Genomic DNA, 56,933 nt, shown 5'->3' on the forward strand with positions numbered 1-56,933 from the left:
GGCCAAGCGTAGCGCCATACTGCAAAGGTCGATTTCCAGAATTTCTTGCCTGTCACGCCAAAATAGCGGCACCGTCGCTCTTGCGAAGCGTTGATCAACCGTATCTCATCAGATTTCCCGTTAAGGACAAAGGCACTCATGGTCGATCAATCCCGCCTTTCGGACATTTCACTCTGGCTTTCGCAGCAGGGATACGAAGGGGTGGCGGAAGAAGCGCTGCTTTCCGGCTTTTGCGAGCGATGCAACGCCGCCGGCATCAGCATTTCCTCGGCGCTTATCCTGATGGATACGCTGCATCCCGATTTCGAAGGGCACGCTTTCCGCTGGGACAGCCACGATGTTTTCGACCCATCGACCGTCTATGACTTTACCGATGATGGAAAGGCGCGCGAGGACTGGGAAAGTTCCGTGTTTTTCCATCTCATCAAGGAAAATGCCCATGAGGCCAGACACCGGTTTCATCTGGATGACGAACTCAAGTTTCCGAAGCTTTCCGAGCTGAAAAGCGCGGGACACACCGATTATCTGGCGGCGATCCACCGCTTTACGGATCGCGGCAGCATCGGCGAAATGAATGCGTTCTATTCGCAGTGGCTGACGCGGCATCCGGAAGGCTTTCATGATGATGAGCTGGCAGCACTGCGTATATTGCTGCCGACACTCGCGCTGGCCTTCAAGGCGGCCTGCTGCATGAGGATCATAGAAACCATCAGCGATGTCTATCTGGGCCGTGACGCTGGCCGAAAGGTCATGAGCGGCACGATCACCAGAGGCGAGGTGGAAAAGATAGAGGCCGTTCTCTGGTTTTCGGATCTGCGGGATTTTACCGGCATTTCCGACAGGGCGGAGCCTGACCAGATCATCCCCTTCCTCAACGACTACGCCGGTCTGGTCATCGATGCCATTCACGCCCATGGCGGCAGTGTCTTGAAACTGATCGGCGATGGCGTTCTGGCGATCTTTCGTGACGGTGACCAGCAATCCGACTGTGCATCGGCTCTGGCGGCCGAGATCACCATGCGAACCAACCTGACCGTGCTCAACCATCGCCGCAAAATGGAAGGTCTGCCGACGACGGATGTTTATCTCGGCCTGCATGTGGGGGAGGTTTTCTACGGCAATATCGGCAGCCGAAATCGCCTCGATTTCACGGTCGTGGGACCGGCGGTCAACATGGTCAGCCGCATCAGCAGCCTGTGCAGCTCGGTCGACCGGGATACCGTGATGTCGCGCGAATTTACCGCCTCCTGTCCCGAAGAGATGCGGGGCCTCATGGTTTCAATCGGGCGCTATGCCTTGCGCGGTTTTGCCCGGGCGCACGAGCTTTTCACCATCGATCCTGAAATTTCCTGACGCAACGACTGGCTTGGGACTCGAGGGAACGATTTTTCCGCTTTCATGCCTTGTGAATCAACGATGTCAGGCGTAGCGAGGTGAGGGGGCTATCGTCACATCACCGTCAACTTGGCATCGTTTCGCTGTCGGGCGGTTACCTTTTCTCCGGTCGGGATCGGTCGCCATGCAAAGAGGTTTTCTACTGGGATTGCTTGCCTATGCCAGCTTTTCCTGGGGAGATGCCACCATCAAGTCGCTCGGCTCTCAGGTCAGCGTCTTCGAAATCGGCTTTTTCAGTATCCTGTCTTCAGCATCGCTGATCTTCTTCCTAAAACCGAAAGAGGAAAGATGGCGCCATTTCTGGCGCATGAGCCGACCCTTTGCGGTGCACGGGCGGGCAATATCGGGCCTTTTTGCAGGTATTCTCGGTATTTACGCCTTCACGAGCGTGCCGCTGGCGGAAGCCTATGCGCTTATCTTTCTCTCGCCGCTCTTCGTTACCATTCTCTCGGCGCTGGTGCTGAAGGAGGATATCGGCCTTTGGCGCTGGTCTGCCGTCATGGCGGGAATTGTCGGTGTGCTCCTGGTGGTGCGCCCCGGCTTCAAGACGCTGGAGCTTGGCCATATCGCAGCTCTGTGCGTGGCCTTTCTGGCCGGGCTTACCATCGTCCTGTTGCGCTCGCTTGCAGGGCGGGAAAAACGCACGTCGATCATGGGCGTGCTGATCATCTACGGCCTGACATTCAACGGTGTCTTGATGATACCGGAGTTTCAGATGCCGACACTTCACCAGATCGCCGCCTTCATCATCATCGGCCTGTGCACCGCGGTTGGCCAGATGACCTTGCTGACGGCAACGAAGATTGCACCCGCAAGCCAGATTGCGCCATCGCATTATTCCCAGATCCTGTGGGCGGTGGCGATTGGTGCGTTCTTCTTTGGCGAGTACCCGGATACGCTGGCGATCTGCGGACTTGTGGTCATCGCCTCGGCGGGCCTGTTGACGATGATGCGCGAGAGAATTCGCCTTGGGGTCGTCCGCTGGAACCCGTTTTTCCGCAACCGCCTGTAAAAGCTCGCCTCAGCCCGCCTGAACGGGCCTGCCGACCTCTTCCAGCAGCCAGTTCTGGAAAGCGCGCGCCAGAACATTGTCCTGTCGGCCTTCGGGCAGGGCGATGTAGTAGCTGTTTTCCGTCTGCAGCGGCACATCAAAAACCACCTGCAGGAGACCGGATTTCAGCTCGGCTTCGATGAGGTACTTCGGAAGCAGCGCAAATCCAAGGCTGCTGACGGCAGCTTCGATGAGCATTGAAAACTGGTCGAAACGGCTGCCGCGATAAGCCTGATCCGACGCAATGCCGTTCATTTCGAACCACTCCGTCCACAGCTTCGGGCGTGTTGTCACGTGCAGCAACGGACCTTCGATCAGCTTTTCATGATTTTCGACAGGGCGCGATGCCAAGAGCGCTGGGCTCGCAACCGGCACAATCACCTCATCACAGAGGAAAGTGCAGGTCCCATGCGCCCAGACAGGCTGACCATAGTGAATGGCGATGTCGAAGCCTTCCTCGTCGAAATCGAAGGGCTGGGACCGCGATCCCACGGTCAGCACCGTTTCCGGCTGCGCGGCGAGGAACTTGTGCAAGCGCGGCGTAAGCCAGCGGCTGCCGAAGGTTGGCAGTGTCGCTATTGTCAGCGACGCGCTTGACGCGCCTGACGTTACCGCGCGCACCATCAACTGTTCCGATTGCTGCAGCAGCTTCTGAACGCCGGGCAGGAATTTGCGTCCTGCATCGGAGAGAACCACGCGGCGGCGAATGCGCTCGAACAGCAGCATCCCCGTCTGGGCCTCGAGATCGCTGATCTGGCGGCTGACGGCGCTCTGCGTCAGGTTCAGTTCTTCCGCAGCACGCGTAAAGTTGCCGTGCCTTGCGGCACACTCAAATGCCTGCAGGGTGACAATGTCGGGAACCAGCCGTCTGCGTGTGTCCATTCCAGTCTCGCATCAACCCAACCGCTTTACTCATTTGAAAACGGCGCTTGAAGCCGTATATCATCAGGAAAGAGAATGAAACGGGTATTGCGTCGCGTCAATGTCCTGTCAGCGCAACCAAGGAGCCATTGTCATGAGCCAATCAGCAACGAAGGTCGATGTCGTCAAGGAAGCCGCAGCGCTTCTGGCAAAGATGGGTGTTTCCCCTGAACTCTATCAGGGTGGCGACATGGCGTCTTTCAGCCCTGTCAGCGGCGAAGAGATCGCACGGCTGAAGACGGTATCGGCTGGCGATGTCGCTGCCATCATCGAAAAGGCCGACGCTGCTTTCAAGACATGGCGTCTGGTGCCAGCGCCAAAGCGCGGCGAGCTGGTGCGCCTTCTGGGTGAAGAACTGCGTGCCGCCAAGGATGACCTTGGTCGTCTCGTCTCGCTTGAAGCGGGCAAGATCCCGTCCGAAGGTCTGGGTGAAGTCCAGGAAATGATCGACATCTGCGATTTCGCGGTCGGCCTGTCCCGCCAGCTTTATGGTCTCACCATCGCCACCGAACGCCCCGGCCACCGCATGATGGAAACCTGGCATCCCCTGGGTGTCGTCGGCGTCATCTCCGCCTTCAACTTCCCCGTCGCCGTCTGGTCGTGGAATGCAGCACTCGCGCTGGTCTGCGGCAACTCCGTCGTCTGGAAGCCATCGGAAAAGACACCGCTGACGGCGCTGGCCGTTCAGGGCATTTTCGAGCGTGCCGTCGCCCGCTTCGGTGATGCGCCTGATGGTTTGAGCCAGCTTATCATCGGTGATCGCACTGTTGGCGAAGCGCTCGTCGATCATCCCAAGGTGCCGCTGGTTTCGGCCACCGGTTCCACCCGCATGGGCCGTGATGTGGGTCCGCGCCTTGCCAAGCGTTTCGCCCGCGCCATTCTGGAACTTGGCGGCAACAATGCCGGTATCGTCTGCCCTTCCGCCGATCTCGACATGGCGTTGCGCGCCATCGCCTTCGGCGCGATGGGCACCGCCGGTCAGCGCTGCACGACGCTTCGCCGTCTTTTCGTGCATGACAGCGTCTATGACCAGCTCGTTCCGCGCCTGAAGAAGGCCTATGCATCTGTCTCCGTTGGCAACCCGCTGGAAACCTCCGCACTTGTTGGCCCGCTGATCGACAAGGCTGCTTTTGATGGAATGCAGAAGGCGCTAAACGAGGCCAAGGCGCATGGAGGTGTCATCGCTGGTGGCGAACGTGTTGCCGACGCGGGCAAGGACACGGCCTATTACGTCAAGCCAGCATTGGTCGAAATGCCAAAGCAGGTCGGACCTGTGCTGGAAGAAACCTTCGCGCCCATTCTCTATGTGATGAAATACAACGATTTCGACCAGGCCGTCGCCGATCACAACGCCGTTGCCGCTGGCCTGTCCTCCTCCATTTTCACCCGCGATCTGCAGGAAGCCGAGCGTTTCCTGGCGGCTGACGGTTCCGATTGCGGTATCGCCAATGTCAATATCGGTACATCGGGTGCGGAAATCGGCGGGGCCTTTGGCGGTGAGAAGGAAACGGGTGGCGGTCGCGAATCCGGGTCTGACTCGTGGAAGGCCTATATGCGCCGCGCCACCAACACCGTGAACTATTCCAAGGCGCTGCCGCTGGCGCAGGGCGTGACATTCGATATCGAGTAATCTGGCTTCGTCGAATAAGCTTCAAAACAACCGCTGGCGAGATTGGGTTCTCGCCAGCGATTTTTTTTAGCCTATCGACATCAGGCTGGCATTGCCGCCCGCTGCCGTCGTGTTGACGCTGACGGAGACTTCCTCAAGCAACCAGTTGAGATTGTAGGGCTGCTGGCCCGTCTCCAGCATCGCAGTCGTTGCGGCCTGAACGAGAACCAGAGGGCCTGGCAACTCGGCAATGCGGGCATTGACCTGCCGCACCCGGTCGGCATCGCCCTCAACCAAGGCACCGGCGAATGGGCCGGAGCCCGCCCAGTCATCCGACCACGTAACAAGCGTCGCCACATTGGCTGGCAGACCTTTCAGCTCCGCCTCCAGACCGGATGCCCTGTCGATTGTGACCCTGTTGCCTGTCGCAAGTGCCGCCGCCAGCTGGCAAAAGAGCCCGTTTGCCGTCAGCGGGGCCAGAAGAACATGGCCACGCGGATGCAGGGCATAGAGATTGCGTTCGCCCACTGGTCCGGCAAGCTCGGTTTCGAAGCCAAGCCCGGAAATCTGTCCCTGATGGCGGGCAGCCTGCGCGGCTTGTGTCTTACCCTTCTCCTCAAGCCAGCGGATCAGTTCCGCAAGAGCGGCATTATCCTGCGCGCCGACGAAGCCGGTGAGGGGCTGTGTATCCGTCAACCGTCCGAGATAGAGCGGTCCACCGGCTTTCGGCCCGGTGCCGGAAAGTCCACGCCCGCCGAAAGGCTGCACACCCACGACCGCACCGATGATGTTGCGATTGACATAGAGATTGCCAGCCTTCACTCGCGACAGCACATGCGCGATCGTGGTGTCGAGGCGGGTGTGCAGGCCGAAGGTCAGGCCATAGCCCGTTGCGTTGATATCGTCGATGAGGCGGTCGAGCTTCTCGCGCTTGAAGCGGATGACATGCAGCACCGGCCCGAAGACTTCGCGCTTGAGGTCGGAGAGCGCCCGCAATTCGATGATGGTGGGGGGAACGAATGTGCCCTTGTCGGTCTCACCGGCAAGCGTGATCTGCTCGATTGAATTGCCAAGCGCGCGCATCGCCTCGATGTGCTTTTCGATATTGTCCTTGGCTTCCTGCGTGATCACAGGCCCGACATCGACAGAAAGCCGGTCCGTCCTGCCGATGCGCAATTCGTGTAGCGCGCCTTTCAGCATCGTCAGCGTTCTATCGGCCACATCGTCCTGAAGGCAGAGCACGCGCAGCGCCGAGCATCGCTGCCCTGCGCTGTCGAAGGCCGACGCGATCACGTCTGCCACCACCTGTTCGGCCAGAGCAGAGGAATCGACGATCATGGCGTTCTGTCCACCCGTTTCCGCGATCAATGGAATGGGCTGTCCGTTTCGTGAAACGCGCGCGGCCAACTGCTTCTGGATCAACCGGGCAACCTCGGTGGAGCCGGTAAACATGACGCCTGCCGTTTGCGAAGCGCCGACAAGCTGCGCACCCGTCTTGCCATCACCCGGCAGCAGTTGCACCGCATCTGTGGGAATGCCTGCGGCGTGCAGCAGGCGAATGCCCTCTGCAGCAATCAGCGGTGTTTCCTCGGCAGGCTTTGCCAGAACCGGATTTCCGGCCACCAGTGCTGCCGCCACCTGTCCGATGAAGATGGCGAGCGGGAAATTCCATGGGCTGATGCAGACCACCGGCCCAAGGGCTTGTTGCTCCGCGCTGAACGTCCTGCGCGCCTGGGCGGCGTAGTAGCGCAGGAAGTCGATGGCCTCGCGGACCTCTGCAATGGCGTTGGGGGCGGATTTTCCCGCTTCGCGCATGATCAGGCCAAGCAGGACGGGAAGCTTTGCCTGCATCATGTCGGCTGCCTTTTCGAGGCAGGCTGCGCGCTCTTCGGCACTGGTGTGCTGCCATGTGGAAGCAGCGGCGGCTTCAAGTGCCGCATCAACATCGCTGGGCGTGGGTTCGGTCACATTACCCACGACATCGTTGAGGTCGCCGGGGTTCAATACGGGCCTCGTTGTGCCGGAAGCGTTTCGCGATGCAGCCTTCCACTCCATCTGTGCACTGGTACGGAGCGCATCGCCCAGCAAAGCGAGTGTCTCTTCGTTGGAAAGATCGAGCCCGGATGAATTCTCTCGAGTGCCATAGAGACGGGCGGGTTTGACGATCTTGTCATGCTGCGCACCCGGAGCCGACATGGATCTGACAACTGCGACAGGGTCTTCCAGCAAGGAATCGACTGCCACGTTCGGGTCGGCTATGCGGTTGACGAAGGAAGAGTTGGCACCGTTCTCCAGCAGGCGACGGACCAGATAGGCAAGCAGCGTTTCGTGGGTTCCAACCGGCGCGTAGAAGCGGCACGGCCGGTCGAGGTTCTGCTTGCCGACGACCTCGCTATAGAGCGGCTCTCCCATGCCATGCAGGCACTGGAATTCGTAGTCGCCGATTTTGAAGTCTGGACCGGCAAGGTGGTAGATCGTTGCCAGAGACTGCGCATTGTGGGTGGCGAATTGCGGGAAGATCACATCGCGGGCGGCCAGCAGTTTGCGCGCACAGGCAATATAGGACACATCCGTGTGGACCTTGCGTGTGAAAACGGGGAAGTCTTCGAGACCATCCAGCTGCGCGCGCTTGATCTCCGCGTCCCAATAGGCACCCTTGACCAGCCGCACCATGATGCGACGGTTGGAGCGTCTGGCCAGATCAATGATGTAGTCCAGCACGAAGGGGCAGCGGCGGCTATAGGCCTGGACCACAAAGCCAAGGCCGTGCCAGTTGTCCAGCTCCGGGTCCAGCGAAAGCGTTTCCAGAAGGTCGAGCGACAGTTCCAGCCGGTCTGCCTCTTCGGCGTCGATGTTTAGGCCGATGTCGTAGCGTTTTGCAAGCAACATCAGCGATTTGACCTTGGGCAAAAGCTCGGCCATGACGCGTTCGACCTGCGAACGGCTATAACGCGGATGAAGGGCGGACAGCTTGATGGAAATGCCCGGGCCGCCATAGACGCCACGACCGGCCGAAGCCTTCCCGATGGCGTGGATGGCGTTCTCGTAATCGCGGTAGTAGCGCTGCGCATCCTTTGCCGTGGTCGCGGCCTCGCCCAGCATGTCATAGGAATACTGGAAGCCCTGCGCCTCCAGCGGCTTGGAGCGGTTGATGGCTTCGCCAATCGTCTGTCCGGTCACGAACTGCTCGCCCATCATCCGCATCGCCATATCGACGCCGCGGCGGATGACCGGCTCTCCGGCCCGCGAGATGAGCTTGGTCAGAGCCGCGGATAGCCCCTTGTCATTGACCGTCGATGTCAGCTTGCCGGAAATCACCAGCCCCCAGGTAGCGGCGTTGACGAAGAGCGACCTGCCACCACCCAGATGCGAGCGCCAGTCTCCGGTGGCGATCTTGTCGCGGATCAGCGCATCGCGGGTAGCGGCATCGGGAATACGCAGCAGCGCTTCGGCAAGGCACATCAGCGCCACGCCCTCCTGGCTGGACAGCGAATATTCCTGCACCAGCCCTTCGACGCCGGTGCCCTTTGCCTTGGAGCGAAGGGCCTGCACCAGCTTGCGTGCCGTCGTGCGGATGGTGGCGGCCTGCTCCGGCGAGACGTCTGCGGCTTGAAGCAGCGGCACCATGCATTCTGGCTCGGGCCGGCGATAGGCCGCGGTTATGGCTTGACGGAGCGCGCTTTGCGGTTGCGCTGGTGGTGCGAAATGCTCGAAGAGCCCGCCGGTGTCATTTGTCTCATGTGTCGTGATGGTCGTTGCGTTTTCCGACATGGCCCGGTCCCTGAAGTTCTGCCGCGAGCGCACATTTCCGTCGCTCCGTTTCAGCACCCAGAATATCATTGCTGCAAAAATTGCTATGGTCCTATTTTAGCGATATATCAGGACGAAATGACTTATAATTAGCAGTAGAAAAGGCAATATGGATGCCAAAAACGCCAGAAGCAGGCAATCTCGATCACTTCGATATGAAGATATTGGAAGCGATGAGCGATGATGGCCGCATGTCCATTCTCGAGCTTTCCAGGCGTGTCGGCCTTTCCAAGACGCCCTGCCAGACACGGCTGAAGCGGCTGGTCGATGAAGGTTACATCCTTGGCTTTCGTGCCATGCTCAACCCGGCAAAGCTCGGTCTGGAGCACATTGCCTTTACCGAAGTGAAACTATCGGACACGCGGGAAAAGGCGCTGGAGGATTTCAACGCGGCGGTTCGCAAGATCAAGGAAGTGGAGGAGTGCCACATGATCGCAGGCGCGTTCGATTATCTTTTGAAGGTGCGCACGACCGATATACGCAAATACCGTCGCGTTCTGGGAGAGAAAATTTCCAGCCTGCCAAGCGTGGCCAACACGTCGACCTTTGTCGTCATGCAGTCGGTCAAGGATGTCGGAATGTGAAAAAAACGGCGCAGCCTTGGGCTACGCCGTTTCATATTCTGATTGCCGAAGGTTAGCGAACGGCAGCGGCAGCGGTGACTGCAGTCATCTGTGCGTCCGGGCCAAACTCGTTCTCGTCCTCGATGCCAAGCAGTTCCTGAAGGCGAAGGCGGGCACGGCTGACACGGCTCTTGATGGTGCCAACAGGGCAGCCGCAAATTTCCGCAGCTTCCTCATAGGCAAAGCCGGATGCACCGATCAGCAAAATAGCTTCGCGCTGGTCTTCAGGAAGCTTGGCAAGCGCCGTCTTGAAGTCTGCAAGATCGACAGAGCCATGCTGTTCCGGAGGCACGGACAGGCGCGATGTGTATGCGCCGTCGGTATCCTGAACTTCGCGGCCGGATTTTCTGATCTGGCTGTAAAACTCGTTGCGCAGGATTGTCACAAGCCACGCACGCATATTGGTGCCAGGCTGATAGCTTTCCTGTTTTGCCCACGCCTTCATGATCGTATCTTGTACAAGGTCGTCAGCACGGTCGCGGGATCTGATGAGAGAGATGGCAAATGCGCGGAGGTTTGGCAGAGCGGCCAGCATTTCGCGCTTGAAATTGTATTCGTTCTTGCTCGGATCTGTGGCCATCATCCCCTCGAAGCTTTTGCGTTGTTTTCAGCTTCGTCGAGCTTTTCGAGAAGATCGAGAAATTTGTCCGGAATGCCTTCATCCTGCACTGCGTCATATAATTCACGTAATTTTCGCGAGATAACAGCGCGACCCGAATCGGGGACGGTCGGCGACGTTCCCTTGTCAGATGGATCCTGGTCCGATTGAAACATGCTCATGATTTCCGGTATTCCTCTGGTGACGTCGTCTATAATGCATGGCAATAAAAATAGTTCCAGGAAAAGGGAACTATTTTCGCAACGCCGCGTTTTTTCGTTCAGGTTTGCGCTGCAAACCGCATGAACAGGGGAGAATTCCATGTCAGTTTCTACACGCATCGCACCGCATCTGCCCTACCTCCGCAGGTTTGCCCGTGCTGTTTGCGGTTCTCAGTCCACCGGCGACGCATATGTGGCTGCCAGCCTTGAAGCATTGATTGCCGATGTCAGCATTTTTCCGCAGACAAGCAGCGATCGTGTTTCGCTTTACCAATTGTTTGTCTCCATCTTTAGTTCCGTCACCATCAACATTAAGAATGACGAGAACCTTACAGGCTGGGAAAAGCGCGCTTCCGCGAACCTTTCCGCCGTGCCCGCCGTCCCGCGCCAGGCGTTCCTGCTGACGACGGTCGAGGAATTTTCTCTTGCGGAAGTGGCCGAAGTGCTGCGCGTGCCGGAAAGCGAAGTCAGCCAGCTGATCGATGAAGCCGCGTCCGAAATTGCACGTCAGGTTGCCACCGATATCATGATCATCGAGGACGAGCCTCTGATCGCCATGGATATCGAGCAGATGGTCACCGACCTCGGCCACAACGTGACCGGCATTGCGCGCACCCATAAGGAAGCGCTCGAACTCTTCCATCGCACACAGCCAAAGATGATCCTTGCCGATATCCAGCTTGCCGATGGTAGCTCGGGTCTCGAAGCAATGAAGGAAATCCTGCAGATGACGACGCTGCCGGTCATCTTCATCACGGCCTTCCCAGAACGCCTTCTGACGGGCGAGCGCCCTGAGCCGACCTTCCTTGTTACCAAGCCGTTCAACCCGGATATGGTCAAGGCACTCATCAGCCAGGCTCTTTTCTTCAATGAAAGTTCACGTGTCGCCGCTTAAACTTCACTGATTCGGAAAAGATTTGGAACTCGGGTTCAGGCCCGGCGTTGACGTCGGAATGTTTCACAGGCATCGCGACACTCTTCGCCGCTTCCCCGTTAGGAGACCATATTGCATCGGCTGGCGTGGCATAATGCGGAGCGGGACGAGGGTGATCTGCACGATTCTCTCGTGCTTGCCCTGCTGGACTCTGATGAGACGGTCATGCTTCAGGACCGCGATAGAGAGTATATCTTTATCGCCAACCTTCCCGACGTGTGGAGCCTGCCGACTGAGACCGGCGAAGACCCTACCGATCTGACGATGTTCGGTAAGGACCTTGCCGTCCGCCTGGCAGAGTTGAAGAAGGACCTGACATCGGCGGGCAGCCGTGGAATGCTGGAGGTCAGCGCCGGCAAGGATCGCGTGTTCCAGTTCCATGTCTACTCGACGGTCAATATGTCGGGACAGCGTGTTCTCAAGACGACGATCCGTGAAATAACGGTTGAGCGACGGCGCGAGCAATTGCTTCGCTCGCTTCTGCGGGAAGTCAGTCACCGCTCCAAGAACCTGCTCGCCATCATCCAAAGCCTTTCCGCCCAGACAGCCCGTTTCAGCTTCACGAAGGAAGATTTCCTGCGGAAGTTCCGCGGCAGGCTTCATGCCTTGGCGCAGTCGCAGGACCTGATCACGGATTCCGACTGGCGTGGTGCTGAGATATTCGACCTGCTTCGCCAGCAGTCCGATCTGTACCTGCCGGAATATCCCAACCTGATCAAAATGGTGGGGGAAAACCTGCTGCTCAACCCCAATGGCGCTCTCTATGTGGGGCTGGCGTTCCACGAGCTCGTGGTCAACACCGTCAGCCACGGTGGCAACCTCTCACGCCACCTTCCCATCACGCTCGATTGTCGCAAGGATGTCGATTTCTTCGAAGTGCGTTGGACAGAGCCGCTTGCCATAGACGTTTCGCAACCGGTTTCCGCTGATGGAGACAAGCGCAGCCACTTTGGCAGCGTGGTGCTTGAAAAGGTCGTTCCAGCAGCCCTAGGGGGTGAGGCGACCTATTCCGTGAGCGGCGATAACATCGATTATTTCCTGAGATTTCCAGCGCCTCTACCGACCTGATCTTCGACATGCACCGAAACTCTGCCCGAGGTTTGGTGCATGTGAGGAGCTCACATGGCGGGAGCGTCCATCTTTTTTTGAAAAACCAGTCCCAGAAAAGCAAAAGCACGGCTCCGTAGAGCCGTGCTATCTGTGGCAGGTTTTCAGGGGCAAAACCTGCATCGCCAAGCCTCAGGCGGGGACGGGGAGTGGCTTGGCTTGCAGGAATAACGCGAAACCTCTTTTTCTGTTCCCGCGATGATTAAATTTTTTCGACGGTCGCAGAATTTTTCCGGGTGGTGAAATGGCGCAGTGGAGCCGTTAGCGTCCATCTGAAGCCGTCCTCGGCGTAATCCATTGTAATATTTGCGGAAAATGAGCTTTCGGCGTGACGTTTGATAATGGTTGACCCAAAGCCGCTCCGGGTCGGGGCCACGGCTGCGGGGCCGCCAACCTCGTTCCAGTCGACCGTCAGCATGTCATGTGCGCCGTCCTGATGCCGCGTCCAGCTAAGCTCTACATGTGCGGTTTTCCGGGAAAGGGCGCCGTATTTGATGGAATTCGTCGTCAGCTCATGCAGCACCAGTCCCAGGTTCTGCGCTGCCTCGGGCGAGAGCATGAAGTCTTCGCCGCTTAACCGCACCTGATCTGCGGCGGGACCAAACACATTGATATGGGTTTCGATCAAGCGACGCATGGGCAGGCCCTGCCACTGAACCTCGGAAAGCGCGGTGATCGACATTCCAAGGCCGCGAAGACGATGATCGACGGCTTTCTGAAATTCCGGGATAGTGGTGTTTTCCCGCGCGAGCTGACGCATCATGGCCTGCACAAGGGTCAGCATGTTTTTCGAGCGATGGACAAGCTCGTGCAAAATGAGATGCGTGTGGTCCTCCGCCTGACTGCGGTCGAAGGAGGCATTGGAAAGCGCGACGGCAACCTGATTGGCCTCCTTGATCTTAGTATCGACCGGCGCAACGATCTCGCCTTCGCCGATCCGTTGGGCCATCGCCACCAGCGCTCTGATTGAGCCGCGCATCTGCCGTCCGACAAGATAGGCACCGGCGATGGCAATCATGATGAGGAGGAAACTGCCGATCATCATCTTTCGCCAGGTGCTCATCAGGGCAGACTGGCTGTTGTCCGCCGGCCCCCAGATCACCGCCTTCCATGACCAGCCCGGAAGCTGGGAGTGGGCGTAGATGATGCCATTGTCATCTTCGAAGCTGCCGCTGAAAGATGTCATCCGGCTGGTGGCATCGCTGTTGGCAAAGGGCGCTCCGGCAGCATTGGCCTCCTGCGCACTGGAGGCGACGATATGATTGCCTCCATCGAGGATCGCCACGGACCATCCCGGCGGCAGACCGTCTGTCGATGTCAGCCCCATCAGGTCTTCGGCATTCTGAGTCATGATAAAGGCGTCGCCTGCCGCCGAGAGCGCCTTGGGCAGCGGCCGCATGACGTTGAATACCCATTGCTTGCTGGTATTCCCGAAGAAGATGTTGGAGACAGCGGTTCTTCCACCCGCAATCACTTCCGCAAGCTTAAGGTGTGGCGGCACTGGACCCAGGGGTTGATCGAAGGCAACGCGGCTGTTCAGGCGCTGCTTCCCATCGAGATTTGCGATGATGACATAGAGACCCTGTTTTTCGAGGCTCTCGCTCACTCGCTTGTGAAAAGCCGAGAGGTCGCCGTTTTCCAGCTCTGGAAACTGCGAGAGCAGATTGAGGGAGGTCGACATTTCCTGCAGCCGCCGCTCGACATTCCGGCTGATTGCTCTGGCGTCCTCAACGGCCTCGCGCTGGAGGTCGTCGCGTTCATTGGCTTCCAGCCTCAGCATCAGATAACCAACGAAGATGACCAGAGGCAGGGTAATTACCGTTGTCATTACAACGAGATAAACGCTTATGGGCGCGGTCGGGAAGAATCCAGCAAGCCGTTGTCTCAGTCTTGAAATGATTCGGTTCTGCATGTTTTCGCTGGAATTCACCGGGTGCGCAAATCGTGTCTGGCATATGCAGAATGGCTTAAGCGTGGCGACTGCGCAATGCAATTCATTGCCTTAAGAAGCATCATTTCTTGTCGTTGATTTCGTCCTGATTGCCTAAAAAGGTGGCGGAACCATTTTTGACCTGTCGTCGTTTGCAAACCAACAGGCTCACACAGAAACGGAAAAACCGTCACGAGCAGGTTTTCGAAAAGATACAATAGGAAGGCACGAAATGAAAAAGACACTCACCACGATCGTTACCGCCGCTCTCTTGGGTTCCACGACATTCGCACCCCTTGCTATGGCCCAGACGTCCACCCAGCCAGCGCCAAGCACGACTGCACCAGCAACGACAGCTGAGCCTGCAGCGCCAGCCATGACCGGCACAACATCCGCGGCCTCTGGCAGCTACCTCACCGAGCAGGCTGCAAACCAGATCAGCGCGAATGACTATATCGGCAATGCCGTTTACACCTCGGCTGACGAAAGCATCGGCAGCGTCACCAACCTGATCATGGAAGAAAACGGCGGCATCGTCGCAGCCGTGGTCGGCGTCGGTGGTTTCCTGGGCCTCGGTGCCAAGGATGTGGCAGTACCGATGGACAAGATTACGGTCACCCGTGACACGGAGAACGGCACGATCCGTCTGACGACAACGGAAACAGCCGAAACCCTCAAGGCCGCGCCGGAATTCGTCACGATGAAGGAAAAGAGCGCTGGCGAAGGTGCTGCTGCTCCTGCGGCCCCGGCAACGAACGGCGCAGCGACCACTGCGCCCAAGAACTAACCTTTCCTGGGAGAGAGGAGCTACGACATATCGTAGCGGAACACCGGTCCATCGGGGCCGGTGTTTTCTTTTGCGGGAACTTTAGTTGTCGCAGCCTAAAACTGCGCTGGTCCCGGTCACATTGTTTCGTTGCGGGAAGAATGCCAGCGCCATGCCGAACGAATGATGTCGGTCAGCGTATATTGTGGCTCCCAGCCCAACACCTCACGCGCCTTGTCGTTATTGGCAACCAGCGTGGTGGAATCGCCCTCGCGGCGTTCCGTATATTCGACAGGGAACGGTCTGCCGGAAACCTCTGATATCGTGTCCAGCAATTCCTTTACGGTCGTTCCGGTCCCGGTGCCAAGATTAAGCTCAACCGTCTCGCCTCCAGCCAGGAGATAGTCGACAGCGCGAACATGCGCGTCGGCGAGATCAAGGATGTGAATATAGTCACGCACGCATGTTCCGTCGCGCGTATCATAGTCCGTGCCGAAAACCTTGAAGCCTTGGCGACGGTCGAGCGCCGCCTCGATGGCGAGCGGGATGGCATGGGTTTCAGGCTTGTGCCACTCGCCGATACGGCCTTCAAAATCCGCACCCGCCGCGTTGAAATAGCGCAACATCACGGATTTCAGACCCTTGTAGGTGCTGAAATCCTTGAGCGCCTGCTCCACAACCCACTTTGTGCGACCATAGGGATTGATGGGCGCCTGGGGATGGGTTTCGTCGAGTGGAACGCGCTCTGGCAAGCCATAGGTGGCGCAAGTCGACGAAAAGACGAAAGCCTTGATGCCCGCATCCATCGTTGCAGACAGAAGGGTCAGGGCACCGAGGACGTTGTTGTCGTAAAACGCCACCGGGTTCTTTACCGACTCGCCCACTTCGATCAGCGCAGCGAAATGCAGAACGGCTTCCGGCTGGTGTTTGGAAAAGACCTCATCAAGCCGGGCGCGATCGCGAATATCTCCGTGCTCGAACGGCCCCCAGCGGACGAATTCCTCGTGGCCGTTGGACAGGTTGTCGAAGACGACAGGTTCATAGCCCCGTTCGGCAAGCAGCAGGCATGTATGTGAACCGATGTAACCGGCTCCGCCGACAACAAGAACTTTCTTCCGCATCCAGCATTTTCTCCGTTGAACAGACGTCTGGAAAACTGCCTATCATTTTGTCGGCAGAAGGGCAGCGGAAATTTATCGCACACAACGCACAAAGGCCGCCCTGCGAAGGGCGGCCTTTGTAATCGTCGGCATGTACCGATTATTTTTTCTTCAGTACGGTGGTGCGAGAAGCGATGTAGCCCAGCGCGAGCGCCGTCAGCAAGGTCACATAGGGACGGTTTCTGAGGGCACCCGCCGCAACGGCCTGCACCGCAAGAGGTGCGGCCGCAAGCGGTGCAAAGGGGCTAACGACAGGTCGCGTCGCATAGACCCTTGGTCTGCGCATGATCGCCAGACTGACGAGCATGACGACCCCAAGGAAAAAGGCGACGCCGCCAATGACGAAGGCCGCTGGCCCCGCACCCAGTTCCTTGGCCAGATAAATGGCGCCGCCGACGCAGAGCGCGATGAAAGCGATTGCGAAAAACACCCCGGCCAGCGTCCACAGCATCAGCTTGGTCTTGATGCGTCTGGTAACGAGTTGGCCTTCTCGCTGGGTATCGCCAAGATAGAGCAGCAGCGCTTCAATCATGGTGAAGCCTTAACGCCGTGTGACGAGGGCGATAAGGAAACCTGCGGCAACCGCAATACCAAGAGATTGAAGAGGGTTTTTCTGCACCTGATAGACCAGATTGTCGTTGATCGACTGAATTTCGTGGCGAACATTGTCAACGGTCTCTTCGCCCGCAGCCATCGCATCATCTGCAACGCGCGATGCACGCGCCTTGACCTCGGAGGAAACGCCGACGCCCAGAGCTTTTACGCTGCCAGCGAGGTTTGCAAGGTCTTCACGCAGTTGCGAAAGCTGTGCGGAAACATCAGCTACATCGCCACCTTCGAGGGTTTCACGTACTTTATCGTCCACGTTGCGAACCGTCGCCATGATATTTCCTTTTCTGAAGTGATGACACAAAACGCCGTGTAAACGGCCCACGCGTAGTTTCACAACGTGCCGGGCAAGGTTTGGTTCCCCAGCTTCCCTCTGCAGACAGAAAAAAGAACGGTCGCACAGAATCTTCTCTGCGGGTTTGTTTTCCTGTCACAAGCATCATATAAGGCCGGTCATTCAGAACCGTCTTTGACTTCCATCAACATGTGATCCGCCAATGCTTCAGACACCGTATTATCTCATCGACAAGACCAGGCTTCTCCGCAACATGGAGAAGATTGCCTATGTGCGCGAAAAATCCGGTGCCAAGGCCCTGCTGGCGCTGAAGTGCTTTGCAACGTGGTCCGTGTTCGATTTCATGTCGCAATATATGGATGGCACAACCTCATCTTCGCTTTACGAAGTTCGATTGGGTCGCGAGAAATTCGGCGGCGAGACTCATGCCTATAGCGTTGCCTATGCCGATTACGAGATCGATGAGGTCATCTCCAACGCCGACAAGATCATCTTCAATTCCATCAGCCAGCTGGAGCGTTTTGCCGACAAGGCATCAGGGATCACGCGCGGTCTGCGGCTCAACCCGCAGGTCAGCTCCTCCACCTTCGATCTGGCCGATCCGGCCCGTCCCTTCAGCCGTCTGGGCGAATGGGATGTGGCGAAGGTCGAAAAGGTCATGGACCGCATTTCCGGCTTCATGATCCACAACAATTGCGAAAACGGTGATTTCGAACTGTTCGACCGCATGTTGTCGCAGATCGAGGAAAAATTCGGCACGCTTCTGTCGCGGGCGGAATGGGTCAGCCTTGGTGGTGGCATTCACTTCACCGGCGACAATTATCCGATCGACCGTTTCTGCGATCGCCTCAAGGCGTTTTCGGAAAAATATGGCGTACAGGTCTATCTTGAGCCCGGCGAAGCCTCGATCACCAAGAGCACGACGCTTGAGGTAACGGTGCTCGATACGCTGTTTAACGGCAAGAACCTTGCCATCGTCGACAGTTCCATCGAAGCGCACATGCTTGATCTCTTGATCTACCGCGAAAGCGCCAAGGTTTCGCCTGATGAAGGCGACCATGCCTATATGGTATGTGGCAAGTCCTGCCTTGCGGGCGATGTGTTCGGCGAATTCCGTTTTGACCATGAACTGAAGGTTGGTGACCGCGTGTCCTTCCAGGATGCGGCCGGTTACACCATGGTCAAGAAGAACTGGTTCAATGGCGTCAAAATGCCGACAATCGCCATCAAGGAACTCGATGGCACGGTTCGTGCAGTCCGTGAATTCGACTTTGCCGATTTCCAGCAAAGTCTGTCTTGATCTATCCACAAACTCACCCCTGCGGGGAAAAGGAGGCATCACCTGAAATGAAGAAGAACGTTCTCATCATCGGCGCCGGTGGCGTAGCACAGGTCGTGGCGCATAAGTGCGCCCAGAACAGCGATGTATTGGGAGACATTCATATTGCGTCACGCACGCTTGAAAAGTGCCGCAAGATTGTCGAATCCGTACGCGAAAAGAAGAGCCTCAAGACAGACGTAAAGCTTGAGGCCCATGCGCTTGACGCGATGGATATCGAGGCGACGAAAGCCTTGATTGCTAAGACCGGCGTTCAGATCGTCATCAATGTCGGCTCGGCCTTCGTCAACATGTCCGTTCTTCGTGCCTGCATGGACACAGGTGTTGCCTATATGGATACGGCGATCCACGAGGATCCGACCAAGATCTGCGAAAATCCGCCATGGTATGGCAATTACGAATGGCAGCGTGCTGCCGAATGCAAGGAAAAGGGCGTCACCGCCATTCTGGGCGTCGGCTTCGATCCCGGCGTCGTCAACGCCTATGCGCGTCTTGCCAAGGATGAGTATTTCGACAAGGTCACCTCGGTCGATATCGTCGATATCAACGCCGGCAGCCATGGTCGCTGGTTCTCAACCAACTTCGATCCGGAAATCAATTTCCGTGAATTTACCGGCGTCGTCTATTCCTGGCAGAACAACCAGTGGCAGACGAACCAGATGTTCGAAGTCGGTCAGGAATTCGATCTGCCCGTCGTCGGCAAGCAGAAGGCCTATATGACGGGCCATGACGAAGTGCATTCGCTGTCCAAGAACATGGATGGCGCAGACGTGCGGTTCTGGATGGGCTTCGGCGACCATTACATCAACGTCTTCACGGTGCTGAAGAACCTCGGCCTACTCTCGGAAAAGCCGGTCAAGACGGCGGAAGGTCTGGAAGTCGTGCCGCTCAAGGTCGTAAAGGCCGTGCTGCCCGATCCGTCCTCGCTTGCGCCTGATTATGTCGGCAAGACCTGCATTGGCGATATCGTCAAGGGCACCAAGGATGGCAAGGAGCGGGAAGTCTTCATCTACAACGTGGCTGACCACAAGGAAGCCTATGAAGAGGTGGGCAGCCAGGGCATTTCCTACACGGCCGGCGTGCCACCGGTTGCTGCAGCCATGCTGATCGCGACGGGCGAGTGGGATGTCAAGCAGATGGCGAATGTGGAAGAGCTTCCACCACAGCCATTCCTCAACATTCTCAACCGGATCGGCCTGCCGAGCCGCATCAAGGATGAGAACGGCGATCGCGCCCTGTCATTCTGATCCAATGAGCACAAAAAAGCCCCGGTCAGTTCATCTGCCGGGGCTTTTTGTATCATCGGGCCCGTAAGCTGCTTGGGAGGAACTTACTTAGCGGAAGCGCGTCGCGCCTTCGTTTTTGGCTTTGCCGCTTCTGCCGCCAGAGCCAGATCAACATCTGCCTTCTTGCGGTGTGCGGGCTTGGTGGCCTTGGAATTTTGCAGCAGTGAATATTCCTGCTTTGCCTGCGCCCAATGGTCGGAGTCGCGTCCATGCGGACGTCCCTCATTCTCCCACAGGGTGTAAGCGCGTTTACTGATCCAATCATTTTCTGAAACCGGCATATCTATCTCCCATTAGAACCATCAGCCAGGGGATGGCTGTCTGTATGCAGCCGGCTGCAACGCTTGACTAAGATAGCGCGCCGGTATTTCACCAACTCATTACATGCCATGCCAGGCAGGGACGTCAAGTGAAATTGCTGCACTGCGACAACCTGGCAAAGTTGTTTTTCTGAATGTTTTCAACCGTGTTTGCGCCGAGACTGTCGACAACAAAACAATAAATGTTGCGTGAAGTTCCCGCGAGCTTCAAACTGATGCCGCAGCGCATTGTTTTTGAGGAGGAGCATGATGCAGCAGAGCTCGGATCAGGGCGAAATCATCATCGAAAGCCTCGGCAGTGCCGGGGTGATTCGTCTCAATCGGGCAAAGGCCATCAACAGTCTCAATGAAGCGATGGTCCGTGACATCAAGGCAGGCCTTGGCGCATTTGCTCAAAACCCTGAGATAACCAGCGTCATCCTGTGCGGGGAGGGTGAGCGCGGGCTTTGCGCAGGAGGCGATGTCCGCCAGATCTACGCGGCGAGGACAGCAAGCGAAGCGGACCGCACACGCTTCTGGCGTGAGGAATTTCCGCTCAACTATGCCATCGCGCATTATCCCAAACCCTTCATTGCCTTCATGGACGGTATCGTGATGGGCGGTGGCGTCGGGGTTTCCGCACATGGCCGGTATCGCATCGTGACCGAGCGGACCCGGCTTGCCATGCCCGAAACGGCCATCGGCTATTTTCCCGATGTCGGGGCGACATGGCTTTTGCCCAAGGCGCCGGGAGAGGCGGGCACCTGGCTTGGCCTGACGGGCCGCGAAGTTGGTGCGGCCGATGCCATCTATCTCGGTCTTGGCGACTACCACATCCCCTCTGCCCGTCTTTTGGAACTGATGGACGCGCTTGGCCGAGTGTCTTTCTCGGCAGACATCGGTGCCGTCATAGAGAGCTTCGCAACCCCGGCCGAAGGGACAGGCCAGCTTGCTGGGAACCGCGACCTGATCGATGCTGCCTTTGCTGGCGAGAGCGTCGAGGCGATCATTGCGGCGCTGTCGGCCCTGGACAATGATTTCGCGCGCGAGACGGTGGCCACGCTTCAATCCCGGTCTCCGACGAGTCTGAAGCTGACACTTCGCCTGTTGCGCATGGGAGGACAAAGCTCCGGCCTGGTGGAGTGCCTCGAGCGTGAATTTGTGGCTGGCTGCGAGGTTCTTCGCAACCATGATTTCTACGAGGGTGTGCGTGCCGCGTTGATCGACAAGGACCGTGACCCAAAATGGCGTCCCGACACTCTGCAGGCGGTAAGCAGTGAGGCGCTGGACCGGTACTTTGTTTCCTCGCTCACGCCACTTTTTCCGGATCACCGGCTTTGATGCCGCAAGCCGCGCAACTTCCGTTTCACAGCGCGCAGCAACGGGGTAAAAAAATCTAACTTCGCGACGGCTCGCGGAGCAGGATTCCTCGCTGCCAAGAGACCAGTTGCCTATTGTGTGCCCCATATCTGGTGCTTTGGGGTTTTTCATGAAACGGATCATGCTAGTCGGTGCCGCCTTGGCGGCGCTTCTGTCCACGTCTGCATTTGCGCAGGAGCCGAAGACGCTTCTCAATGCCTCCTATGACGTTGCGCGCGAAGTCTTTGCTGCGGAGAACGAAGCCTTCGTCAAGACGCATCCCGGCGTAACCATCGACCAGTCACATGCCGGTACCTCCAAGCAGGCCCGCGCCATTGTGGAAGGTCTTGAGGCCGATGTCGTCACCTTCAATCAGGTCACCGACATCGATTTCCTCGTCAAGCAGGGTTTCGTGTCGGCAGACTGGCAGAAGGGCTTTGCCAACAACGCTTCGCCTTTCTATTCCTTCCCGTCCTTTCTGGTGCGCGCAGGCAATCCCAAGAACATCAAGGACTGGGACGATCTGGTGCGTGACGACGTAAAGATCGTTTTCCCGAATCCCAAGACATCCGGCAACGCCCGCTACACCTATCTGGCGGCAACCGCTTTCGCGAAAGAGAAGTTTGGCGGCGATGACGCCAAGGTGCAGGACTTCATCAAGAAGGTCTTCGCAAACACGCCGGTTTTTGATACCGGGGGACGCGCTGCGACAACGACCTTCGTGGAGCGTGAAGTCGGCGACGTGCTGATTACGTTCGAGGCCGAAACGCGCGGTATTGCCAAGCAATATGGCACGGACAAATTCGAAAGCGTTGTGCCCTCGGTCAGCCTTCTGGCGGAATTTCCGGTTGCGATCGTAGACAAGGTCGTCGACAAGCGCGGTTCGCGCGCGCTGGCAAAGACCTACCTCGATTTCCTTTACACGGAAGAGGGGCAGCGCGTTGCTGCGCAGTTCGGCCACCGCGTCCATGACCCGAAGGTGGCCGCCGAATTCAAGGACCAGTTCCCTGAAATTCGTCTGGTCAATGTCGACGATGTCTTCGGCGGCTGGGACAAGATCCAGAAAGATCATTTCGCGTCGGGTGCGGTGCTTGATACGCTTTACGGCAGCCGCTAATCGCTGAATGGCTGATTTTGATATCGATCCGGTGGCTTGTCCGCCGGATCGATTTTTCCGTGATGGGGGATGGGTTTGAAACGCAATGTTCTGCCGGGGCTTCGGTTATCCCTTGGCGTTACCCTGCTTTATGTGGGCATCATCGTCGTTCTTCCGCTGGCGGCGCTGGTCTTCAAGGCAGCAAGTCTGGGCCCGGCTGAGTACTGGGCAATCGTATCGTCTCCCCGTGCCGTCGCAAGCTACCGGGTTACCGTGCTGTGCGCGCTTGCGGCAACGTTGTTCAATGTCGTGTTCGGCCTTGCGCTGGCATGGGTGCTGACGCGCTATCGCTTCCCCGGCTGGCGCATTGTCGATGCGATCGTTGATCTTCCCTTTGCCTTGCCCACCGCGGTTGCAGGCATTGCGCTGACCGCCCTGTTTGCCGGTAATGGCTGGTTCGGCTCTGTCCTTGCCCATGCCGGTATCAAGGTTGCCTATACGCCGCTTGGCATCATCATCGCCATGGCCTTTACCAGCCTTCCCTTTATCGTGCGCACGGTTCAGCCGGTGCTGGAAGATATGGATCCCGCCCTTGAGGAAGCCGCGCAATCGCTTGGCGGATCGGATCTGCAGATCTTCCGGAAGGTCATGCTGCCTTTGCTGACACCCGCCATTCTCGCGGGCCTGTCGCTCTCCTTTGCCAGAAGTCTCGGCGAGTTCGGGGCGATCATCTTCATCGCCGGTAATCAACCATTCTCGACGGAAATCACCTCGCTTCTCGTCTTCATCCGGCTGGAAGAATATGACTATCAGGCCGCCGCCGCGATTGCCTCCGTGCTTCTGATTACGGCATTCATCATGCTGGCTGTCACCAACTACCTTCAATCCCGCGCATTGCGCTATACGGTAAGGAGCTGAGCGGATGGACGTTCATTCATCCCGTCGCAAGCCACCGCGCGTGGGGGACGCAGCATGGGTGCGGCGTTCGCTCATCGCCTTCGTGCTTGTGGTTGGCGCATTGCTCATCGTGGCGCCACTTGTGGTCATTGGCGTGGAAGCCTTTTCGCAAGGCTGGAAAACCTACTCGGCGACCATCGGCCACCCGGATACGCGTCACGCCATCATGCTGACGGTCGTCACCGCGCTGATTGCCGTTCCCGTCAACACGGCCTTTGGCATTGCCGCCGCTTGGGCCATCACCAAATTCGATTTTCGGGGTAGGCGCTTCCTGCTGGTGCTCATCGAAATCCCGTTTTCCATCTCGCCCATCGTCGCGGGTGTGGCCTATCTCTTCGTCTATGGCCTGCAGGGGCTGCTCGGACCCTTCTTTGCCGCTTATGACATCAAGGTGCTGTTTGCCCTGCCGGGCATCGTCATCGCATCCATGTTCGTCACCGCGCCATTTGTCGCCCGTGAACTGATACCGCTGATGCAGGCGCAGGGGCGCGATCTGGAAGAAGCGGCCACATCGCTCGGTGCATCCGGCTGGAGAACCTTCATGTCGGTGACGCTGCCCAATATCAAATGGGCGCTGCTTTACGGCGTTGTGCTGTGCAACGCCCGTGTGATGGGGGAATTCGGCGCGGTATCGGTCGTCTCGGGCAATATTCGCGGCCAGACCAACACGCTGCCGCTGCATATCGAACTTCTTTATCATGATTATCAGGCCGCTGGCGCTTTCGCCTCGGCGTCCATACTCGCGGCTCTCGCCGTCGTCACGATCATCGCCAAGGTGGCGCTCGAAAAGCGCGGTGCGGGCCGTGGCGCCAGACGCGCGGCCGACAAGACCGACACCGTTACGGAGATACATGCATGAAAATCCGCCTCGAAAACGTGGTGAAAACCTTCGACACGTTCCGCGCGGTGCGCGATGTGTCGCTCGATATCGAAAGCGGCGAATTGCTGGCCCTGCTTGGTCCTTCCGGCTCCGGCAAGACGACGATCCTGCGCATGGTGGCGGGGCTGGAATATGCCGATGGCGGCCAGATCTATTTCGGTGATGAAGACGCCACCAACATCCCGGTGCGTGATCGCGGTGTGGGCTTCGTCTTCCAGCATTACGCGCTTTTCCCGCATATGACGCTGCATGAGAATATCGCCTTCGGCATGAAGGTCTCCAAGGTCAAGCGCGACAAGGCCGCCATCGATGCGCGGGTGGATGAATTGCTGCGGCTGGTCAAGCTGGACGGCTTGGGAGATCGGTTCCCGGCGCAGATTTCCGGCGGCCAGCGCCAGCGCGTGGCTTTGGCCCGTGCGCTTTCGGTCGATCCCAAGGTCCTTTTGCTGGACGAGCCCTTCGGCGCGCTCGACGCCAATGTGCGCCGCGACCTGCGCCGCTGGCTTCGCGAAATCCACAACGAGCTTGGCATTACCACCATCTTCGTGACGCATGACCAGGAAGAGGCACTCGATCTCGCCGACCGCGTCGTCATCCTCAATCAGGGTGAAATCGTGCAGCAGGGTACGCCGAAGGAGGTCTGCCGCCAGCCAAATTCATCCTTCGTCATGCGCTTCCTGGGAGATGCCAATCGAATTTCAGGTATCGCGCGTGGGGGCAAGGTCTTCGTCGGCAAGGCCGAAGTGCCGTTTGCCTATAGCCGTGACGATGGCCCCGTCGATATCTATGCCCGCCCCAACGATCTGGAATGGGAAGATTTGCATGATGGTATCCCGGCGCAGGTCACCCGGGTGCTGGACCGCGCAGGCGACCGCCGCGTGATTGCGTCCACGATGGAAGGCGACCAGCTGGAATTCGACGTTCCCCCGGAAACCGCCGTCGAGGCGGGCGACCACGGCCATATCGTCATCCGAAGGGCAAAGATTTTTCCGGCGGGTTAAAAGTTTAAGTATAGCGATCTTGCCTGACCGTAACGATTTTACTTAACGTGTTGTTGGAATCTAAAGTATCTCGTCATCTTCGTAAACTAAATCAAAGCTGTTTTCGAGAATTTGCAGCCAAAGTTTACGTTTTGACTTAGACCAATTAGCCCCAGATGCCGGTAATCGACTGATTAGCCCTCGGATAATAGGATCAATATCATCTTGCTGTGATATAGGTCCGACTGATTGAACCCGATCAACTTCAGACGTTGTAGTTTGTGTATGGCTTGTCGGCTTTTCAGGAGGTGAGCTCTGAAGGCCTTCTATCCTGGGTTTGACCAATCGATCCTTACCGCTGTCAGAGAAACCAGCGTAAGAAGAAGAGCGCTCGAAAGCTTGTCGCGCCCTATCTGTCTGCTTATGAGGAACACCCAAAGCCTCCATTTCGCGTTCTAGGGCCTTCGTTGGCGGCAAGTTGTGACCGCGAAACTTGTCATAAAGTTGCTGATACAGAGGTACACTTAAAAAGGCATCGACTTTGGCCGCTTGTTCAAATTCGCTTGATACAATTCGCTTTCCGATTTCACTAAGCTTGAAAGCGCTTCTGCCGTCTTTTTCAACGAGACCAAAAATCTTCGCGCCTCCGGTCTTCATGCGAAATGCACCACTGAGGGTTTGTCCCATCTGCGCCGCTAGTTCATCTTGATCACACGAACCAAATCCGCAACGAGCGTAGATAGCTCTTGCTACCTCCGTTGCGGCTTCCAAAGGAACGTATGGAAACTCTATTGAAGAGCGTTCACGCTTAGATTTGTCTTCTGGCACAGTTTCCTGTGTAGCGTCTGTAGCTTGAAATTCGGTTTTTTCGTCTGCCACGGGTGCACCTCACGCCTCTTAACTTGTAAAAACCGTACACAAACTTGGTGTTTAACGCAAGGTGTTCGTATAACGAGTGCGTAAATCGAAAGGCAGATATTGCTAGAAATTGATTCTTTCGTTATACGTGAATTGCGAGGTCGATTCTCGCCAACAAAACGGATTTGGTGTGATGGAAGTAATGGTATAGCCCCTCACGTTCTGGCCATCGGCGTCTGAGGGGAGACTAACGAAAAAGCCACTCAACCTGGTGGAACAGGAAGAGCGGCTTTAGATGACCAAGCAATCGAAAAAGAGCCAAGGGCCCCGCGATCACTAGTTCAGCGCAATGCTAGAATCGCACTTATTTGGCTCCTTTTCAAGGCCCACTGCCTTCTGAAAGGAGAATGTTATGGTTTGGGTTAACCCTTATCGACGCATTCGTTTCGGCAAACTCGAATCTGTCTGCGGACATTTTCGTAGCCGCTAAATAGAGCGCGCGGCTTAGCCGCCCTGCTTCTAATAGAATTATGTTGCCGGGATGCCTAAAAGGCTCCCGGCTTTTTTTTGATACTCGCTATCAGTTCATCTGGCTGACGAAGCGGGTTTCGAGATAGGCCTGAACAGCCTCCGAACCGCCTTCGGTGCCGTAGCCCGAATCCTTGACGCCGCCGAAGGGGACTTCCGGCAGGGCAAGGCCGTTGTGGTTTATGGTCAGCATGCCAGCCTCGACCTGACGGCCAAGCGCGTGTGCGGTCTTGACCGAGCCGGTGAAGGCGTAGGATGCAAGGCCGAAGGGCAGGCGGTTGGCTTCGGTGATGGCGTCGTCATAGGTCTTGAAGCGGTTGACGATGGCGACCGGGCCAAATGGCTCGTCGTTCATGATCTTGGCAGACACAGGCACATTCGCCAGAACGGTCGGCTCGAAGAAGTTGCCCTTGTTGCCGATACGCTTGCCGCCGGTCTTCAGTTCGGCACCGTTGGAGACGGCGTCCTGAATGAGGGCTTCCATGGCGGGGATGCGGCGTTCATTGGCAAGCGGTCCCATGCCGACGCCCTCTTCGAGGCCGTTGCCGACCTTGATCGCCTTTGCCGCTTCAACGAAGCCTTCAAGGAAACGATCGGCAACACCCTCCTGCACGAGGAAGCGGGTTGGCGCGACGCAGACCTGGCCGGCATTGCGGAATTTGGACATGGACGTGACTTCGATGGCCTTTTCGATATCGGCGTCGTCGAAAATCATCACGGGTGCATGGCCGCCCAGCTCCATCGTGGCGCGCTTCATGTGCTTGCCAGCCAATGCCGCCAGATGCTTGCCGACCGGCGTCGAACCGGTGAAGGAAATCTTGCGGATCACCGGATGCGGGATCAGATATTCGGAGATTTCGGCTGGAACGCCGTAAACGAGGTTGACGACACCAGCGGGCACGCCAGCATCCACGAAAGCGCGGATCAGCTCAGCCGGAGAGGCCGGTGTTTCCTCAGGCGCCTTGACGATGATGGAGCAGCCGGTTGCAAGCGCTGCGGAAAGCTTGCGCACGATCTGGTTGATTGGGAAGTTCCAGGGCGTGAAGGCGGCAACAGGGCCGACCGGCAGCTTGATGGCAAGCTGCGAAACGCCGGTTGCGCGGGCAGGGATGACCTGGCCGTAGGTGCGGCGGGCTTCTTCGGCAAACCAGTCGATGGTGTCGGCAGCGCCCATGACTTCCATGGCAGATTGTGCCAGCGGCTTGCCCTGCTCGCGGGTCATCAACCAGGCGATCTTGTCCTTGCGTTCACGCAGCAGATCAGCGGCCTTGCGCATGATCTTGGAACGGTCATAGGGCGACGTATCGCGCCAGATCTTGAAGCCCTTGTCGGCAGCATCCAGCGCCAGATCCAGGTCTGCCTTCTCCGCATGGGCTATTGCACCGATGATTTCGTCGGTGGCTGGATCGGAAACGGCGATGGTCTTGCCCGAAAGGGCATCGCGCCATTCGCCGTTGATGAGGAGCTTGATGTCGGGATAGCTGTGCATTCGAAATACCTTCGTGACTTGACCGACCGGCAGGGATGCCGGAGCCTTCGTTTAATATGCGGTCTCGGAATTTACCGGCGCTGCATGACATGTCTTCCGTGGTGGGACTATCGAAGGCAGCGAAACCGGATATGGCAAATGAATTGCCAGAGACGATGATGACGTCTCTATATTAATTCGTATAGCGGCGGTTTCAACCGCCAGCCGGATTAAAAAGTATTATTTATTTCGCGTCGCAGCAAAACCGGCGGCAGGGCGCCGCCGGTTGCTCAAATCAGCGATCTTAGAAGAACGCCTGAAGGCCGGTCTGGGCGCGGCCCAGGATCAGCGCGTGCACGTCATGGGTGCCTTCATAGGTGTTGACCGTTTCCAGGTTCTGCGCGTGGCGCATGACGTGGTATTCGATCTGGATGCCGTTGCCGCCGTGCATGTCGCGAGCCTGACGGGCGATATCCAGCGCCTTGCCGCAGTTGTTGCGCTTGACGATGGAGATCATTTCCGGCGCCATCTTGTGCTCATCAAACAGGCGACCGACGCGCAGCGATGCCTGAAGGCCGAGCGTGATTTCCGTCTGCATATCCGCCAGCTTCTTCTGGTAAAGCTGCATGCCGGCCAGCGGCTTGCCGAATTGCTTGCGGTCCATGCCATATTGGTGGGCGCGGAACCAGCAATCTTCGGCAGCACCCAGAACACCCCAGGAAATGCCATATCGGGCGCGGTTGAGGCAGCCGAACGGACCCTTGAGGCCCGAAACGTTGGGCAGCAGAGCGTCTTCGCCCACTTCCACGCCGTCCATGACGATTTCGCCGGTGATGGATGCGCGCAGCGACAGCTTGCCGCCGATCTTGGGGGCGGACAGGCCCTTCATGCCCTTTTCAAGGATGAAGCCGCGGATCTGATTGTCATGGGCTTCGGATTTTGCCCAGACGACGAAGACGTCAGCGATCGGCGAGTTGGAAATCCACATCTTGGAGCCGCGCAGGCGGTATCCACCGGCAATCTTTTCGGCGCGGGTCTTCATGCCGTTCGGGTCGGAACCGGCATCCGGCTCCGTCAGGCCGAAGCAGCCGATCAGTTCGCCGGAGACGAGGCCGGGCAGATACTTGTCCTTCTGCTCTTCCGAGCCATAGGCAAAGATCGGGTAGATGACGAGCGAGGACTGCACGCTCATCATCGAGCGATAGCCGCTGTCGATACGCTCGACTTCGCGGGCCACAAGGCCATAGGCCACGTAGCTCGCTTCGGCTGCGCCGTATTTTTCAGGCAGCGTCACGCCCAGAAGGCCGGTCTGGCCCATCAGGCGGAAAAGCTCAGGTTCAGTCGTTTCGCCGAGATAGGCTTCATTGATGCGTGGCAGAAGCTCGGATTGGGCAAAGGCTGCCGCCGTATCGCGGATCATCCGCTCGTCTTCGGTCAGCTGGTCTTCCAGCAGAAACGGATCCTGCCAATTGAATGATGCGCGTTCGCTCACAGTAAATCTCCACAATTGCTGGGGCAAGTATTGGCATTTGTGGGTGAAGCGGCAAGCCATGTTTACTCATTTTGCTATTACAGATAGGAATGCGCCATGACCTCGCTCAGCCGCAAACTCCTGCCGTCCACCAGCGCTCTCGCCGCATTCGATTCCGTGGCGCGGCTGGGCAGCTTTTCGCTGGCAGCAGATGAGCTTTCGCTAACGCAAGGCGCTATCAGCCGGCAGGTTATGTCGCTGGAGGAGCAGCTTGGGGTGCGGCTGTTCGAGCGCGGCGCGCGGGGCGTGGCGCTGACAGCAGAAGGGCAGACCTATGCCAAGGCCGTCGGCACTGCGCTTGGTGATATCCGCTCCGCCTCCCTGCAGATTATGACCAAAACGCATGGCAACACGCTCAACCTTGCCATGCTGCCCACCTTCGGCACGCGCTGGCTGTTGCCGCGCATTCCCAAATTCGTGGCGGCCCATCCGGAAATCACGCTCAACTTCGCAACCCGCATCGGCCAGTTCGATTTCGAAAAGGAAGGGCTGGATATGGCCATCCATATCGGCCAGCCGGATTGGCCAGCGGCGGAAAGCACGTTTCTGATGGACGAGATGGTGGCGCCTGTCTGCAGCCCGTCCTTTCTGGCGCAGCACCCCATTTCAAGGGCGCAGGATATTTCCACCCTGCCATTGCTGCATATGGCCTCGCGGCCCGGCGCGTGGGATCACTGGTTCCAGAGCCTCGGGCTCGCCGTCCAGAATGCGCCTGCGATGCGGTTCGAGCAGTTTTCCAGCGTCGCCCAAGGCTGCATTGCCGGGCTTGGCGTTGCGCTCATGCCTCTCTTTCTCATCGATATCGAACTGAAGGCCGGGCAACTGGTCGCCGCCTTCGATCATCAGGTCAAAAGCCCCAGCTCATACTATGCGGTGGCGCCGCTTTCGCGCATCAACCACGCGCCTGTGGTCCTGTTCAGACAGTGGTTACTGGCTGAAGTCGAGGGCTTTCGCGCCGACAACGAGCGATAATTTCGTTGTTCCTGTCGCTACTTAGGGTTTTCTCCCGACGACCCGCCCGCTGCCGACTCGACAAGAATGGCTTTTGCCGTTAAGTCTGATTAAACGTTTAATCACGAGGGTGGCGCGCCATGACTTCGGGTCGTGCAGGAGCAAATCTGACGGCAATCGCTTCGGCACTGGGTGTGTCGGCAGCGACGGTGTCGAATGCGCTTTCCGGCAAGGGTCGGGTCTCCAACGAGCTGTCCGAAAAAATCCGCCTCAAGGCTGGCGAGTTGGGTTATGTCCCAAGCGTTGCCGGTCGTGCGCTGCGCACCGGCAAAAGCGGTGTTCTCGGCCTTGTGCTGCCTGACATCGCCAATCCGCTTTTCCCGCAGATCGCGCAGGCCATCGAAAAGGCCGCCGACAAAGCCGGCTACGGCGTGCTGATTGCGGATAGCCACGGTGATGTCGCCAAGCAGACGGATGCCATCAACCGGCTGATCGAGCGCGGCGTCGAGGGCATGGTGGTGGTGCCGCGTCGCGGCACGCGCATCGGCAATGTCGGTTGCCCGGTTGCGGTGATCGATTCTCCCTCTACCCCCGGCAACACGGTCGCGGCCGATCATTGGGACGGCGGCGTCCAGATCGGTCGTCATCTGGCGCAGCTTTGCCACCGCAAAGTGGTCATCATCGGTAATAATCCTGACTCCAATGTGCAGAACGACCGCGTCGGCGGCATACGTTCCGGCCTTTCCGGTGTGGCCGAAACAGAGACGCTGTGGATTGCCTCCCTGGAAAAGCAGAATGGCGCTGGCTGCCCTCTGGGTGTTGCGGCCAAGGTCTCGCAGGGCTTTACGGCGTTCGCGGCAGTCTCCGATCTTCACGCGCTTCGCGTTCTCACCGAGCTGCAGCAGGGTGGCATCACCGTGCCGGAACAGGTCAGTGTCACCGGTTTCGACGATCTCATCTGGGCACCCGTCGTTACCCCCGCGCTAACGACCATCCGCATGGACATGCTGCGAATTGCCGATCTCGCGATTACGGCACTGGTCCGCAGTATCGATGCGGAAAACCCGGCGGACCGCACGGCCACGGGTGGTGTTGCGGCCGATATATCAAAAGTTGCGATGGAACTGGTCATTCGCCATTCTTCCGGGCCAAATAAGAAGACGCAGACGTCAAAGAAAACCTCGACAGCAGGAGAACTCACATCATGAAGAAGATCATTCTGGCATCTGGCACGGCGCTGATGCTGTCCATGGGTGCCGCGCAGGCGCAGGACAAGACGCTGACCATTTCCGTCTATGCCTTTGCGCAGGACGAATTCAAGGAACTGGTCTACGCGCCGTTTGAAGCCAAGTGCGGCTGCAAGCTGGTGGTGGAAACCGGCAACAGCGTCGAGCGTCTGGCAAAGATGGAAGCCAACAAGGCAAGCCCGGTCATCGACCTTGCCATCGTTTCCATGGCCGACGCGCTGTCCGCTGCCCGCAAGGATCTCGTCCAGAAGATCGATGCGAGCAAGGTGCCGAATATCGAAAAGCTCTATGATATCGCCAAGGACCCGAATGGCGACGGCATGAGCGTCGGCGTCAACTTCTACGCCACCTCCATCGTCTATCGCACCGACAAGATGAAGATCGAGAGCTGGGCCGATCTTCTGAAGGACGGCGTGGTCGATCACGTCGCCTTCCCGAACGTCACCACCAATCAGGGCCCGCCAGCGCTTTATATGCTGGGCAAGGCGCTCGGCAAGGATACGCCTGACCTCTCCGGCGCCATCGAGGCTGTTGGTGAAAAGAAGGACGAGATCGTCACCTTCTACGTCAAGTCCTCGCAGCTGGTGCAGCTCATGCAGCAGGAAGAAATCTGGGCCGCCCCGATCGGACGTTTCTCCTGGGCTCCTTTCACCAAGCTTGACCTGCCGCTGGCATGGGCAACGCCGAAAGAAGGCCAGACGGGCGGCATGAATGTTTTGATCGTTCCCAAGAACGGCAAAAACGAAGATCTGGCGCTGCAATTCATGGATTTCTGGCTCTCCACAGATGTGCAGAAGGCGCTGGCCGAAAAGCTGGTGGACAGCCCGACCAACAAGGAAGTGAAGGTTTCCGACGAGGTCGCCAACAACATCACCTATGGCGATGAAACGGCCAAGAGCCTGCAGCTGATTCCATCCGCTGCGACGCTGGATAACCGCGACAAGTGGTTGTCGGAGTGGAATGCGAAGGTGGGTCAGTAAATAAACACGGGGCTGCGACCGAACGCGACGTCGCGCCTTTCCTCAACGTCATGCTCGGGGCCCGATTTTAATTCGGGCCCCGAGCATGACGAAGTTGATGGTTTGGAACGGCCGACGTGCCGGTCAAAGGATAAAATGAATGTTTCAAAACCGGGCTGAAGCCTTGGCGCTTGCCTTGCCCGCCGCGATCTTTGCGGCGGCGGTGTTTCTGGTGCCCGTTTTCATTCTGCTGTCGGAAGGGTTCCGCACGGCTGATGGCTGGACGTTTCGCGCCTACACGGATTTCTTTCTCGATCCGCTGAACCGGGCCGTGTTCCTGCGCACATTGAAGCTTGGCGCGCTGGTAACCGTCGTTTCCGCCATCATCGGTTATGCGGCGGCCTTTGCCATCGTCAATCTGCCGGCCAGTTCCAAGGGCCACATGATCAATCTGGTCATTCTGCCGCTGATGATCTCGCCGGTTGCCCGCACCTATGCGTGGATCGTCATTCTGGGCCGCACCGGCATTGTCAACGAAGCCTTGAAGGCGGTTGGACTAACCGATGCGCCCATCCGCATTCTGTTTTCCGAAACGGCTGTCTTCATCGGCCTTCTGCAACTTTTCCTGCCGCTCATGATCATCTCGCTCATCAGCGCGCTGGAAAATATGCCGAAGGACGTCATCGCGGCGTCGCGGGTGCTGGGTGCGAACTGGCTGCAGGTGTTCTGGAAGGTCATTCTGCCGCTCACCAAGGAAGGCCTTGTCGTTGGTGGCACGCTGGTCTTTACCGGCTCGCTGACGGCCTATATCACCCCCGCCATTCTCGGCGGTTCCAAGGTGCTGATGCTGGAAACGCTGCTCTACCAGCAGGTCACGGTCTCCAACAATTTCGTCGCGGCCAGCGTCATCGCCTTCATCCTCATCGTCATGAGCTTTGCGGCCAATATCCTGCTCAAGCGCATCGCCACGGCAAGGAACAAGAAATGACCCGGAACCTCTTCATTCCGCTCACCCTGGCTCTCGTCATAGGCTTTCTGATCGGCCCGTTCCTCATCATCGTCGCCGCCTCCTTTTCGGCGGGCGATACGCTGGCCTTTCCGCCGCAAGGCTTTTCGCTGAAATGGATCGCCAAGGTCTTTACGGTCGAGAGCTTTCGCGAAAGCTTTGCCATGTCGATGTTTCTGGCCATTGGCGGCACATTCGCCGCACTCATTCTCGGCATTCCTGCTGCCTATGCCATGTCGCGCTACAAGCTGCCCTTTTCGGAAACCATCCGCACCATCGTCTCTGCCCCAATCATCGTTCCCGGCATCATCGTTGGTCTGGCGTTGCTGCGTTATTTCGTCGTGCCCTTCGGCATCGGCATAACGCTTGCGCTGTTTCTGGCCCACACCGCGCTGATCCTGCCCTATGCGGTGCGGGTGGTGTCGGCCAGCCTCACCAATCTGCGCTCGGACATCGAGGAGGCTGCCGTGCTGCTCGGCTCGTCGCGTATAGGGGCTTTTTTCCGCGTCGTGCTGCCAAATATCCGGGGCGGCATTCTATCGGCCTTCATCCTAGGCTTCGTTACCAGCTTCAATCAGGTGCCGGTCTCGCTGTTCCTGTCTGGTCCCGGCGTGCGCACCCTGCCCATCGATATGCTGGGTTACATGGAAATCGTGTTCGATCCATCCGTTGCGGCGCTTTCTTCGCTGCTCGCCTTCCTGTCCATCGGCATTGTCTTCATGGCCGAACGTTTTCTGGGGTTCTCCCGTTATGTCTGATGCAAAATACCTCTCGCTGCAGAAGCTGTGGCTGGCCTATGGCAATTCGATAGCCGTCAAGGACCTCAATCTCGATATCCGCAAGGGTGAACTTCTGGCGCTGCTTGGCCCTTCCGGCTGCGGCAAGACGACCACCATGCGCGCCATTGCCGGGCTGATGCCGGTGGCGGGTGGCCGCATCGATCTCGACGGTGCCGATATCACCCGCGTGTCTGCCAACAAGCGGGCGGTGGGTCTGGTGTTCCAGTCCTATGCGCTGTTTCCGCATCTCACCGTCTATGAGAATGTCGCCTTCGGCCTCAAGCTGAAGGGCATGAAGGGTTCGGCCCTGGATGACAAAGTCGCATCCGGCCTGAAATCCGTTGGCCTGTCCTCCTTCGCGTCGCGTAAACCGGCGGAACTCTCCGGCGGCCAGCAACAGCGCGTGGCGCTGGCTCGTTCCATGGTCATGGATCCGAAGGTTCTGTTGCTGGATGAGCCGCTGTCAAACCTCGATGCACGGCTGCGGCTGGAAATGCGCACCGAGCTTCAGCGCGTGCAGAAGGCCACCGGGGTCACCATGATTTTCGTTACTCATGATCAGGTCGAGGCGCTGGCGCTGGCTGACCGCATCGTGGTGATGAAGAGCGGCGCCATCGAGCAGATCGGCACGCCGGAAGAAATTTACAACGCGCCCGTTTCGTCCTTCGTGGCTGATTTCGTCGGCTTTGAGAACATCTTCCGTCTGGAAGGTTCGGAGCTTAAGACGGACAATGGACGTATTGCCCTTTCTGGCCATGTTCCGAGTACGGCGGGACTGGCATGGAGGCCGCGCATGGTAACCCTCGGTTCAGGACCTTTCGAGGGAACCGTGCGCGGCGCATCATTTGCCGGCAACACCCGGGAATATCTGCTGGACACAGCGCTTGGGCCCATCAAGGCTGAAACGGATGCGGCACTGCCGCTGCATGATCTGGGAACACGGCTTGCTTTCGATCTGCCTGTCGAAAAGGCAGCCAGCCTCAAGGTGTTCAGCTGATCATGGGTATCTGGATCGATACCGATATGGGCTTCGACGACATTGCCGCCATTCTGGTGGTCAATGCGTCTGCCGTGCCGATCGATGGCCTGTCGCTGGTCTTCGGCAATGCGCCGCTCGCCCAGGTTTGCCGCAACGCCGCGGGTGCGGCTGCAGCTTTCGGCTGGAGCTTCCCTATCCATATCGGGCGGCAGCACCCGGTTCTGGGCAAGCTGGAGACAGCACAGACTATTCTTGGTGAAACCGGAATTCCCACCAGCGGCACCACGCTGCCCGATGCCGGCGATCTGCATCCAAGCGATGCCTTTGACGCGCTGTGCGACTGGTTGGGAGATGCAGCCGGGGACAAGCGTGTTCTGGCGCTCGGGCCGCTTACCAATATTGCTGCCCTGTGCCTTGCACGGCCCGATCTTGCCGCACGCATAACCGAGCTTGTCTGGATGGGTGGCGGTGTAACAGCCGGAAACCATACCGCATCCGCCGAATTCAATGCCTTCGCCGATCCGGAGGCGCTCGCCATCGTCCTCGCCCATGGTTTGCCCTTGCGCATGGTCGATCTCGATCTTTGCCGCAAGGTGACGGCGCGACCGGACGATGTCGCGCCTGTCCGCGCTGCTGGCGGCAGGAATGCTCAATTGCTTGCAGACATGCTGGAAGGCTTTATCCGGATAGCCACGGTCAGGGGCAGGGATGCCATGGCGCTTTACGATCCCTGCGCCGCCGTTGCTCTTGTCGCACCAGACAGCATCGTCTGGAGGGACGCGCATATCGAGGTCGAGCTTCACGGTGCCCTGACGCGCGGACGCACGGTTGTCGAAACACGTCAGGCCCATGCGGCCCGTTTCAACGCGCGCTATGCCGAAACGGTCGATGCCGCAGCCGCAAAATCCATCATTCTCGACGCCCTGCGTCAGGAGGCCAGCCGATGAAAGAACAGAGCATTATTGTTGATCGCGACGGAATGAACGAGGATACGCTGCGCGCGCGCACCGTGGCTGCCGCGCGCGGCGACCAGCCCTTCGATATCCTGATTGCAGGCGGTACGCTTGTCGACATGGTCACGGGCGAGCTTCGTGCGGCCGATATCGGCATCGTCGGGCCGCTAATTGCCAGCGTGCATGAAACCGGTAGCCGCAAGGACGCCGGGCTCGTGCTCGATGCCTCCGGCGCCTTCGTGTCGCCCGGCCTGATCGACACCCACATGCATGTCGAAAGCTCCATGGTCAGCCCGGCAGCCTACGCCGCAGCGGTCGTTCCGCGCGGCGTGACGACGGTTGTCTGGGACCCGCACGAATTTGGCAACGTCCACGGTATCGATGGTGTCTGCTGGGCTGCGCGCACGTCTAAGGGCCTTCCCTTGCGGGCGCTAATCCTTGCACCCTCTTCGGTACCGTCCGCCCCGGGGCTGGAAATGGCCGGTGCCGATTTCGATGCCTCTGCCATGGCCGAAATGTTGTTCTGGCCCGAGGTGGCTGGTGTTGCCGAGGTCATGAACATGCGCGGCGTCATTGAGCGTGATCCACGCATGAGCGCCATCCTGCAGGAAGGCCTGTTTGCCGACAAGCTGATTTGCGGCCATGCGCGCGGGCTGGAAGGTGCCGATCTGAACGCCTTCATGGCGGCGGGCATCACCTCGGACCATGAGCTGACCTCTGCTGCCGATCTCATGGCGAAGTTGCGGGCAGGGCTGACAATCGAGCTGCGGGGTTCGCACGATCATCTGCTGCCGGAATTCGTGGAAGCCTTGAACACGCTCGGCCATCTGCCGCAAACGCTGACACTCTGCACCGACGATGTGTTTCCCGACGATCTCCTGAAAAGTGGTGGTCTCGATGATGTCGTGCGTCGTCTGGTGCGCTATGGCCTCAAGCCCGAATGGGCGCTTCGCGCCGCCACGCTGAATGCGGCGATGCGGCTGCTTCGCGGCGATCTGGGCCTGATTGCTGCGGGCAGGCGCGCAGACATTGCCGTCTTTGAGGATCTGGCGCAATTTTCCGCCCGGCATGTGCTGGCCAGCGGCACACCGGTCGCAAAGGATGGCAAGCTGCTGGTCGAGATGGAGCAGATGGATGCGGCACCTCTCAAGAACTCCATGAAGCTTACGCCGCGCACACCTTCGGATTTCAAGGTCCCGGCAGAGGGGAAGCGGGTCCGGCTTGCAACGATCAACCAGCCGCGCTTTACCCGCTGGGCGCAAACGGAGGCTGCGGTGGAAGACGGTTTCGTCGTGCCGCCGCAGGACGCAACCATGATTTCCGTAACCCATCGGCACGGCAAGGCTGACCCTGTCACCAGAACGGGATTCCTGACGGGCTGGGGCAAATGGAACGGGGCTTTTGCAACGACGGTTGCGCATGACAGCCATAACCTGACCGTGTTCGGTGGCAATGCCGAAGATATGGCTATAGCGGCCAATGCCGTCATCAAGGCGGGTGGCGGCATGGCTGCGGCCTCGGGCGGCAAGGTCACGGCATTGTTGCCGCTGCCACTGTCCGGCCTCGTATCGGGTGCAGCTTTGGAAGATGTCGCATCCGGCTTTGAGGCTGTTCGCGAGGCGGTTGGGCAGATAGTGGAATGGAAGCCGCCCTATCTCGTGTTCAAGGCCTGCTTCGGCGCAACGCTTGCCTGCAACATCGGCCCGCATCAGACCGATATGGGCATCGCGGATGTGCTGACGGGCAGGGTGATGGAAACGCCGGTGCTTGAGGTGTTGGACTAGGCGTACACCGCTCGCACCACCATCATTCCGCCCTCGATGCAGGCCCCAGTCAGGCCAAGCCTTGGTCTGACCGGACCTTTGTTGCCGCGCAGACGCGCGTCGGCTGGACCCCGCAGCAAGTGCGGGGTGACGGAATATGAGGGGAAGTTTGCGTCCTACTCCCCCGCCAGTTCCTGCTCCACCAGCGTTGTCCAGAAGGCGACGCCTGCGGCAATCGCATCGTCGTTGAAATCATAGGACGTGTTGTGGTGCAGCGCCCCGTCGATTGCCGGGCCATTGCCCAGCCACACGTAGCAGCCGGGTGCTTCTGCGGCAAAGAATGAGAAGTCGTCCCCTGCCGTCGAGGGTGGAAATGCGGTTCTGGCCTTCTCGCCAAAGACGGTTCGCGCTGCCGTCAATGCGCGTCGTGTTGCGTCTGCATCATTGATGACGGGCGGAATGCGGCGAATGAAATCGTAATGGACTTCGATGCCGAACATGGCGGCGGTGCCATGCGCAAGCCGCCCGATCTCTTCGTCCAGCTGGTCGCGAACATGGGGGGAATAGGCACGGGCCGTCCCGCCGATTTCGACCAGATCGGGAATGACATTGAGCGCCTGCGGATCCCCTGCCTGCACGGAACAGGCGCTGACGACAGCGGGTTGCAGCGGATCGACCACGCGCCCGACAATGCTTTGCAGCGCGGCCAGAAAGCTGCCTGCCGCCGTGATCGGGTCACGCCCCAGATGCGGCTTTGCGCCATGGGTACCGATACCTTTGAAGGTCACCCGCCAGCTGTCGGAAGAGGCCAGTTGCGGACCCTCGACCACGGCCATCTCGTCCACATCAAGACCCGGCATATTGTGCAGGCCATAGACCGCATCGCAGGGGAAACGGTCAAACAGCCCGTCCTCCACCATCTTTCGCGCGCCGCCGCGTCCTTCCTCCGCAGGCTGGAAGATGAAATGTACCGTGCCGGAAAAGTTGCGGCTTGCCGCAAGATGGCGGGCAGCACCGAGCAGCATGGTCGTGTGGCCATCATGTCCGCAGGCATGCATCTTGCCGGGAATGGTGGATTTGTAGGGCCGGTCCGGTTTTTCCGGCATGGCAAGGGCGTCCATGTCGGCGCGAAGACCAATGCGCCTCTGGCCGTTGCCAACCTGCAGCGTTGCGACGACGCCGGTTTTGCCGAGGCCGCGATGGACGGTCAGGCCCGCTTCCTCCAGATGTTTTGCCACAATCGCGCTCGTGCGTTCCTCCTCGAAACCCAGTTCCGGATGGGCGTGCAGATCGCGCCGCAAAGCGGTCAGAAAGGGCAGGTCGTTTCCAAACCGGGAGAGCGGTGACATGGGCAAATCATCCTTGCAATGCGAGACAGCTTTTTTCTAATGCACAAACCCCTCAAAATTAATAGGAACCTCCTGAGGAACTCAATTTTATTGTCCGGGGAAGGAATGGTCATGACACCGCATGAATTCTGGCAGGAAATCCACCCGCCTGACAGCTTCGATGTCGACGGTCCGCATTCCACTTTCTATCCGGCTGTTTTCGGGGATGGCCGTCAACTGCAACTGCCGATCCGGCCCTTGGCGGATGGTCAGCACGCGCTGGCATCGCTCATCATCAATCAGGCGTCCTTTGCGGTTGTGGAAGCGCTGGCGAAGGAGCTGGCGCGAAAGCTTGAGAGCTTTGATGTCGACGTTGTCGTCGGCCTTCCAACGCTTGGGCTTACGCTTGCCAGCGAGGTCGCGCGGCATCTGGGTCACAGCCGGTATGTGCCGCTGGGGACGTCGCGCAAATTCTGGTACCTGGACGACCTCTCCGTGCCGATGTCGTCCATCACCACGCAACAGCCAAAGCGGCTCTATATCGATCCGCGCATGTTGCCGCTGGTTCAAGGCAAGCGGGTTGCCCTTGTGGATGATGTGATTTCAAGCGGAGCCTCCATCATCGCCGGTCTTTCCCTCCTCTCCGCATCTGGTATCGAGCCCGTGGTGATCGGCGCCGCCATGCTGCAATCGGACAGATGGCGTGAAAGCCTCTCCGCCGTTTCCGCCAAATGGCCGGACCGGGTAAGAGGCGTTTTTGCAACGCCACTCCTCAAACATGCAGGTGACGGTTGGCTGGCATGAGCCGCTGACAATCGCCGATTGGCGACATTTGGTTATTTTTTAGTCCTGCATAATTTCTGACTTGCGGAAGGCCAAATGTTGGGCCTAGGATCGTTCGCGGCGCAAGAGGCTCGTGATAGGCCAAATATCGCAATCCTGGCGCCGCAAGCTCCTTGTCTTTGCGCAAGCCCCTGTTTTCTATCCACAATTCTCTACCTGCCCCCTTGGAATATATTGCATGCAACTGGTTTTTGATGGTCACAATGATGTTCTCCTTCGCCTGTGGCGCAACAGCAAGAAGGGGAGCGATCCCGTTGCGGAATTCATGCAGGGAACGTGGGAAGGCCATATCGATGCGCCGCGCGCCAAGGCAGGCGGGTTGGCCGGTGGTATCTGCGCCATCTATATTCCTTCCGGAGACCTGATCCTTCAGGAGCCGGATGCATCCGGCCATTACGTCACCCCGCTTGCCGCGCCGCTGGAGCGCCAGCCGTCGCTCGATATCGCGCTGGAAAAGGCAGCAATTGCCCTTCGGCTGGAGCGGTCGGGCGGCTGGAAACTCTGTCGCTCCACGGCAGATATTCGCAAGGCGATGGCGGATGGCATCTTTGCTGCCGTTCTGCACATTGAGGGTTGCGAACCGATCGCCGCGGATCTCGACGCGCTGGATGTGTTTTATGCGGCAGGGTTGCGCTCCTTGGGGCCGGTCTGGAGCCGCCACAATATTTTCGGCCATGGCGTGCCCTTCGCCTATCCCATGTCGCCGGATACCGCGCCGGGTCTGACGGATGCGGGGTTTGAACTGGTCAAACGCTGCAATCAGCTAGGCATTCTCATCGATCTCGCCCATATCACCGAAAAGGGCTTCTGGGACGTGGCAAAGACCACGGATCAACCGCTCGTATCCAGCCATTCCAATGTTCACGCCCTGACACCTGTCGCGCGTAATCTCACCGACAGGCAGCTGGACGCCATCAAGGACAGCAACGGCCTCGTTGGCCTCAATTATGCCGTGACGATGCTGCGCCCGGATGCGCGTGATGATGCCAATACGCCGCTTTCTCTGATGGTTCAGCACATCGATTACATGGTCGAGCGCATGGGCATCGATTGCGTGGCGCTCGGTTCCGACTTCGACGGAGCAACGGTTCCGGCGGAAATTCGCGATGCTGGCGGCAACAACAATCTTGTTGCGGCTCTGAAATCCGCAGGATACGCTGATACAGAACTTGCTAAAATTTGCCGGGAAAACTGGCTGCGCGTTTTGTCTCAGGCATGGCACGAGCCCGCCTGAGACAAGTGAACCAAAGAAAAGACAACAGGGGAAGACGATGAACAAATCGCTCAACAAAGCCGCCCGCATCCTCGCCACAAGCGTGGCTCTCTCGATGCTCACTCTGGCCGCGCCACAGGCCTTTGCCGCAACCCCCGCCGATACGCTGGTCGAAGGTTTCGCCATTGATGACATCATCTCGCTCGATCCGGGCGAAGCCTTCGAGATCACGACTGCCGAGGTCACCGGCAACACCTATAGCAAGCTCGTTTCCATCGATATCACCGATACGTCCAAGGTCGTGGGCGATCTGGCCGAGAGCTGGACGACATCGGATGATGGCCTGACCTACACATTCAAGCTGAAGCAGGGCCTCAAATTCGCGTCCGGCAACCCGGTAACGGCAGAAGACGTCGCCTTCTCCATGGAGCGCGCGGTCAAGCTGGACAAGTCGCCAGCATTTCTTCTGACGCAATTTGGCCTGAACGGCGATAACGTCACCGAAAAGGCCAAGGCCACGGATGCCAACACATTCGTGCTGACGGTCGACAAGCCCTATGCACCAAGCTTCGTTCTCAACGTTCTGACGGCAACCGTTGCCTCCGTGGTGGACAAGAAGCTGGTCATGGAAAAGGCCAAGCCCGTTAAGCCAAGCGCCGATTACAAATATGAAAGCGACTTCGGCAACGAGTTCCTCAAGACCGGTTATGCCGGTTCAGGCCCTTACAAGATCCTTGGCTGGAAGGCCAATGAGGCCGTCATTCTCGAAGTGAACCCGAATTATTACGGCGAAAAGCCAAAGCTCAAGCGCGTCATCTATCGCCACATGAAGGAAAGCTCCGGCCAGCGTCTGGCGCTCGAAAATGGCGATATCGACGTTGCCCGCAACCTTGAGCCCGGCGATATGGATGCCGTGTCCAAGAAGGAAGGCTTCACCGTCATTTCTGCGCCGAAAGGCACCGTCTATTATCTCGGCCTCAACCAGAAGAACGAATATCTGAAGAAGCCTGAAGTTGTTGAAGCCTTCAAATATCTCATCGATTACGAAGGCATTGGCGCAACCATCATCAAGGGCATTGGTGAGATCCACCAGACCTTCCTGCCCAAGGGTCAGCTCGGCGCACTGGACGAGAACCCATTCAAGCTGGATGTCGCCAAGGCCAAGGAATTGCTGGCAAAGGCTGGCCTGAAAGACGGCTTTACCGTTTCCATGGATGTGCGCAACACCCAGCCGGTCACGGGCATTGCCGAAAACATCCAGCAGACATTGGCGCAGGCGGGCATCAAGCTGGAAATCATTCCCGGCGATGGCAAGCAGACGCTGACGAAGTACCGCGCACGCCAGCATGATATCTATATCGGCGACTGGGGTTCGGACTATTTCGATCCGAACTCGAATGCTGAAACCTTCACCATCAACTACGACAATTCCGATGCGGGCAAGACCAAGACGCTGGCCTGGCGCAATGCCTGGGACGTTCCTGAACTGACGAAGCAGACACAGGCAGCACTGCTGGAAAAAGACAACGACAAGCGCGCCGCCATGTATCAGGACCTGCAGAAGAAGGTTCTGGAAAGCGGGCCTTTCGTCGTGCTCGAACAGAAGACGGAAATTGCCGGTTTCTCCAATAAGGTCAAAGGTTTGAAGCTCGGACCAAGCTTTGACACCAACTATGTCTTCCCGGTCTCCAAGGAATGATCCGGCAGGATTGATCCAGTGACCATCATCGACACAGTACCAAGGGCAAGGCGCGGCAAGAGCCGCGCCAACAGGCGCCTGACGGCCGTTCTCGGCTTCCTCGTTACCGTCATCACCACCTTTTTAGGGTTGCTGGCGGTCACATTCTTCATTGGTCGCGTCATTCCCATCGATCCAGCCTTGGCCATCGTGGGTGACCGTGCGCCTGCCCATGTGGTGGAGCGTGTGCGTGAGGAACTCGGCCTCAACCTGCCGCTCTGGCAGCAATTTTTCTTCTATATCAAGCAGGCTCTGTCAGGCGATTTCGGCACATCGGTGCTGACCACCAACCCTGTCATGGCCGATATCATCCGCGTCTTTCCCGCCACCATCGAGCTTGCCACCATCGGCACGCTGATCGGTGCCGTCTTCGGCATTCCGCTCGGTGTTCTCGCCGCCGTCAAGCGCGGCAGCATCATCGACCAGATTGTTCGCATCATCGGTCTTGTCGGTTATTCCGTGCCGATTTTCTGGCTCGGCCTGCTGGCGCTTCTGGTGTTTTACGCCAAGCTCAACTGGGTCGCCTATCCCGGTCGCATGGATATCGTCTACGAATTCACCTTCACGCCCGTAACAGGCTTTTACCTGCTGGATGCCTTCTGGCAGGGGCAGTGGGATGTGCTGTGGGACCTCTTCCGCCACATCATTCTGCCTGCCGGTCTGCTCGGCTACTTCTCGCTGGCCTATATCAGCCGCATGACGCGCTCCTTCATGCTCAACGAACTCGCGCAGGAATATATCGTGGCGGCGCGGGCCAAGGGTCTGTCGGAAACCCGTATCATCTGGTTCCACGCGCTTCGCAATGCCGCCGTGCCGCTGCTCACCGTCATCGTGCTCTCCTATGCCGGTCTGCTGGAAGGCTCGGTGCTGACGGAAACCATCTTCTCCTGGCCGGGGCTTGGGCTTTACATCACCAATTCCCTTCAAAATGCGGATATGAATGCCGTTCTCGGTGGGACCATCGTGATTGGCGCTGTCTTCATCAGCATCAATCTTTTGTCCGATCTGCTCTACCGGACGCTCGATCCAAGGACGCGCAGCCGATGACGACAGCTTCGACACCTTTGAAACCCTACAGCCGTGAATGGCTGCTTTCCGACCGCCCGGCATCGCGTGGTCAGGCAAGGCTTGGCCGTGCCTATGTCATCTGGCGGCGCTTTTCGGAAAACCGGCTGGCGCTGGCCGGTCTCGGCATCATCATGGCGCTGGTTCTCGTCGCCATCTTTGCCGATGTGCTGGCCCCGCATTCCGCCGTGCAGGGTGATCTGCGCAATGCCCGCCTGCTGGCCCCCGGCAGCGAGGGCTACCTGCTGGGCACGGACGATCAGGGCCGCGATATTCTCTCGCGCCTCATCCATGGTTCGCGTCTGACGCTGTTCGTGGTGCTTCTGGTTGCCATCATCGCAGCCCCCGTTGGCCTCATCGTCGGCACGGTGGCCGGTTATGCCGGTGGCTGGGTGGATGCCGTCTTGATGCGCATCACCGATATCTTTCTGGCCTTCCCGAAACTCGTTCTGGCGCTGGCGCTGGTTGCGGCTCTCGGGCCCGGCATCGAGAATGCGGTGCTCGCCATCGCCATCACCTCATGGCCGCCCTATGCCCGTATTGCACGCGCTGAAACCATGACCTTCCGCAATTCCGATTTCATTGCGGCGGTGCAGCTCATGGGCGCTTCGCCATGGCGTATCGTGCTGAAACACGTCATGCCGCTCTGCATGTCCTCGCTCATCGTGCGTGTCACGCTGGATATGGCAGGCATTATCCTGACAGCCGCCGGTCTTGGCTTTCTCGGCCTCGGCGCACAGCCGCCGCTGCCGGAATGGGGCGCGATGATCGCATCCGGTCGCCGCTTCATTCTTGATCAATGGTGGGTTGCGGCCATGCCCGGCATCGCCATCCTCATCGTCAGCCTCGGCTTCAACCTGCTGGGCGATGGCCTGCGGGATGCTCTCGACCCGAAGGAGGCTGGCCAATGAGCGCGCCGCTTCTGACCGTCGAAAACCTGCGCGTCTCCTTTCCCACCCGCACCGGGCTGGTGGAAGCGGTGCGCGGCGTTTCCTTTACGCTCGGCAAGGAGCGCCTTGGCATCGTGGGTGAATCCGGCTCCGGCAAATCCCAGACCGGACGCGCCATCATGGGGCTGACGCCATCGGCCGCACGGATAGAGGCGGATGCCTTGCGCTTCGGTGATATCGATCTGCTGACCGCCTCGGCCAAACAACGCCGCAGCATTCGCGGCAAGCGCATCGGCATGATCCTGCAGGACCCGAAATATTCGCTTAACCCGGTCATGCCCATCGGTCGCCAGATCGTCGAGACGCTGAAAACCCATGAGCGTATCAGCACGTCGGCTGCCAAACAGCGGGCGCTGGATATGCTGGAGGCCGTGCAGATCCGCGAGCCGGAGCGCGTCTTCGGGCTTTACCCGCATGAAGTCTCGGGCGGCATGGGCCAGCGCGTGATGATTGCCATGATGCTGGTCTGCGGCCCGGAACTCTTGATTGCCGACGAGCCGACATCGGCGCTCGATGTGACCGTGCAGCTGGAAGTCCTCGATATCCTCGACAAGCTAGTGCGGGATCGTGGCATGGGCCTCATCTTCATCTCGCATGATCTGCGGCTTGTCTCATCCTTCTGCGACCGCGTCCTCGTCATGTATGCGGGGCGTGTGGTGGAGGAGCTTCAGGCCTCCAATCTGGACAATGCCCAGCATCCCTATACGCGCGGGCTGCTCAATTGCCTGCCGAAGATCGGGGAGAACAGGCACCCGCTGCCGGTTCTCGATCGCAAGCCGGAGTGGCGCGCATGACCACAGTTCTTTCCGTCAAAGACATGGTCGTGGATTTCGATGGCCACATCGCTCTCGATGGTGTCAGCATCGGTGTGGCCCAAGGCGAATCCTTCGGTCTGGTCGGTGAGTCCGGCTCGGGCAAATCCACGCTGTTGCGAGCCATTGCCGGTCTCAACCATTTCGATGAGGGCAGCCTCATGGTCGAGGGGCGGACCTACAAGAGCAAGTTACGCGAAAAGAGCTTCTACCGCGATGTGCAAATGGTGTTCCAAGACCCCTATGGCTCGCTTCATCCGCGCCAGACGGTGGATGCGCTGCTGCTGGAGCCACTGACGATCCACGGCATGGACAACAAGGAAAGCCGCATCACCCGGGCACTGGATGAGGTGGGTCTGGGAACCGGCTTCCGCTTCCGCTATTCGCACCAGCTTTCCGGCGGCCAGCGCCAGCGCATCGCCATTGCCCGCGCCTTGATCCTCGAGCCGAAAATCCTGCTGCTGGATGAACCGACCTCGGCGCTCGACGCCTCCATTCAGGCTGAGATCCTCAACCTCTTGGAACAGGCCCGGCATGACCGAAACCTCACCTTCCTCATGGTCAGCCACGATCTCGGCGTCATCAGCCACATGTGTGACCGCCTGGCCGTCATGAAAAGCGGCAAGGTGGTGGAAACGCTGGAGGTGGACGCGCTGGAAAGCCGGACTTTCGCAGCGGATTACACACGGCAGTTGCTAGTGGCGAGTGAGGGTTTTGTGCGCGATTGATACTAGGGGCTGTGGTAGCGGCCCTTCCTACACCGGACTTATCCGGGGTCCAGCCGACTTGCGTCTGCAAGGCGAATAGAGTCTTCTGCGATCAAGGACTTGATCGCACTGGATACCGCGTCTAGCCCGGTATGACGGCTCAATAGAAAACGGAACGGCCACCATGAATCTTCGCGCATTGATGTATTTCGACGAGCTTGTCCGCACCAGTTCGATGCGGGCGGCGGCGGAAAACCTCAATGTTGCGCCCACCGCCATCAGCCGCCAGATCGAAAATCTGGAGGAATATTTCGGCACGCCGCTGGTGGAGCGGTCGAGCCGCGGCGTGACCCTGACGGCAGCGGGAGAGCTTCTGGCGGAACGGGCAGGCAAGACGCTGCGCGAGCTGGGTCACGTCCATCAGCTGATCGATGATCTCAAGGGGCTGGAGCGCGGGCGGGCCACGATCTATGCCAATGGCGCAACCGTCGCCAGCCTGCTGGCACCGGCGCTCGCGCAGTTTGCCCAAACCTATCCAAAGCTGCGGTTCGAGGTGCATATCACCTCGGCACGGCAGGCCATCGATGCGCTGGTGTCGGCGCAGGCGGATATCGCCATCACCCTGTTTGCGCCGAAGACATCAGAGGTCAAAATCCTTGCAAAACGCGAGCTCGTCTATGATGTCATTCTTCCCACAGGTCATCCGCTGGCAGCCAAGGCTTCGATTTCGCTGAAGGAACTCGCCGACCTCCCGCTCGCCCTGCCGGAAAAGACGTTTGCGACCAGACAAGAATTCGATGCCCTGTTCGAGCAGGCGGGCATTCCGCTTGACCCGGTCTTTACCGCAAGCTCGCTGGAACTTCTGAAAGAACTCGTGCTGGACCGCGCCGCCGTCACCGTTCTGCCCGCCCTTTCCGTTGCCCGTGAAATCAAATCCGGCCAGATGGTGGCAATCCCTCTTTCCGGCACAAAGGGCGTACGCGCGAATATGGAGCTGTGTGTTGCCCCGGACCGCGACCTGTCCTTCGCCGCAGCGACGCTTGCCAGCTTCATCGAGACCTTTATGGGCAATCTGCCAAAATAGGCGGTTGATTTTGCACCCAGATATCGTGTAGCGATTTTTGCAACGCGCTGAACACAAAATGTTTGCGCCACTCGATCGGAGACAATAGAGATGCGCAGCAATTTTCTGCAGTCCTTAAACCTCACCCGCCGTCTTGCCATTGGCCTTGCCGTGACGACTGTTCTTTCCGCCGTGCTGCCTGCCACCGCAGCCCTTGCGGCACCGAAAAACTCCATCACCATCGGCATGGGTACAGAACCGGCTGGGCTTGATCCGACAGCCGGCGCCAATGTTTTCATTGGACAGGTCACGTGGCAGAATATTTTCGAAGGTCTCGTCACCATTGACGAAGAGGGCAAGATCCAGCCGCAGCTGGCGTCAAGCTGGGAAATCTCCGAGGACGGCAGGACCTATACGTTCAAGCTGCATGATGGCGTGAAATTCCACGATGGCGAGGTCTTCAATTCCTCCGTTGCCAAGGCATCGCTGGACCGCGCGCGGGGTGAGGCTTCCATCAATCCGCAGAAACGCTTCTTTGCCGCCATCGACAGCATCGAAACGCCTGACGCGACGACGCTTGTTCTGAAGCTCAAGCAGCCCTCCGGCAGCCTGCTTTATTGGCTTGGCTGGCCTGCCTCGGTCATGGTCGGCACAAAGTCCGCCGACACCAACAAGACGACGCCTGTCGGCACCGGCCCTTTCAAATTCGTCAACTGGGCCAAGGGCGAAAAAGTCGAGCTGGCACGCAACATGGATTACTGGAACAAGGATGTGACGGTTGCGCTCGACAAGGCGACCTTCCGCTTCGTCCCCGACGCGCAGGCGCAGGCCGCAGCGTTGCAGTCCGGTGATATCGATGCCTTCCCTGAATTTGGCGCACCGGAATTGATGGGGTCCTTCGACGGTCACGAGCGGCTTGGCACCTTCATCGGCAATACGGAATTGAAGGTTGTGGCTGGCATGAACAATGCGACCAAGCCCTTCAACGACAAGCGCGTGCGCCAGGCCCTGATGATGGCCGTGGATCGCGCTACCGTCGTAGAGGGTGCGTGGTCCGGCTTTGGAACGCCCATCGGCAGCCATTATACGCCCAACGACCCCGGCTATACCGACATGACGGGCGTTTTGCCCTACAATGCGGAAAAGGCGAAGGCGCTTCTGGCGGAAGCCGGTTATGCCAACGGGCTCACCTTCACCATCAAGGCCCCGCAAATGGCCTATGCCCAGCGCAGCGCCCAGATTCTCCAGGCCATGTTCGCTGAAATCGGTGTGACGATGAAGATCGAAACCACCGAGTTTCCGGGCAAATGGGTGTCGGATGTGATGAAAGGTGCCAATTATGAAATGACCATCGTTGCCCATGCCGAGCCGATGGATATCGATATTTTCTCGCGCGATCCCTATTACTTCAACTACAAGAACCCGACCTTCAATGAGATCATCAAGAATATCGAGCTGACCACCGATCTGGAGCAGCGGGAGCAGCTCTATCAGGATGCCCAGAAAATTCTGGCCGAAGATGTCCCGGCGCTATTCCTGTTCGTCATGCCGAAGCTCGGCGTGTGGGACAAGAGGATCAAGGGCCTATGGCAAAACGAGCCCATCCCCTCCAACGTGCTGACGGATGTGCATTGGGAAGAATGATCTTATGTCCGCGTCATCTGGATGTCAGAGGCGGGTGAGGCCTACCCACCGCCATGAAGACAGGGCATCTGCATGATAGCCCTCGTCTCCAGACGCATTGTTGCGTTGCTGATCACCCTTTTGGCCGTATCCTTCCTCATCTATTTCGTGATGGGTCTGCTGCCGGGCGATCCAGCCGCGATCATGCTCGGCACCTCGGCCAGTCCCGATACGCTCGCAGCACTGCAAAAACAGATGGGCCTCGATCAGCCCCTCATCCTGCGCTATCTGCAATGGCTTGCGGCCCTCGCGCGTGGCGATCTTGGGCAGTCCTACACATATGGCGTGCCGGTGGCGGGGCTCATTCTGGAGAGGCTTTCCGTCACCTTGCCGCTTGCCCTCATGGCGGTGGGGCTGTCCGTCGTTATCGCCCTGCCTTTGGGTGTTACGGCGGCGCGGTACCGGGGAGGGGTGATCGATCTTGCCTGCGGCTTGTTTACCCATGCCGGTATTTCCGTTCCCGGCTTCTGGGTCGGGCTGCTTCTGATCCTGCTGTTTTCGTCGCATCTCGGCTGGATGCCAGCCGGTGGCTTTCCGGGCTGGGGTGCGGGTGCAGGTGTTGCGCTGAAGGCCTTGGTGCTGCCGGCCTTGGCGCTTGCCTTTTCGCAGGCCAGCGTCCTGACGCGTGTCTGTCGCTCCGCCGTGCTGGAGGTGCTCAACGAGGATTTCGTCCGTGCCGTCAGGGCAAAGGGCATCGGTGAAACCGCGACCATCTGGAAACATGTGCTGCCCAATGCGCTCATTCCCGTTGTCACCATGGTCGGGCTGCAATTCACCTTCCTGATTGCCGGAACGGTTCTGGTCGAGAACGTCTTCAATCTGCCCGGGCTCGGGCGGCTGGCCTATCAGGCGCTGACGCAGCGCGACATCATCGTCATGCAAGCGGTCGTGCTCATGTTCTGCGCGCTGGTGATCGTGATGAATTTTCTGGTGGACATGATCTATCTGCTGATCGATCCACGTTTGCGCTCGGGTGCCGCATGATGCCCTTCGTGAAGCGTCATATGGGGTTTCTGGCGGGTGCCGTCATCACCGGCACGTTGCTGCTGACCGCAGTGCTGTCACTCGTCTGGACGCCGGAAGCGCCGGCGAAGATGCAGATCCTGCACCGGCTCAAGCCGCCCATGGTGCATGGTCTGCTGGGCACCGATCAGTTTGGCCGCGATATCCTGTCGATGTTGATGGTCGGTGCCTGGAATTCGCTTTCCACGGCCTTTGCGGCGGTGGCAATCGGCGCAGCGCTTGGCACGCTGGTCGGGGTCTTCGCAGCCGCAAGGCGCGGCATCGTCGAAGTGTTTCTGATGCGTCTTTGCGATGTGGTTTTCGCATTGCCGCCCATCCTTTCGGCCATGATGCTGGGGGCTTTCATCGGGTCGGGACCGCTGACCGCCATCATCGCGATTGCCACCTTCATGGTGCCGGTCTTTGCCCGCCTGACCTGCGGTGCCGCCCTGCAATTATGGGCGCGGGACTTCGTGCTGGCTGCGGAAAGTCTGGGCAGAAGCAATGCCGGCATTACGATAACGCATATTCTGCCAAACCTTATCAATCTTGTGGTCGTGCAGATCAGCATCCAGCTCGGACTTGCCATCCTCACGGAGGCGGGCTTGAGTTTTCTCGGCCTTGGAATGCCGCCGCCAGCGCCAACATGGGGCCGTATGTTGTGGGATTCGCAGACATTTCTGTCGACAGCACCCTGGCTTGCCATTCTTCCCGGCCTAGCCATCGCGCTTGCGGTTCTGGGTTTCAATCTGCTCGGCGACGGGCTTCAGGATTTGCTTGACCCGAGACGGCGACGATAGCCGAACAAGGTTGCAACGCGACGGTTGTCGTAATGCTGCCGCCATTCTTCTGTTACAGCATGGCCAATTCTGGAGATCCACAATCTATGCTGCGCCTTTCCGATAATCCCGCTCTGCCCGGTCCGGTTGATAATGATGACGCCGATCCGCACGCAACGGAGGCTTCCAGCGCGCCTGTGGGTCTTGTCGAGATTCTGCGCGCGCTTGCCGGAGATGAGAGCCGGGAGCGCATTTCCGTAGGCGATCTGCTGTGCGCCATGGGAGACAGGGCATTCGGCGCCCTGATGCTGGTCTTTGCGCTTCCCAACATCGTGCCCACCCCGCCGGGCACATCCGCCATCACCGGTGCGCCGCTGGTCCTGCTTTCCGCCCAGCTTTTCGCCGGAAAGACGCCCTGGCTGCCCCGCTTCATCTCCGACAGGTCGCTTGCCAGAGAAGATTTCGCCCGCGTGGTGGAAAAGATCGTGCCTATTCTGCTGTGGGTGCAAAAATTGCTCAAGCCGCGAATGGAAGGGCTTCTTTCACCTGCGAGCGAGCGGGTGATAGGGCTGATCTGTCTGTTACTCGCGGTCATCCTTGCCTTGCCCATTCCGCTTGGCAACATTCTCCCCGCCGTTGCAATCTGTTGTTTTGCCTTTGCAATTCTGGAGCGTGACGGGCTTTTCGCCCTGCTTGGCGGCCTCCTGTCGGTGGTCTCCGTCGCCATTGTCAGCGGTGTCATCTATGGCATTTCCAAAGCCGTGGTTTATTTTATCCTGGCGCCATTCTGGGCCTGAGCGTGCCTTGGCATCGTTTGACATCCGGCCTAGAGCGTTTCCATTTATCAGGGAAACGCTCTAGAACAGTGGCGGCACTGAGGGCGATAATGTGAGGACGGGCATATGGCCAGACGATCCGAAACTGGTGGGCGACTGGACGACGCGGCAAGAGCCGGGTGGCTCTATTACGTCGCCGGTCGCACGCAGGATGAGATCGCCTCTGCCATGGGCATTTCCCGCCAGTCCGCACAGCGCCTGGTGTCGCTGGCCGTTGCCGAGCGGCTGATCAAGGTGCGGCTCGATCATCCCATTGCGGCCTGCCTCGAAAAAGCCGAAGCCCTGCGTGACCGCTTCTCGCTGAAATATGTCGAGGTGGTGCCGAGCGATCCGGCGGGCGTGTCTTCCACCGTCGGTATTGCCGAGGCGGGGGCGGCGGAAATCGAACGCTGGCTGCGCAAGCCTGATCCCATCGTGCTGGCCATCGGCACGGGCCGGACGCTGAAGGCGGCGGTGGATCAGTTGCCGCCCATGGAATGCCCGCAGCATCGCATCGTGTCGCTGACCGGCAATATCGGGCCGGATGGGTCCGCGGCCTATTACAACGTCATCTTCTCCATGGCAGATGCCATCAAGGCTCGGCATTTTCCGATGCCCCTGCCGGTCCTCTGTTCCTCTGCCGATGAGCGGGAATTGCTGCATGAGCAGGCTCTGGTGCGCTCTACGCTGGCGCTTGGCGCTGCTGCCGACGTCACCTTCGTCGGCGTTGGTCAATTGGGAGAGGATGCCCCCCTTTGCGTTGACGGTTTCCTTGAGGTTCAGGAGATGCAGGACCTTATCGCCAAGGGTGCAGCGGGCGAAATCTGCGGCTGGTCGTTTGATCGGGATGGCCGGATTCTCGACAATCCCATCAATGACCGCGTTGCCTCCGTTCCCCTGCCACCGCGCGAGACCAGCACGGTCATCGGCATTGCGCAGGGAGAGCGGAAATCACCCGCCATTCTTGCCGCATTGCGTGGCGGGTTGCTCAATGGCGTGATTACGGACGAGGCCTCGGCTGAGTATTTGCTCAGAGATTGAGCAGAAATATCATCATTTTTTCAGTATGTTAGCTATTCCTTGTGCATCGCAGCGCAGGTTAACGCTTGACTTTTCCCAGCCGTAAGTGAGTAATTGCCCTAGAGCAAAGCGAATGCTCACTAACTTCTTCTGGGAGGAAGATCATGACTTTGAAGACAATTCTGCTGGGCGCCTGCTCGGCTCTCGCTTTTTCGGGCCTCGCTTCCGCAGAAACGCTGACGATCGCGACCGTGAACAATGGCGACATGATCCGTATGCAGGGGCTGACATCCGAATTCACCGCCAAGAACCCCGATATCCAGGTTGAATGGGTTACGCTGGAAGAAAACGTCCTGCGTGAGCGCGTCACCACAGATATCGCCACCAGCGGCGGCCAGTACGACATCATGACCATCGGCAACTACGAAGTTCCGATCTGGGCCAAGCAGGGCTGGCTTCTGCCACTCGAAAAGCTTGGCGACAACTACGATGTCGATGACATGCTGCCATCCATCCGTGGCGGCCTGACGGTTGATTCCAAGCTCTACGCGGCACCATTCTACGGTGAATCCGCCATGATCATGTATCGCAAGGACCTGTTTGAAAAAGCGGGCCTGAAGATGCCGGAAAACCCGACCTGGGAATTCATCGGCGATGCTGCCCGCAAAATCACCGACCGCAATGCCGACATCAATGGCATGTGCCTTCGTGGCAAGGCCGGTTGGGGCGAGAACATGGCCTTCATCACGGCGCTGACCAACTCCTTTGGCGGTCGCTGGTTCGATGAGAACTGGAAGCCACAGTTCGATCAGCCTGAATGGAAAAACGCGCTTCAGTTCTACGTTGACCTGATGAAGGATGCCGGTCCGTCCGGTGCCTCCTCCAACGGCTTCAACGAAAACCTGACGCTGTTCCAGCAGGGTAAATGCGGCATGTGGATCGATGCCACGGTTGCGGCATCCTTCGTATCGAACCCGAAGGACAGTAAGGTTGCCGATCAGGTTGGCTACGCGCTGTTCCCGACGCAGGGCGAAATGAAGAACCATGGCAACTGGCTCTGGTCCTGGAACCTTGCCATCCCAAAGAGCTCGCAGAAGGCTGAAGCCGCTGAGAAGTTCATTGCCTGGGCAACAAGCAAGGAATACACGCAGCTCGTCGCTTCCAAGGAAGGCTGGGCCAACGTTCCTCCGGGCACGCGCACCTCGCTCTACAAGAACGCCGACTATGAAAAGGCCGCAGGCTTTGCAGCACCGACGCTTGCTGCCATGAATGCTGCCGATATCACCAAGCCAACCGTCAAGCCTGTGCCTTACACAGGCGGTCAGTTCGTAGCGATCCCTGAGTTCCAGTCGCTTGGCACCACGGTCGGTCAGCTGTTCTCGGCGGTTGTTGCCGGTCAGTCCAGCGTTGACGATGCTCTTGCAAGCGCCCAGTCCACGGCAACCCGTGAAATGACGCGCTCGGGATATATCAAGTAATCCTCCCGAAGAACGCCGTCCGGTCTGCATGACCGGGCGGCGCTTTTGCCAGACAATCGTTTTTCACCAAGATATTGCTACCCATTCAGAACAAGAAAAATGCCAAGCGTTTCCGCGCAACTGAAGGCGCGGTTCGGAATTGGGAGGGAGCCGCATGGCGACGCAAAATACAAAAAATCTGGCGCGGATCATGATGGCGCCGTCGGTCATTCTGCTTCTTGTGTGGATGATCGTGCCACTGTCCATGACGCTGTGGTTCTCTTTCCAGAATTACAATCTGCTGAACCCGGCCAATGTCAGCTTTGCCGGCCTGTTCAATTACCAGTATTTCTACACCGACCCGGCCTTTTTCCAGTCCATCTGGAACACGCTCGTCATCGTCGGCGGCGTTCTTCTGATCACGATTGTAGGCGGCATTGGCCTTGCGCTGTTGCTGGACCAGCCCATTTTCGGGCAGGGCATCGTGCGCATTCTCGTCATCTCGCCTTTCTTCGTCATGCCACCGGTTGCGGCTCTCGTCTGGAAGAACATGATCATGCATCCCGGCTATGGGGTGCTGGCGGACCTATCACGGTTCTTCGGGCTTCAACCGGTGGACTGGTTCTCGCAGTTTCCGCTTCTGTCCATCGTCATCATCGTCGCCTGGCAGTGGCTGCCCTTCGCAACGCTGATCCTGCTGACGGCTTTGCAGTCGCTGGATGGCGAGCAGAAGGAAGCTGCCGAAATGGATGGCGCCAGCTTCTTCAGCCGCTTCATCTATCTGACGCTGCCGCACCTGGCACGCGCCATCACCGTCGTCATTCTCATCCAGACGATCTTCCTGCTCGGCGTCTACGCGGAAATCCTCGTCACGACGAATGGTGGCCCGGGCTACGCCTCGACCAATCTCGCCTTCCTCATCTACCGCACGGCGCTGCTTGGCTATGATGTGGGTGGAGCATCCGCAGGCGGTATCATCGCCGTCATCCTTGCCAATATCGTCGCCATCTTCCTGATGCGCGCCGTCGGCAAAAACCTCGATCGATAGGAGTACGGATCATGGCTCGTAATGTCTCGACGCGCTCCAAAATCGGCTTCACCATTGTTGCCTGGGCTATAGCACTTCTGCTGTTTTTCCCGATCCTCTATGCGTTTCTCACGTCCCTGAAGACGGAGCCGGAAGCCATTGCGGGCTTCAGCCTCTGGCCATCTGGCACGTTTGAAAACTACATCACGGTCAACACGCAGAGGGATTACTTCAAGCCCTTCATGAACTCGGTCGTGCTGTCGGTCGGCTCCACCATCGTGGCACTTCTCATCGCGATCCCTGCTGCCTGGGCCATGGCCTTTTCGCCGACAAAGCGCACCAAGGATATCCTGATGTGGATGCTCTCCACCAAGATGATGCCTGCTGTCGCGGTGCTGGTGCCGATCTATCTCATCTTCCGCAATGCCGGTCTGCTCGATACCCGTATTGGCCTCACCATCATGCTCACCTTCATCAACCTGCCGATCGTGGTGTGGATGCTCTACACCTACTTCAGGGAAATTCCGGGTGAGATATTGGAAGCCGCCCGCATGGATGGCGCGTCGCTCTGGAACGAGATCGTCTATGTGCTGACGCCGATGGCGATCCCCGGCATTGCCTCGACGCTTCTTCTCAACATCATTCTGGCGTGGAACGAATCCTTCTGGACCATTCGCCTCACCACCACCAACGCCGCACCGCTGACAGCCTTCATCGCCTCCTTCTCCAGCCCGCAGGGTCTGTTCTGGGCGAAGCTGTCTGCGGCCTCGATGATGGCGATTGCGCCGATCCTCGTGCTTGGCTGGTTCTCCCAGAAACAACTCGTTCGCGGCCTGACCTTTGGCGCGGTGAAATAAGGAATAAGAAAATGGGCAGCATTTCCCTTAAAAAAGTTTCCAAGGTCTTTGGTGAAGCCAAGGTCATTCCCTCCATCGATCTCGATATTGAAGACGGCGAGTTCGTGGTCTTCGTCGGCCCGTCCGGCTGCGGCAAGTCCACGCTGCTGCGCCTCATTGCAGGCCTTGAGGATGTCACCGGCGGCCAGATCATCATCGATGGCAAGGATGTGAGCGAAAAGGCACCGGCAGAACGTGGCCTTGCCATGGTATTCCAGTCCTATGCGCTCTATCCGCATATGAGCGTGCGCAACAATATCGGCTTTCCACTGAAAATGGCCAAGCTCG

Annotated in this window: 52 protein-coding genes (1 of these 52 cut by a window edge); 39 read left to right on the forward strand and 13 right to left on the reverse strand. The window is 58.5% G+C overall.

The annotated features are described in order from the left end of the window. Positions 1-138 precede the first annotated feature (138 nt). Positions 139-1,353: an adenylate/guanylate cyclase domain-containing protein gene (locus ASF69_RS00240; RefSeq protein ID WP_062584204.1), complete on the forward strand. Its 1,215-nt coding sequence runs from the start codon at positions 139-141 to the stop codon at positions 1,351-1,353. Positions 1,354-1,519: 166 nt separating this feature from the next. Beyond that, positions 1,520-2,407, forward strand: coding sequence for a DMT family transporter (locus ASF69_RS00245; protein WP_062584206.1), 888 nt, complete (start codon positions 1,520-1,522; stop codon positions 2,405-2,407). A gap of 9 nt (positions 2,408-2,416) precedes the next feature. On the opposite strand, the gene ASF69_RS00250 is transcribed toward ASF69_RS00245, so the two are convergent. Further along, entirely contained in the window at positions 2,417-3,328 is a 912-nt protein-coding gene (locus ASF69_RS00250) for a LysR family transcriptional regulator (protein WP_062584208.1), read from the reverse strand. Positions 3,329-3,461: 133 nt separating this feature from the next. Here ASF69_RS00250 and ASF69_RS00255 point away from each other — a divergent pair, with 133 nt between their 5' ends. Beyond that, entirely contained in the window at positions 3,462-4,997 is a 1,536-nt protein-coding gene (locus ASF69_RS00255; RefSeq protein ID WP_062585508.1) for an aldehyde dehydrogenase family protein, read from the forward strand. Positions 4,998-5,063: 66 nt separating this feature from the next. Here the strand turns inward: ASF69_RS00255 and putA are convergent, their stop codons facing one another. After that, positions 5,064-8,816 (reverse strand): trifunctional transcriptional regulator/proline dehydrogenase/L-glutamate gamma-semialdehyde dehydrogenase, encoded by a 3,753-nt coding sequence (gene putA, locus ASF69_RS00260; RefSeq protein WP_348271358.1) that lies wholly within the window; start codon positions 8,814-8,816, stop codon positions 5,064-5,066. 83 nt (positions 8,817-8,899) lie between these two features. Here putA and ASF69_RS00265 point away from each other — a divergent pair, with 83 nt between their 5' ends. After that, positions 8,900-9,370: an Lrp/AsnC ligand binding domain-containing protein gene (locus tag ASF69_RS00265; RefSeq protein ID WP_062584213.1), complete on the forward strand. Its 471-nt coding sequence runs from the start codon at positions 8,900-8,902 to the stop codon at positions 9,368-9,370. A gap of 52 nt (positions 9,371-9,422) precedes the next feature. On the opposite strand, the gene ASF69_RS00270 is transcribed toward ASF69_RS00265, so the two are convergent. Together ASF69_RS00270 and ASF69_RS00275 are read right to left on the reverse strand one after the other, a co-directional pair. After that, positions 9,423-9,989, reverse strand: coding sequence for a sigma-70 family RNA polymerase sigma factor (locus tag ASF69_RS00270; protein ID WP_062585510.1), 567 nt, complete (start codon positions 9,987-9,989; stop codon positions 9,423-9,425). Next, on the reverse strand, positions 9,989-10,189 hold the full coding sequence (locus ASF69_RS00275) for a NepR family anti-sigma factor (RefSeq protein ID WP_062584215.1): 201 nt from the start codon (positions 10,187-10,189) through the stop codon (positions 9,989-9,991). The genes ASF69_RS00270 and ASF69_RS00275 overlap by 1 nt, the downstream gene beginning before the upstream one ends. Before the next feature lie 139 nt (positions 10,190-10,328). On the opposite strand from ASF69_RS00275, the gene ASF69_RS00280 reads away from it, so the two are divergent. Both ASF69_RS00280 and ASF69_RS00285 read left to right on the forward strand, forming a co-directional pair. After that, complete coding sequence (locus ASF69_RS00280) at positions 10,329-11,123, forward strand: response regulator (RefSeq protein ID WP_062584217.1); 795 nt, start codon at positions 10,329-10,331, stop codon at positions 11,121-11,123. 111 nt (positions 11,124-11,234) lie between these two features. After that, positions 11,235-12,230, forward strand: coding sequence for a sensor histidine kinase (locus ASF69_RS00285; protein ID WP_062584220.1), 996 nt, complete (start codon positions 11,235-11,237; stop codon positions 12,228-12,230). Positions 12,231-12,471: 241 nt separating this feature from the next. Here ASF69_RS00285 and ASF69_RS00290 read toward each other — a convergent pair whose 3' ends face one another. Then, positions 12,472-14,181 (reverse strand): sensor histidine kinase, encoded by a 1,710-nt coding sequence (locus tag ASF69_RS00290; protein WP_062584222.1) that lies wholly within the window; start codon positions 14,179-14,181, stop codon positions 12,472-12,474. Positions 14,182-14,431: 250 nt separating this feature from the next. Here ASF69_RS00290 and ASF69_RS00295 point away from each other — a divergent pair, with 250 nt between their 5' ends. Then, on the forward strand, positions 14,432-14,986 hold the full coding sequence (locus ASF69_RS00295; RefSeq protein WP_062584224.1) for a PRC-barrel domain-containing protein: 555 nt from the start codon (positions 14,432-14,434) through the stop codon (positions 14,984-14,986). Positions 14,987-15,102: 116 nt separating this feature from the next. On the opposite strand, the gene galE is transcribed toward ASF69_RS00295, so the two are convergent. The 3 genes from galE to ASF69_RS00310 all read right to left on the reverse strand — a co-directional run bounded on the left by galE (position 15,103) and on the right by ASF69_RS00310 (position 17,008). Then, on the reverse strand, positions 15,103-16,086 hold the full coding sequence (gene galE, locus ASF69_RS00300; protein ID WP_062584226.1) for a UDP-glucose 4-epimerase GalE: 984 nt from the start codon (positions 16,084-16,086) through the stop codon (positions 15,103-15,105). 139 nt (positions 16,087-16,225) lie between these two features. Next, positions 16,226-16,657, reverse strand: a complete 432-nt coding sequence (locus tag ASF69_RS00305; RefSeq protein WP_062584228.1) for a hypothetical protein — start codon at positions 16,655-16,657, stop codon at positions 16,226-16,228. 9 nt (positions 16,658-16,666) lie between these two features. Continuing rightward, the gene (locus ASF69_RS00310; RefSeq protein ID WP_062584230.1) at positions 16,667-17,008 is read right to left on the reverse strand and encodes a DNA-binding protein; all 342 of its coding nucleotides are present in this window, start codon (positions 17,006-17,008) and stop codon (positions 16,667-16,669) included. 223 nt (positions 17,009-17,231) lie between these two features. Here ASF69_RS00310 and nspC point away from each other — a divergent pair, with 223 nt between their 5' ends. Beyond that, positions 17,232-18,329: a carboxynorspermidine decarboxylase gene (gene nspC / locus ASF69_RS00315; RefSeq protein ID WP_062584232.1), complete on the forward strand. Its 1,098-nt coding sequence runs from the start codon at positions 17,232-17,234 to the stop codon at positions 18,327-18,329. A gap of 47 nt (positions 18,330-18,376) precedes the next feature. Continuing rightward, on the forward strand, positions 18,377-19,615 hold the full coding sequence (locus ASF69_RS00320) for a saccharopine dehydrogenase family protein (RefSeq protein ID WP_062584234.1): 1,239 nt from the start codon (positions 18,377-18,379) through the stop codon (positions 19,613-19,615). Between the two features lie 83 nt (positions 19,616-19,698). On the opposite strand, the gene ASF69_RS00325 is transcribed toward ASF69_RS00320, so the two are convergent. Further along, complete coding sequence (locus tag ASF69_RS00325) at positions 19,699-19,935, reverse strand: DUF2934 domain-containing protein (RefSeq protein ID WP_062584235.1); 237 nt, start codon at positions 19,933-19,935, stop codon at positions 19,699-19,701. Between the two features lie 285 nt (positions 19,936-20,220). On the opposite strand from ASF69_RS00325, the gene ASF69_RS00330 reads away from it, so the two are divergent. From ASF69_RS00330 to ASF69_RS00350, 5 genes are all read left to right on the forward strand, one after another. Next, positions 20,221-21,294, forward strand: a complete 1,074-nt coding sequence (locus ASF69_RS00330) for an enoyl-CoA hydratase/isomerase family protein (RefSeq protein ID WP_062584237.1) — start codon at positions 20,221-20,223, stop codon at positions 21,292-21,294. Between the two features lie 148 nt (positions 21,295-21,442). Beyond that, the gene (gene cysP / locus ASF69_RS00335; RefSeq protein WP_062584239.1) at positions 21,443-22,429 is read left to right on the forward strand and encodes a thiosulfate ABC transporter substrate-binding protein CysP; all 987 of its coding nucleotides are present in this window, start codon (positions 21,443-21,445) and stop codon (positions 22,427-22,429) included. A 69-nt stretch (positions 22,430-22,498) separates the two neighbouring features. Then, positions 22,499-23,326: a sulfate ABC transporter permease subunit CysT gene (gene cysT, locus ASF69_RS00340; protein ID WP_112962928.1), complete on the forward strand. Its 828-nt coding sequence runs from the start codon at positions 22,499-22,501 to the stop codon at positions 23,324-23,326. A 4-nt stretch (positions 23,327-23,330) separates the two neighbouring features. Continuing rightward, positions 23,331-24,224, forward strand: a complete 894-nt coding sequence (gene cysW, locus ASF69_RS00345) for a sulfate ABC transporter permease subunit CysW (RefSeq protein ID WP_062584241.1) — start codon at positions 23,331-23,333, stop codon at positions 24,222-24,224. After that, positions 24,221-25,246, forward strand: coding sequence for a sulfate/molybdate ABC transporter ATP-binding protein (locus ASF69_RS00350; RefSeq protein WP_062584243.1), 1,026 nt, complete (start codon positions 24,221-24,223; stop codon positions 25,244-25,246). Before cysW ends, ASF69_RS00350 begins: the two co-directional genes overlap by 4 nt. Before the next feature lie 60 nt (positions 25,247-25,306). Here the strand turns inward: ASF69_RS00350 and ASF69_RS00355 are convergent, their stop codons facing one another. The 3 genes from ASF69_RS00355 to ASF69_RS00365 all read right to left on the reverse strand — a co-directional run bounded on the left by ASF69_RS00355 (position 25,307) and on the right by ASF69_RS00365 (position 29,571). After that, positions 25,307-26,104, reverse strand: a complete 798-nt coding sequence (locus tag ASF69_RS00355; RefSeq protein WP_156461943.1) for a hypothetical protein — start codon at positions 26,102-26,104, stop codon at positions 25,307-25,309. A gap of 559 nt (positions 26,105-26,663) precedes the next feature. Then, positions 26,664-28,100 carry an NAD-dependent succinate-semialdehyde dehydrogenase gene (locus tag ASF69_RS00360; protein WP_062584247.1) on the reverse strand — a complete coding sequence of 479 codons (1,437 nt, stop codon included), beginning with the start codon at positions 28,098-28,100 and terminating at the stop codon, positions 26,664-26,666. A gap of 283 nt (positions 28,101-28,383) precedes the next feature. Beyond that, positions 28,384-29,571: an acyl-CoA dehydrogenase gene (locus tag ASF69_RS00365; RefSeq protein ID WP_062584249.1), complete on the reverse strand. Its 1,188-nt coding sequence runs from the start codon at positions 29,569-29,571 to the stop codon at positions 28,384-28,386. A gap of 96 nt (positions 29,572-29,667) precedes the next feature. On the opposite strand from ASF69_RS00365, the gene ASF69_RS00370 reads away from it, so the two are divergent. From ASF69_RS00370 to ASF69_RS00405, 8 genes are all read left to right on the forward strand, one after another. Beyond that, complete coding sequence (locus ASF69_RS00370; RefSeq protein WP_062584251.1) at positions 29,668-30,582, forward strand: LysR family transcriptional regulator; 915 nt, start codon at positions 29,668-29,670, stop codon at positions 30,580-30,582. A 119-nt stretch (positions 30,583-30,701) separates the two neighbouring features. Then, on the forward strand, positions 30,702-31,769 hold the full coding sequence (locus ASF69_RS00375; protein ID WP_062584253.1) for a LacI family DNA-binding transcriptional regulator: 1,068 nt from the start codon (positions 30,702-30,704) through the stop codon (positions 31,767-31,769). Next, positions 31,766-32,788, forward strand: coding sequence for an ABC transporter substrate-binding protein (locus ASF69_RS00380; RefSeq protein WP_062584255.1), 1,023 nt, complete (start codon positions 31,766-31,768; stop codon positions 32,786-32,788). Before ASF69_RS00375 ends, ASF69_RS00380 begins: the two co-directional genes overlap by 4 nt. A gap of 139 nt (positions 32,789-32,927) precedes the next feature. Then, positions 32,928-33,755: an ABC transporter permease gene (locus ASF69_RS00385; RefSeq protein ID WP_062584257.1), complete on the forward strand. Its 828-nt coding sequence runs from the start codon at positions 32,928-32,930 to the stop codon at positions 33,753-33,755. Next, a complete protein-coding gene (locus ASF69_RS00390) occupies positions 33,752-34,531 on the forward strand; it encodes an ABC transporter permease (RefSeq protein ID WP_062584259.1) in 780 nt (259 codons plus the stop codon). Before ASF69_RS00385 ends, ASF69_RS00390 begins: the two co-directional genes overlap by 4 nt. Next, positions 34,524-35,549 (forward strand): ABC transporter ATP-binding protein, encoded by a 1,026-nt coding sequence (locus ASF69_RS00395; RefSeq protein ID WP_062584261.1) that lies wholly within the window; start codon positions 34,524-34,526, stop codon positions 35,547-35,549. The genes ASF69_RS00390 and ASF69_RS00395 overlap by 8 nt, the downstream gene beginning before the upstream one ends. 2 nt (positions 35,550-35,551) lie before the next feature. Continuing rightward, positions 35,552-36,478, forward strand: coding sequence for a nucleoside hydrolase (locus ASF69_RS00400; protein WP_062584263.1), 927 nt, complete (start codon positions 35,552-35,554; stop codon positions 36,476-36,478). Beyond that, on the forward strand, positions 36,475-38,268 hold the full coding sequence (locus ASF69_RS00405; RefSeq protein ID WP_062584265.1) for an adenine deaminase: 1,794 nt from the start codon (positions 36,475-36,477) through the stop codon (positions 38,266-38,268). Before ASF69_RS00400 ends, ASF69_RS00405 begins: the two co-directional genes overlap by 4 nt. A gap of 155 nt (positions 38,269-38,423) precedes the next feature. Here ASF69_RS00405 and ASF69_RS00410 read toward each other — a convergent pair whose 3' ends face one another. Continuing rightward, entirely contained in the window at positions 38,424-39,596 is a 1,173-nt protein-coding gene (locus ASF69_RS00410) for a M20 aminoacylase family protein (RefSeq protein ID WP_062584267.1), read from the reverse strand. Between the two features lie 111 nt (positions 39,597-39,707). Between ASF69_RS00410 and ASF69_RS00415 the strand changes: the two genes are divergently transcribed. The 17 genes from ASF69_RS00415 to ASF69_RS00495 all read left to right on the forward strand — a co-directional run. Further along, positions 39,708-40,379: a phosphoribosyltransferase gene (locus ASF69_RS00415; RefSeq protein ID WP_062585514.1), complete on the forward strand. Its 672-nt coding sequence runs from the start codon at positions 39,708-39,710 to the stop codon at positions 40,377-40,379. A 217-nt stretch (positions 40,380-40,596) separates the two neighbouring features. Continuing rightward, positions 40,597-41,652, forward strand: coding sequence for a dipeptidase (locus tag ASF69_RS00420; protein WP_062584269.1), 1,056 nt, complete (start codon positions 40,597-40,599; stop codon positions 41,650-41,652). 37 nt (positions 41,653-41,689) lie between these two features. Beyond that, the gene (locus ASF69_RS00425) at positions 41,690-43,330 is read left to right on the forward strand and encodes an ABC transporter substrate-binding protein (RefSeq protein ID WP_062584270.1); all 1,641 of its coding nucleotides are present in this window, start codon (positions 41,690-41,692) and stop codon (positions 43,328-43,330) included. A gap of 18 nt (positions 43,331-43,348) precedes the next feature. After that, positions 43,349-44,416: an ABC transporter permease gene (locus ASF69_RS00430; protein ID WP_062584272.1), complete on the forward strand. Its 1,068-nt coding sequence runs from the start codon at positions 43,349-43,351 to the stop codon at positions 44,414-44,416. Continuing rightward, positions 44,413-45,345: an ABC transporter permease gene (locus tag ASF69_RS00435; RefSeq protein ID WP_062584275.1), complete on the forward strand. Its 933-nt coding sequence runs from the start codon at positions 44,413-44,415 to the stop codon at positions 45,343-45,345. Before ASF69_RS00430 ends, ASF69_RS00435 begins: the two co-directional genes overlap by 4 nt. Then, complete coding sequence (locus ASF69_RS00440; protein WP_062584278.1) at positions 45,342-46,178, forward strand: ABC transporter ATP-binding protein; 837 nt, start codon at positions 45,342-45,344, stop codon at positions 46,176-46,178. The genes ASF69_RS00435 and ASF69_RS00440 overlap by 4 nt, the downstream gene beginning before the upstream one ends. Continuing rightward, positions 46,175-46,924 (forward strand): ABC transporter ATP-binding protein, encoded by a 750-nt coding sequence (locus ASF69_RS00445; protein ID WP_062584280.1) that lies wholly within the window; start codon positions 46,175-46,177, stop codon positions 46,922-46,924. The genes ASF69_RS00440 and ASF69_RS00445 overlap by 4 nt, the downstream gene beginning before the upstream one ends. Positions 46,925-47,087: 163 nt before the next feature. Further along, the gene (locus tag ASF69_RS00450; RefSeq protein ID WP_062584282.1) at positions 47,088-47,987 is read left to right on the forward strand and encodes a LysR family transcriptional regulator; all 900 of its coding nucleotides are present in this window, start codon (positions 47,088-47,090) and stop codon (positions 47,985-47,987) included. Positions 47,988-48,077: 90 nt separating this feature from the next. Further along, complete coding sequence (locus tag ASF69_RS00455; RefSeq protein ID WP_062584284.1) at positions 48,078-49,610, forward strand: ABC transporter substrate-binding protein; 1,533 nt, start codon at positions 48,078-48,080, stop codon at positions 49,608-49,610. A gap of 72 nt (positions 49,611-49,682) precedes the next feature. Next, positions 49,683-50,633, forward strand: a complete 951-nt coding sequence (locus ASF69_RS00460; protein ID WP_062584287.1) for an ABC transporter permease — start codon at positions 49,683-49,685, stop codon at positions 50,631-50,633. Continuing rightward, positions 50,630-51,451: an ABC transporter permease gene (locus tag ASF69_RS00465; RefSeq protein WP_062584289.1), complete on the forward strand. Its 822-nt coding sequence runs from the start codon at positions 50,630-50,632 to the stop codon at positions 51,449-51,451. Before ASF69_RS00460 ends, ASF69_RS00465 begins: the two co-directional genes overlap by 4 nt. An 86-nt stretch (positions 51,452-51,537) precedes the next feature. Next, on the forward strand, positions 51,538-52,227 hold the full coding sequence (locus tag ASF69_RS00470) for an exopolysaccharide biosynthesis protein (RefSeq protein ID WP_082469586.1): 690 nt from the start codon (positions 51,538-51,540) through the stop codon (positions 52,225-52,227). A 105-nt stretch (positions 52,228-52,332) separates the two neighbouring features. Then, entirely contained in the window at positions 52,333-53,286 is a 954-nt protein-coding gene (locus tag ASF69_RS00475; RefSeq protein ID WP_062584291.1) for a sugar-binding transcriptional regulator, read from the forward strand. Positions 53,287-53,429: 143 nt separating this feature from the next. Then, complete coding sequence (locus ASF69_RS00480; protein ID WP_062584292.1) at positions 53,430-54,743, forward strand: sugar ABC transporter substrate-binding protein; 1,314 nt, start codon at positions 53,430-53,432, stop codon at positions 54,741-54,743. 154 nt (positions 54,744-54,897) lie between these two features. After that, positions 54,898-55,770 (forward strand): sugar ABC transporter permease, encoded by an 873-nt coding sequence (locus tag ASF69_RS00485; RefSeq protein ID WP_062584294.1) that lies wholly within the window; start codon positions 54,898-54,900, stop codon positions 55,768-55,770. 11 nt (positions 55,771-55,781) lie between these two features. Then, positions 55,782-56,606 (forward strand): carbohydrate ABC transporter permease, encoded by an 825-nt coding sequence (locus ASF69_RS00490; protein ID WP_062584297.1) that lies wholly within the window; start codon positions 55,782-55,784, stop codon positions 56,604-56,606. Between the two features lie 11 nt (positions 56,607-56,617). Then, positions 56,618-56,933: the 5' portion of an ABC transporter ATP-binding protein gene (locus tag ASF69_RS00495; RefSeq protein WP_062584298.1), read on the forward strand. 683 nt of this gene lie beyond the right edge of the window; 316 of the gene's 999 nt are visible here — the first part of the coding sequence; the start codon lies at positions 56,618-56,620; its stop codon lies beyond the right edge, outside the window.

It is taken from the genome of Rhizobium sp. Leaf311, assembly GCF_001423445.1.
In the GTDB taxonomy this organism is placed as follows: domain Bacteria; phylum Pseudomonadota; class Alphaproteobacteria; order Rhizobiales; family Rhizobiaceae; genus Agrobacterium.

Excerpts from the sequence above, each read along its gene's own strand:
- ASF69_RS00240 (WP_062584204.1), top strand. The coding sequence starts at position 139 with ATGGTCGATCAATCCCGCCTTTCGGACATTTCACTCTGGCTTTCGCAG.
- ASF69_RS00245 (WP_062584206.1), top strand. The coding sequence starts at position 1,520 with ATGCAAAGAGGTTTTCTACTGGGATTGCTTGCCTATGCCAGCTTTTCC.
- ASF69_RS00250 (WP_062584208.1), bottom strand. The coding sequence starts at position 3,328 with ATGGACACACGCAGACGGCTGGTTCCCGACATTGTCACCCTGCAGGCA.
- ASF69_RS00255 (WP_062585508.1), top strand. The coding sequence starts at position 3,462 with ATGAGCCAATCAGCAACGAAGGTCGATGTCGTCAAGGAAGCCGCAGCG.
- putA (WP_348271358.1), bottom strand. The coding sequence starts at position 8,816 with ATGATATTCTGGGTGCTGAAACGGAGCGACGGAAATGTGCGCTCGCGG.
- ASF69_RS00265 (WP_062584213.1), top strand. The coding sequence starts at position 8,900 with ATGCCAAAAACGCCAGAAGCAGGCAATCTCGATCACTTCGATATGAAG.
- ASF69_RS00270 (WP_062585510.1), bottom strand. The coding sequence starts at position 9,989 with ATGGCCACAGATCCGAGCAAGAACGAATACAATTTCAAGCGCGAAATG.
- ASF69_RS00275 (WP_062584215.1), bottom strand. The coding sequence starts at position 10,189 with ATGAGCATGTTTCAATCGGACCAGGATCCATCTGACAAGGGAACGTCG.
- ASF69_RS00280 (WP_062584217.1), top strand. The coding sequence starts at position 10,329 with ATGTCAGTTTCTACACGCATCGCACCGCATCTGCCCTACCTCCGCAGG.
- ASF69_RS00290 (WP_062584222.1), bottom strand. The coding sequence starts at position 14,181 with ATGCAGAACCGAATCATTTCAAGACTGAGACAACGGCTTGCTGGATTC.
- ASF69_RS00295 (WP_062584224.1), top strand. The coding sequence starts at position 14,432 with ATGAAAAAGACACTCACCACGATCGTTACCGCCGCTCTCTTGGGTTCC.
- galE (WP_062584226.1), bottom strand. The coding sequence starts at position 16,086 with ATGCGGAAGAAAGTTCTTGTTGTCGGCGGAGCCGGTTACATCGGTTCA.
- ASF69_RS00305 (WP_062584228.1), bottom strand. The coding sequence starts at position 16,657 with ATGATTGAAGCGCTGCTGCTCTATCTTGGCGATACCCAGCGAGAAGGC.
- ASF69_RS00310 (WP_062584230.1), bottom strand. The coding sequence starts at position 17,008 with ATGGCGACGGTTCGCAACGTGGACGATAAAGTACGTGAAACCCTCGAA.
- nspC (WP_062584232.1), top strand. The coding sequence starts at position 17,232 with ATGCTTCAGACACCGTATTATCTCATCGACAAGACCAGGCTTCTCCGC.
- ASF69_RS00320 (WP_062584234.1), top strand. The coding sequence starts at position 18,377 with ATGAAGAAGAACGTTCTCATCATCGGCGCCGGTGGCGTAGCACAGGTC.
- ASF69_RS00325 (WP_062584235.1), bottom strand. The coding sequence starts at position 19,935 with ATGCCGGTTTCAGAAAATGATTGGATCAGTAAACGCGCTTACACCCTG.
- ASF69_RS00330 (WP_062584237.1), top strand. The coding sequence starts at position 20,221 with ATGATGCAGCAGAGCTCGGATCAGGGCGAAATCATCATCGAAAGCCTC.
- cysP (WP_062584239.1), top strand. The coding sequence starts at position 21,443 with ATGAAACGGATCATGCTAGTCGGTGCCGCCTTGGCGGCGCTTCTGTCC.
- cysT (WP_112962928.1), top strand. The coding sequence starts at position 22,499 with ATGGGTTTGAAACGCAATGTTCTGCCGGGGCTTCGGTTATCCCTTGGC.
- cysW (WP_062584241.1), top strand. The coding sequence starts at position 23,331 with ATGGACGTTCATTCATCCCGTCGCAAGCCACCGCGCGTGGGGGACGCA.
- ASF69_RS00350 (WP_062584243.1), top strand. The coding sequence starts at position 24,221 with ATGAAAATCCGCCTCGAAAACGTGGTGAAAACCTTCGACACGTTCCGC.
- ASF69_RS00360 (WP_062584247.1), bottom strand. The coding sequence starts at position 28,100 with ATGCACAGCTATCCCGACATCAAGCTCCTCATCAACGGCGAATGGCGC.
- ASF69_RS00370 (WP_062584251.1), top strand. The coding sequence starts at position 29,668 with ATGACCTCGCTCAGCCGCAAACTCCTGCCGTCCACCAGCGCTCTCGCC.
- ASF69_RS00375 (WP_062584253.1), top strand. The coding sequence starts at position 30,702 with ATGACTTCGGGTCGTGCAGGAGCAAATCTGACGGCAATCGCTTCGGCA.
- ASF69_RS00380 (WP_062584255.1), top strand. The coding sequence starts at position 31,766 with ATGAAGAAGATCATTCTGGCATCTGGCACGGCGCTGATGCTGTCCATG.
- ASF69_RS00385 (WP_062584257.1), top strand. The coding sequence starts at position 32,928 with ATGTTTCAAAACCGGGCTGAAGCCTTGGCGCTTGCCTTGCCCGCCGCG.
- ASF69_RS00390 (WP_062584259.1), top strand. The coding sequence starts at position 33,752 with ATGACCCGGAACCTCTTCATTCCGCTCACCCTGGCTCTCGTCATAGGC.
- ASF69_RS00395 (WP_062584261.1), top strand. The coding sequence starts at position 34,524 with ATGTCTGATGCAAAATACCTCTCGCTGCAGAAGCTGTGGCTGGCCTAT.
- ASF69_RS00400 (WP_062584263.1), top strand. The coding sequence starts at position 35,552 with ATGGGTATCTGGATCGATACCGATATGGGCTTCGACGACATTGCCGCC.
- ASF69_RS00405 (WP_062584265.1), top strand. The coding sequence starts at position 36,475 with ATGAAAGAACAGAGCATTATTGTTGATCGCGACGGAATGAACGAGGAT.
- ASF69_RS00410 (WP_062584267.1), bottom strand. The coding sequence starts at position 39,596 with ATGTCACCGCTCTCCCGGTTTGGAAACGACCTGCCCTTTCTGACCGCT.
- ASF69_RS00415 (WP_062585514.1), top strand. The coding sequence starts at position 39,708 with ATGACACCGCATGAATTCTGGCAGGAAATCCACCCGCCTGACAGCTTC.
- ASF69_RS00420 (WP_062584269.1), top strand. The coding sequence starts at position 40,597 with ATGCAACTGGTTTTTGATGGTCACAATGATGTTCTCCTTCGCCTGTGG.
- ASF69_RS00425 (WP_062584270.1), top strand. The coding sequence starts at position 41,690 with ATGAACAAATCGCTCAACAAAGCCGCCCGCATCCTCGCCACAAGCGTG.
- ASF69_RS00435 (WP_062584275.1), top strand. The coding sequence starts at position 44,413 with ATGACGACAGCTTCGACACCTTTGAAACCCTACAGCCGTGAATGGCTG.
- ASF69_RS00440 (WP_062584278.1), top strand. The coding sequence starts at position 45,342 with ATGAGCGCGCCGCTTCTGACCGTCGAAAACCTGCGCGTCTCCTTTCCC.
- ASF69_RS00445 (WP_062584280.1), top strand. The coding sequence starts at position 46,175 with ATGACCACAGTTCTTTCCGTCAAAGACATGGTCGTGGATTTCGATGGC.
- ASF69_RS00450 (WP_062584282.1), top strand. The coding sequence starts at position 47,088 with ATGAATCTTCGCGCATTGATGTATTTCGACGAGCTTGTCCGCACCAGT.
- ASF69_RS00455 (WP_062584284.1), top strand. The coding sequence starts at position 48,078 with ATGCGCAGCAATTTTCTGCAGTCCTTAAACCTCACCCGCCGTCTTGCC.
- ASF69_RS00460 (WP_062584287.1), top strand. The coding sequence starts at position 49,683 with ATGATAGCCCTCGTCTCCAGACGCATTGTTGCGTTGCTGATCACCCTT.
- ASF69_RS00465 (WP_062584289.1), top strand. The coding sequence starts at position 50,630 with ATGATGCCCTTCGTGAAGCGTCATATGGGGTTTCTGGCGGGTGCCGTC.
- ASF69_RS00470 (WP_082469586.1), top strand. The coding sequence starts at position 51,538 with ATGCTGCGCCTTTCCGATAATCCCGCTCTGCCCGGTCCGGTTGATAAT.
- ASF69_RS00475 (WP_062584291.1), top strand. The coding sequence starts at position 52,333 with ATGGCCAGACGATCCGAAACTGGTGGGCGACTGGACGACGCGGCAAGA.
- ASF69_RS00480 (WP_062584292.1), top strand. The coding sequence starts at position 53,430 with ATGACTTTGAAGACAATTCTGCTGGGCGCCTGCTCGGCTCTCGCTTTT.
- ASF69_RS00485 (WP_062584294.1), top strand. The coding sequence starts at position 54,898 with ATGGCGACGCAAAATACAAAAAATCTGGCGCGGATCATGATGGCGCCG.
- ASF69_RS00490 (WP_062584297.1), top strand. The coding sequence starts at position 55,782 with ATGGCTCGTAATGTCTCGACGCGCTCCAAAATCGGCTTCACCATTGTT.